Annotated in this window: 45 protein-coding genes and 1 tRNA gene (2 of these 46 cut by a window edge); 25 read left to right on the forward strand and 21 right to left on the reverse strand. The window is 57.8% G+C overall.

Annotation, left to right across the window (positions count from 1 at the left end; genetic code table 11):
* A protein-coding gene (locus GM154_RS04240) for an APC family permease (protein WP_125887499.1) crosses the window boundary here: on the reverse strand, positions 1-849 show its 5' portion. The gene continues 543 nt to the left of window position 1, outside the view; the window shows 849 of its 1,392 coding nt (coding positions 1-849); it begins with the start codon at positions 847-849; its stop codon lies off the left edge, out of view.
* Positions 850-1,061: 212 nt separating this feature from the next.
* On the opposite strand from GM154_RS04240, the gene GM154_RS04245 reads away from it, so the two are divergent.
* Entirely contained in the window at positions 1,062-2,270 is a 1,209-nt protein-coding gene (locus GM154_RS04245; protein WP_219651093.1) for an ROK family transcriptional regulator, read from the forward strand.
* Positions 2,271-2,341: 71 nt separating this feature from the next.
* On the opposite strand, the gene GM154_RS04250 is transcribed toward GM154_RS04245, so the two are convergent.
* A tRNA-Arg gene (locus GM154_RS04250) sits at positions 2,342-2,418 on the reverse strand.
* Between the two features lie 451 nt (positions 2,419-2,869).
* Here GM154_RS04250 and gabD point away from each other — a divergent pair.
* The 3 genes from gabD to GM154_RS04265 all read left to right on the forward strand — a co-directional run bounded on the left by gabD (position 2,870) and on the right by GM154_RS04265 (position 7,246).
* A complete protein-coding gene (gene gabD, locus GM154_RS04255; RefSeq protein ID WP_010795683.1) occupies positions 2,870-4,318 on the forward strand; it encodes an NADP-dependent succinate-semialdehyde dehydrogenase in 1,449 nt (482 codons plus the stop codon).
* 252 nt (positions 4,319-4,570) lie between these two features.
* Positions 4,571-5,851: a 4-aminobutyrate--2-oxoglutarate transaminase gene (gene gabT, locus GM154_RS04260; protein WP_219651094.1), complete on the forward strand. Its 1,281-nt coding sequence runs from the start codon at positions 4,571-4,573 to the stop codon at positions 5,849-5,851.
* A gap of 294 nt (positions 5,852-6,145) precedes the next feature.
* Entirely contained in the window at positions 6,146-7,246 is a 1,101-nt protein-coding gene (locus tag GM154_RS04265) for an SMP-30/gluconolactonase/LRE family protein (protein ID WP_219651095.1), read from the forward strand.
* Positions 7,247-7,301: 55 nt separating this feature from the next.
* On the opposite strand, the gene GM154_RS04270 is transcribed toward GM154_RS04265, so the two are convergent.
* The 5 genes from GM154_RS04270 to oscA form a co-directional block, all read right to left on the reverse strand.
* Positions 7,302-8,270 carry a sulfate/molybdate ABC transporter ATP-binding protein gene (locus tag GM154_RS04270; protein WP_074822213.1) on the reverse strand — a complete coding sequence of 323 codons (969 nt, stop codon included), beginning with the start codon at positions 8,268-8,270 and terminating at the stop codon, positions 7,302-7,304.
* Positions 8,270-9,133 carry a sulfate ABC transporter permease subunit CysW gene (gene cysW, locus GM154_RS04275; protein ID WP_219651096.1) on the reverse strand — a complete coding sequence of 288 codons (864 nt, stop codon included), beginning with the start codon at positions 9,131-9,133 and terminating at the stop codon, positions 8,270-8,272. The genes GM154_RS04270 and cysW overlap by 1 nt, the downstream gene beginning before the upstream one ends.
* A 9-nt stretch (positions 9,134-9,142) precedes the next feature.
* Positions 9,143-9,961, reverse strand: a complete 819-nt coding sequence (gene cysT / locus GM154_RS04280) for a sulfate ABC transporter permease subunit CysT (RefSeq protein WP_125887482.1) — start codon at positions 9,959-9,961, stop codon at positions 9,143-9,145.
* Between the two features lie 79 nt (positions 9,962-10,040).
* Positions 10,041-11,039 (reverse strand): sulfate ABC transporter substrate-binding protein, encoded by a 999-nt coding sequence (locus tag GM154_RS04285; RefSeq protein ID WP_219651097.1) that lies wholly within the window; start codon positions 11,037-11,039, stop codon positions 10,041-10,043.
* A 79-nt stretch (positions 11,040-11,118) separates the two neighbouring features.
* On the reverse strand, positions 11,119-11,301 hold the full coding sequence (gene oscA, locus GM154_RS04290; RefSeq protein ID WP_010795676.1) for a sulfur starvation response protein OscA: 183 nt from the start codon (positions 11,299-11,301) through the stop codon (positions 11,119-11,121).
* A gap of 237 nt (positions 11,302-11,538) precedes the next feature.
* Here oscA and desA point away from each other — a divergent pair, with 237 nt between their 5' ends.
* From desA to GM154_RS04315, 5 genes are all read left to right on the forward strand, one after another.
* Positions 11,539-12,735: a delta-9 fatty acid desaturase DesA gene (gene desA, locus GM154_RS04295; RefSeq protein ID WP_219651098.1), complete on the forward strand. Its 1,197-nt coding sequence runs from the start codon at positions 11,539-11,541 to the stop codon at positions 12,733-12,735.
* A 109-nt stretch (positions 12,736-12,844) separates the two neighbouring features.
* Positions 12,845-13,816, forward strand: a complete 972-nt coding sequence (locus GM154_RS04300) for a sensor domain-containing diguanylate cyclase (RefSeq protein WP_073449874.1) — start codon at positions 12,845-12,847, stop codon at positions 13,814-13,816.
* Positions 13,817-14,021: 205 nt separating this feature from the next.
* Positions 14,022-15,371: an OprD family porin gene (locus GM154_RS04305; protein ID WP_219651099.1), complete on the forward strand. Its 1,350-nt coding sequence runs from the start codon at positions 14,022-14,024 to the stop codon at positions 15,369-15,371.
* 276 nt (positions 15,372-15,647) lie between these two features.
* On the forward strand, positions 15,648-16,961 hold the full coding sequence (locus GM154_RS04310) for an OprD family porin (RefSeq protein ID WP_219651100.1): 1,314 nt from the start codon (positions 15,648-15,650) through the stop codon (positions 16,959-16,961).
* A gap of 325 nt (positions 16,962-17,286) precedes the next feature.
* On the forward strand, positions 17,287-18,597 hold the full coding sequence (locus GM154_RS04315; RefSeq protein WP_208825586.1) for an OprD family porin: 1,311 nt from the start codon (positions 17,287-17,289) through the stop codon (positions 18,595-18,597).
* A 99-nt stretch (positions 18,598-18,696) separates the two neighbouring features.
* On the opposite strand, the gene GM154_RS04320 is transcribed toward GM154_RS04315, so the two are convergent.
* The 5 genes from GM154_RS04320 to GM154_RS04340 form a co-directional block, all read right to left on the reverse strand.
* Positions 18,697-19,377: a type 1 glutamine amidotransferase domain-containing protein gene (locus GM154_RS04320; protein WP_010795670.1), complete on the reverse strand. Its 681-nt coding sequence runs from the start codon at positions 19,375-19,377 to the stop codon at positions 18,697-18,699.
* A gap of 194 nt (positions 19,378-19,571) precedes the next feature.
* On the reverse strand, positions 19,572-20,681 hold the full coding sequence (gene aguA / locus GM154_RS04325) for an agmatine deiminase (protein ID WP_219651101.1): 1,110 nt from the start codon (positions 20,679-20,681) through the stop codon (positions 19,572-19,574).
* A gap of 219 nt (positions 20,682-20,900) precedes the next feature.
* A complete protein-coding gene (locus tag GM154_RS04330) occupies positions 20,901-21,563 on the reverse strand; it encodes a TetR/AcrR family transcriptional regulator (protein WP_219651102.1) in 663 nt (220 codons plus the stop codon).
* A 145-nt stretch (positions 21,564-21,708) separates the two neighbouring features.
* Positions 21,709-22,764, reverse strand: a complete 1,056-nt coding sequence (locus tag GM154_RS04335) for an extracellular solute-binding protein (protein ID WP_219651103.1) — start codon at positions 22,762-22,764, stop codon at positions 21,709-21,711.
* Positions 22,765-22,907: 143 nt separating this feature from the next.
* Positions 22,908-24,284 (reverse strand): glutamine synthetase family protein, encoded by a 1,377-nt coding sequence (locus GM154_RS04340; protein ID WP_074822246.1) that lies wholly within the window; start codon positions 24,282-24,284, stop codon positions 22,908-22,910.
* Positions 24,285-24,563: 279 nt separating this feature from the next.
* On the opposite strand from GM154_RS04340, the gene GM154_RS04345 reads away from it, so the two are divergent.
* The 8 genes from GM154_RS04345 (at position 24,564) to GM154_RS04380 (ending at position 34,128) form a co-directional block, all read left to right on the forward strand.
* Positions 24,564-25,316, forward strand: coding sequence for a gamma-glutamyl-gamma-aminobutyrate hydrolase family protein (locus GM154_RS04345; RefSeq protein ID WP_150346670.1), 753 nt, complete (start codon positions 24,564-24,566; stop codon positions 25,314-25,316).
* Between the two features lie 86 nt (positions 25,317-25,402).
* Entirely contained in the window at positions 25,403-26,761 is a 1,359-nt protein-coding gene (locus tag GM154_RS04350; RefSeq protein WP_010795663.1) for a glutamine synthetase family protein, read from the forward strand.
* Positions 26,762-26,807: 46 nt separating this feature from the next.
* The gene (locus GM154_RS04355) at positions 26,808-28,178 is read left to right on the forward strand and encodes an aspartate aminotransferase family protein (protein ID WP_074822252.1); all 1,371 of its coding nucleotides are present in this window, start codon (positions 26,808-26,810) and stop codon (positions 28,176-28,178) included.
* Between the two features lie 217 nt (positions 28,179-28,395).
* Positions 28,396-29,493 (forward strand): polyamine ABC transporter substrate-binding protein, encoded by a 1,098-nt coding sequence (locus tag GM154_RS04360; protein WP_219651104.1) that lies wholly within the window; start codon positions 28,396-28,398, stop codon positions 29,491-29,493.
* 451 nt (positions 29,494-29,944) lie between these two features.
* Positions 29,945-31,015: a polyamine ABC transporter substrate-binding protein gene (locus GM154_RS04365; protein WP_074822650.1), complete on the forward strand. Its 1,071-nt coding sequence runs from the start codon at positions 29,945-29,947 to the stop codon at positions 31,013-31,015.
* Between the two features lie 175 nt (positions 31,016-31,190).
* A complete protein-coding gene (gene potA / locus GM154_RS04370) occupies positions 31,191-32,345 on the forward strand; it encodes a polyamine ABC transporter ATP-binding protein (RefSeq protein WP_219651105.1) in 1,155 nt (384 codons plus the stop codon).
* Positions 32,342-33,238, forward strand: coding sequence for an ABC transporter permease subunit (locus GM154_RS04375; RefSeq protein WP_010795657.1), 897 nt, complete (start codon positions 32,342-32,344; stop codon positions 33,236-33,238). The genes potA and GM154_RS04375 overlap by 4 nt, the downstream gene beginning before the upstream one ends.
* A complete protein-coding gene (locus GM154_RS04380; protein WP_010795656.1) occupies positions 33,235-34,128 on the forward strand; it encodes an ABC transporter permease subunit in 894 nt (297 codons plus the stop codon). Before GM154_RS04375 ends, GM154_RS04380 begins: the two co-directional genes overlap by 4 nt.
* Positions 34,129-34,174: 46 nt before the next feature.
* Here GM154_RS04380 and GM154_RS04385 read toward each other — a convergent pair whose 3' ends face one another.
* The 4 genes from GM154_RS04385 to tkt all read right to left on the reverse strand — a co-directional run bounded on the left by GM154_RS04385 (position 34,175) and on the right by tkt (position 40,996).
* Positions 34,175-34,987, reverse strand: coding sequence for a Cof-type HAD-IIB family hydrolase (locus GM154_RS04385; RefSeq protein WP_074822261.1), 813 nt, complete (start codon positions 34,985-34,987; stop codon positions 34,175-34,177).
* 90 nt (positions 34,988-35,077) lie between these two features.
* Entirely contained in the window at positions 35,078-36,055 is a 978-nt protein-coding gene (gnd, locus tag GM154_RS04390) for a phosphogluconate dehydrogenase (NAD(+)-dependent, decarboxylating) (protein WP_010795654.1), read from the reverse strand.
* A 25-nt stretch (positions 36,056-36,080) separates the two neighbouring features.
* Positions 36,081-38,903, reverse strand: a complete 2,823-nt coding sequence (locus tag GM154_RS04395; RefSeq protein ID WP_219651106.1) for a bifunctional transaldolase/phosoglucose isomerase — start codon at positions 38,901-38,903, stop codon at positions 36,081-36,083.
* Complete coding sequence (tkt, locus tag GM154_RS04400) at positions 38,903-40,996, reverse strand: transketolase (protein WP_010795652.1); 2,094 nt, start codon at positions 40,994-40,996, stop codon at positions 38,903-38,905. Before tkt ends, GM154_RS04395 begins: the two co-directional genes overlap by 1 nt.
* Before the next feature lie 386 nt (positions 40,997-41,382).
* On the opposite strand from tkt, the gene GM154_RS04405 reads away from it, so the two are divergent.
* Positions 41,383-42,177: a thymidylate synthase gene (locus tag GM154_RS04405; protein WP_010795651.1), complete on the forward strand. Its 795-nt coding sequence runs from the start codon at positions 41,383-41,385 to the stop codon at positions 42,175-42,177.
* Positions 42,178-42,240: 63 nt separating this feature from the next.
* Here GM154_RS04405 and GM154_RS04410 read toward each other — a convergent pair whose 3' ends face one another.
* Positions 42,241-44,445, reverse strand: a complete 2,205-nt coding sequence (locus GM154_RS04410) for an FUSC family protein (protein ID WP_219651107.1) — start codon at positions 44,443-44,445, stop codon at positions 42,241-42,243.
* A gap of 64 nt (positions 44,446-44,509) precedes the next feature.
* Positions 44,510-44,662 (reverse strand): hypothetical protein, encoded by a 153-nt coding sequence (locus GM154_RS04415; RefSeq protein WP_156913089.1) that lies wholly within the window; start codon positions 44,660-44,662, stop codon positions 44,510-44,512.
* Between the two features lie 163 nt (positions 44,663-44,825).
* Here GM154_RS04415 and GM154_RS04420 point away from each other — a divergent pair, with 163 nt between their 5' ends.
* Entirely contained in the window at positions 44,826-45,782 is a 957-nt protein-coding gene (locus GM154_RS04420) for a LysR family transcriptional regulator (protein ID WP_219651108.1), read from the forward strand.
* Here the strand turns inward: GM154_RS04420 and GM154_RS04425 are convergent, their stop codons facing one another.
* Positions 45,783-47,162: a DUF3482 domain-containing protein gene (locus GM154_RS04425; protein WP_219651109.1), complete on the reverse strand. Its 1,380-nt coding sequence runs from the start codon at positions 47,160-47,162 to the stop codon at positions 45,783-45,785.
* Between the two features lie 72 nt (positions 47,163-47,234).
* Positions 47,235-48,632, reverse strand: coding sequence for a DUF2868 domain-containing protein (locus tag GM154_RS04430; RefSeq protein WP_219651110.1), 1,398 nt, complete (start codon positions 48,630-48,632; stop codon positions 47,235-47,237).
* Between the two features lie 106 nt (positions 48,633-48,738).
* On the opposite strand from GM154_RS04430, the gene GM154_RS04435 reads away from it, so the two are divergent.
* Positions 48,739-49,254: a dihydrofolate reductase gene (locus tag GM154_RS04435; protein WP_219651111.1), complete on the forward strand. Its 516-nt coding sequence runs from the start codon at positions 48,739-48,741 to the stop codon at positions 49,252-49,254.
* A gap of 58 nt (positions 49,255-49,312) precedes the next feature.
* Here the strand turns inward: GM154_RS04435 and GM154_RS04440 are convergent, their stop codons facing one another.
* Positions 49,313-50,458, reverse strand: a complete 1,146-nt coding sequence (locus GM154_RS04440) for a DUF1624 domain-containing protein (protein ID WP_074822285.1) — start codon at positions 50,456-50,458, stop codon at positions 49,313-49,315.
* Between the two features lie 319 nt (positions 50,459-50,777).
* Here GM154_RS04440 and iolC point away from each other — a divergent pair, with 319 nt between their 5' ends.
* The 5 genes from iolC to GM154_RS04465 form a co-directional block, all read left to right on the forward strand.
* Positions 50,778-52,721 (forward strand): 5-dehydro-2-deoxygluconokinase, encoded by a 1,944-nt coding sequence (gene iolC / locus GM154_RS04445; protein WP_219651112.1) that lies wholly within the window; start codon positions 50,778-50,780, stop codon positions 52,719-52,721.
* A 53-nt stretch (positions 52,722-52,774) separates the two neighbouring features.
* Positions 52,775-53,686: a myo-inosose-2 dehydratase gene (gene iolE / locus GM154_RS04450; protein WP_219651113.1), complete on the forward strand. Its 912-nt coding sequence runs from the start codon at positions 52,775-52,777 to the stop codon at positions 53,684-53,686.
* Between the two features lie 11 nt (positions 53,687-53,697).
* Positions 53,698-54,507: a 5-deoxy-glucuronate isomerase gene (gene iolB / locus GM154_RS04455; RefSeq protein WP_219651114.1), complete on the forward strand. Its 810-nt coding sequence runs from the start codon at positions 53,698-53,700 to the stop codon at positions 54,505-54,507.
* 145 nt (positions 54,508-54,652) lie between these two features.
* The gene (locus tag GM154_RS04460) at positions 54,653-56,119 is read left to right on the forward strand and encodes a sugar porter family MFS transporter (RefSeq protein WP_219651115.1); all 1,467 of its coding nucleotides are present in this window, start codon (positions 54,653-54,655) and stop codon (positions 56,117-56,119) included.
* Between the two features lie 76 nt (positions 56,120-56,195).
* Positions 56,196-57,671, forward strand: the 5' portion of a protein-coding gene (locus tag GM154_RS04465) for a CoA-acylating methylmalonate-semialdehyde dehydrogenase (protein ID WP_219651116.1). The gene runs 27 nt beyond the window's last position; the window shows 1,476 of its 1,503 coding nt (coding positions 1-1,476); the start codon lies at positions 56,196-56,198; its stop codon lies beyond the right edge, outside the window.

The raw sequence follows: 57,671 nt of genomic DNA on the forward strand, positions 1-57,671 counted from the left end.
CACGGATTTATAAGCCGCCGAATTGGGATCAAGCATGCGATGCCAATCCACGACGCCCAGTACGCCTACCTGCATCAACAGGTAAATGGCGAGAATGCCGAGAATCGAAAAGATGATGGACCTGGGAATCACGCGGCCCGGCTGGTCAACCTCACCGGCAAGGTAGGCCGAGGTGTTATAGCCCAGGTAGTCGTAAATGCCGATTGTTAGTCCTCCAGCCATACCAAGCCAGAAGCCACTGTCGGAAAGATCAAACGCCCCCTCGGGAAAGCTGAAGGCCAGCTCAGGGTGAAAGTGGGAGAGGGCTGCAGTAATGAGACTGCCAATGCTGATCAGCATGATCACCCACAGCACGATGCCCAGCTTGGCGACCGACTCGATCTTGCGCCACAACAGCCCGATGATCAGCCAGATAAGTCCCAGGCCAATCACATTACCTGCTGTCTGGCTCATGTCCGGCCAGAACCAGGTGAGGTATTGAACGAACCCGATAATTCCCGTGGACATGATCAGCGGAATGAATAGCATCGCCGTCCAGATAAACAGAAAGGGCATCAGCTTTCCCGTGCGTTTGCCAAAGGCCTCGCGCAGGTACACATAGGTACCCCCGGCACCTGGCAATGCCGCACCCAGCTCCGCCCATACCAGACCATCGCACAGGGCCAGCAGGGCGCCCAGTATCCAGCCGAGATAGGCCTGTGGGCCGCCCATGATGACAATCATGGTTGGAATGGTAATGAAAGGCCCCACACCACACATCTGGCTCATGTTGAGCGTAGTGGCGGGAAACAGACCAAGTTTTTTCTTGAGGCCGGAGGAAGGCTGGCCGGTTACGGGTGATGACGGCATAGGACGATCTCTTCGCTCGAAAGGTAAAGGATGGGCAGATGAAAGATTCTTCGTGACATCGATCGGCTCTACCGATTCGGCATTGTTGTTGTAGTGAAGGGATCGCTTTGGTCAGGTGAGCACATGCCAAACAGCGAACCACCCTTAGAAGACCATAGGCTTTATATTAATTCAACTTGATTTAATTAATACGCGCTCCTGATGATGTAAACATGAGAAAGGCATCTACCAAACGCATCGTGACCACCGGCACCAATGCCGAACACGCCCGCCTGCATAATCGCCGGGTCATTCTGGAAGCCATCCGCCTGGGTGGACGGCTGACTCGTGCCGACCTGACAAGGCTGACCTCCCTTACCGCTCAAACCGTCTCGAACATCGTGACGGAGCTGCAGGAGGAGGGCGTGCTGCTCGCCCATGCGCCGGAAAAGGTTGGCCGGGGCCAGCCCCCGGTTCCCCTGTCGATCAACCCTCAGGGCGGCTATGCCATCGGCTTTCATGTCGAGCAGCATCGCATCATTGCCGTGCTGCTTGATCTACTCGGAGAGTGTCAGACGCAGGCCAGCCTGCCGGTCGATTACCCCACCTTTGACGAAGCGCTGCCCCTGCTCACTGAAACTGTTGGCCGCTTCCGGGCACAGTTTCCCTCGCATCGCTTCATCGGTGTCGGTATTGCCTTGCCTGGGCCGTTCGACGTGGAAGGCATCACTGCCGTTGGCCCAACGGCTCTATCCGGCTGGGATGACCCTGCCATTCCCTCGCGCCTTGAAGAGGCGCTGGAATTGCCCGTGCTTATCGAAAACGACGCAACCGCCGCCACCATGGGCGAGCGGCTACACGGCGTTGCCAGTGATCTGCAAAACTTTGTGCATCTGTTCATTGGCAGCGGTCTGGGGGCAGGGCTGTATCTGGAGAATCGCCTGTATCCCGGGCACTGGCATAACGCCGGAGAGATCGGCCACATGTCCGTCATTCCTGACGGCAAGGTCTGCTACTGCGGAAACACGGGTTGTCTGGAGCGATATGTGTCTATCGCCTCGCTGCTTGAACACCTGGGACAGACCGCCGATCAGGATATTGCCACCTGGGACTGCAACACCGCCGCCTTCAGGCAAGGCGTCGACGCCTGGCTGAATGAGGCCGTACCTGCCCTGCGACAAGCCATCAACATCCTCGAATCCCTCCTGGACCCGCAAACCATCCTTATCAGCGGTTTTCTGCCTGAGCCAATTCTCAAGCAACTGGTAAACCGGCTAGCGCCGCTACCCGTCTCGGTCAGCCGCCGGCCGGACCGTGAATACCCCCGCATCCAACTCGGCGCTGCGGGCCCGGACACGGTCGCCCTTGGTGCTGCCGCCCTGGTCATCCTGACCGAAATCAGCCCACATTACGAAACGTTGCTCAAAGCCGAAAGGGGATAAGAAACAAAAAAGCCCGCACAAGGCGGGCTTTTGGTGTTTCGCTACATGCAGCGCATGTCGAAACAGGTATCTGGCGCATCCGGCGGGATTCGAACCCACGACCCCTGCCTTCGGAGGGCAGTACTCTATCCAGCTGAGCTACGGATGCGTTACGAGGGCGACATGATACGCATGTCAGGGCGGAACGTCCATGCCCTGTTGCGCGTTCGTGTTTCCAAGCAAAATCAGCGGGTTGGCTTCGTAGCTTCTCTGACGGTTTATTTCTTCTATAAAGCAGCGTGCGTTGTTTTTATCGAACACATATTGCGCTTATGTTAGCGGAAGCCTAGCATGCGTTTGAGATTTTGAACGCTTGCCGTTTTAGTTTGGCAGGCGTTCGCCACGTCATCCATCGGCTCGTCCGGCGATGGGCCGTGTTCCGCTGTATACCGCCAATCATTGTCTCTTCATAACCCTTTGAATTCAGGGTGAGGGATGGTTATCGATTCGCGATAAAAGAGTTGAACGGAAAGCGCTGTTGCCTTTCCCATTCAGAATATCGTCAGCGGGGTTTAATAAAGTGGCCCCGTCGACACTGAAATCTCTTCGAGGAGACCTTCATGCAATTGAAAGATGCTTCACTGTTCCGACAGCAGGCTTACATTGATGGAGCCTGGATGGATGCCGACGGCGGCCAGACGATCAACGTGGGTAACCCGGCCACGGGCGAAACCTTGGGAACAGTACCAAAGATGGGCCGCGCGGAAACCAAGCGCGCCATCGAGGCTGCCGAGCGCGCCCTGCCGGCCTGGCGTGATCTGACGGCCAAGGAGCGTTCGCAGAAGCTGCGTCGCTGGTTTGAGCTGATGATCGAGAACCAGGACGACCTGGGTCGCCTGATGACGCTGGAGCAGGGCAAGCCGTTGGCCGAAGCCAAGGGCGAGATCACTTATGCCGCATCCTTTATTGAGTGGTTCGCTGAAGAGGCCAAGCGCGTTTATGGCGATACCATTCCCGGCCATCAGGCGGATAAGCGCATTATCGTTATCAAGCAGCCGATTGGGGTAACAGCAGCGATCACGCCCTGGAACTTCCCGGCCGCCATGATCACCCGTAAAGCCGGTCCTGCCCTGGCAGCCGGTTGCACCATGGTCATCAAACCTGCCAGCCAGACGCCATTCACCGCACTGGCTATGGCCGAGCTGGCCGAGCGTGCCGGCATTCCAAAAGGGGTACTGAGCGTGGTTACAGGCAGCGCGTCCGAAATCGGCGCCGAGCTGACCAGCAACCCGACTGTTCGCAAGCTGTCCTTCACTGGCTCTACCGAGATTGGAGCCAAGCTGATGGAGCAGTGCTCCCCAGGCATTAAGAAGGTGTCTCTGGAGCTAGGTGGTAACGCACCGTTCATTGTATTTGACGATGCCGATCTGGATGCCGCCGTTCAGGGCGCGCTCATCTCCAAATATCGCAATGCGGGCCAGACCTGTGTCTGCGTCAACCGTATTTATGTACAGGATGGCGTGTACGACGCGTTTGCCGAGAAATTCAAGGCAGCGGTCGAGAAGCTCAAAGTGGGCAACGGCCTGGAAGAGGGCGTTGCGATTGGCCCGCTCATCGACGACAAGGCGGCTGCCAAGGTCAAGGAGCACATTGAGGACGCCGTGTCCCACGGTGCCCAGGTGATCACAGGCGGCAAGGCTCACCAGCTGGGCGGCAGCTACTTTGAGCCGACCATCATGATTAACGTACCGGCAGACGCCAAGGTCTCGAAAGAAGAAACTTTCGGCCCGCTGGCTCCGCTGTTCCGCTTCAAGACGGAAGAAGAAGCCATCGCCCGTGCGAACGATACCGAGTTCGGTCTGGCCGCGTACTTCTATGCCCGCGACCTGTCCCGCGTCTTCCGTGTGGCTGAGGCGCTGGAGTCTGGCATGGTAGGTATCAACACCGGCCTGATCTCTACCGAAGTGGCACCGTTCGGTGGCGTGAAGTCGTCCGGCCTGGGCCGTGAAGGCTCCAAGTACGGTATGGAAGACTATCTGGAAATCAAATACCTCTGCCTGGGTGTTTGATCGCCACGGCGTCTGGTTAACAGACGTTGATGGCTGTCGGACCCCGGTTGGCCCAAGGCCAAACCAGTTTTCCGGTAGTCGTCTTGTAGTTCCCTCGCTCAGGGTGTCATCGCCTTGGGCGAGCAGTGTGATAACGCGCTACCTCCGGCGAGTGGCTGGCGTTGTTGGCAGTCGATCATCGTATGCTGCCCTGCGACCGGTGCTCGCTTTTACTCCCTATCTGGCTGACGATGAGCAGCTCAAGAGGACACCATGACTGATACAAACGCTTCCCTGATGCATCGCCGTAACGCCGCTGTACCCCGTGGCGTTGGACAGACTCACCCAATCTTTGTCGACCGCGCCGAGAATGCCAAGGTATGGGACGTCGAAGGCAACGAATACCTGGATTTTGCCGGCGGTATCGCTGTGCTGAATACCGGCCATCTGCATCCCAAGGTTGTGGCGGCCGTACAGGAGCAGCTGAAGAAGGTGTCCCATACCTGCTTCCAGGTACTGGCGTACGAGCCCTATGTCGCCCTTTGCGAAAAGCTCAACCAGCTGGTGCCGGGCAACTTCCCTAAAAAGACCGCACTGTTCAACTCAGGCTCTGAAGCCGTTGAAAATGCGGTGAAGATTGCCCGTGCAGCCACTCAGCGCGCCGGTGTCATCGCGTTTACCAGCGCCTACCACGGCCGTACCATGATGACTCTTTCGCTTACCGGCAAGGTCGCTCCGTACTCGGCTGGCATGGGTCTCATGCCGGGTGGTGTGTTCCGCGCTCTGTACCCCTGCGAGCTGCATGGCATCACCGTGGACGACGCTATTGCAAGCGTGGAGCGTGTGTTCAAGAACGACGCACAGCCGGGTGATATCGCAGCGATCATTCTTGAGCCGGTACAGGGCGAAGGCGGTTTCTATGCAGCACCGAAAGAATTCATGGTTCGCCTGCGCAAGCTGTGCGACGACCACGGCATTCTGCTGATTGCCGATGAGGTCCAGTCGGGCGCTGGCCGTACCGGTACTTTCTTCGCGATGGAGCAGATGGGCGTTGATGCTGATCTGGTCACCTTTGCCAAGTCTATCGCGGGTGGCTTCCCGCTATCGGGCGTTACGGGCCGCGCGACTGTGATGGATTCCGTGGGCGCTGGCGGCCTGGGCGGTACCTATGCCGGTAACCCGCTGGCGTGTGCGGCGGCATTGGCTGTCATCGATGCGTTTGAGGAAGAGAAGCTGCTGGACCGCTCCAAGGCTGTGGGCGAGCAGCTGACGGCAGACCTCAAGGCCATTGCTGCCAAGCACAAGGCGATTGTCGATGTGCGCGGCCTGGGTGCCATGATTGCGGTCGAGCTGGGTGAAGACGGTGACGTCCACAAGCCCAACGGTGCATTGGCCAGCCAGATTGTGGTACGTGCCCGTGAAAAGAACCTGATCATGCTCAGCTGCGGCACCTACGGGAACGTACTGCGTATCCTGGTTCCGCTGACTGTCAGCGATGAAGACCTGCAGCGCGGTATCAGCATTATCGGCGAGTGCTTCGACGAACTGGCCTGATCTGCTGCATGACAAGAACCGCCGCTTTCGCGGCGGTTTTTTATTATCTGGAAAAAAGTTGTCTGATGATTTAAGGCGCTGATTTAGAGCCTTTAGGCCGCTTTGTGAGACGTTCTGCAGCCTTTTCCTTGCAAGTCATACGATGACTTGTCTAGAGTCTGTCTTTCCTCTTCGAATGCTCCTGTGCTGTATGCAGCACGAGCGGCCAATGTGGGCGTTGCTGTCGGGAGGATGACAGGCCCGTCGCCACGTTTCGGCAGGCTATCCATAATAAGAACAAGGAGTAATGCCCCCATGGCTGATCAACAGCAGCATGGCGCTACGGCTGACGATACCCGTAGGCGCTTTCTCAAAACATCACTCGTCCTTTCGGCTGCGTCTGTAACCCTGGGCCGCTTCGGTCTTGCAGAAGCCGCAAGCCCCGAGCCGCTCAGTGAGCGTTACCCGGATCCGCTGGTTCAGGTGCTGGATGAGAGCTTTCTCAAATACCGCATTTTCAACGCGAGCATTGAAAAGCTCGGCACCGGCATGCGCTGGCTCGAAGGGCCGGTCTGGTTTGGGGATGGCCGGTATCTGCTGGTTAGTGATATTCCCAATAACCGCATCATGCGGTGGGACGAGGTTACCGGTAGCCTGAGCGTTTTCCGTGATTCTTCCAATTACTCCAATGGCTTGTGCCGGGATCGTCAGGGCCGCCTGTTGATCTGCGAAGGGTCAACCACTACCCATGAAGGCCGCCGCATCACGCGGATGGAATACGACGGTCGCATCACTGTTCTGGCGGATCAGTTCGAAGGCAAGCGCTTCAACTCGCCGAACGATATTGCTGTGAAGCGTGACGACTCCATCTGGTTTACCGATCCACCGTTCCAGGCCGACAGTAACTATGAAGGGCATAAGGTCCAGACCGAGCTGCCGCATGGGGTTTACCGCATCGATGGCAAGACGGGAGCGGTCACGCGGGTGATCGATAATCTGGCAGGGCCCAATGGCCTGTGCTTCTCGCCAGATGAAAAGACCCTGTATGTGGTCGAGGGGCGTGCCAAGCCGAACCGTCTGGTCTGGGCGTATGTGGTCAACGATGACGGTACGTTAGGTGAGCGGCGCAAGCATATTGAAGGTGTAAATTACGGGGCACTGGACGGTATCAAGTGTGACGAAGACGGTAATCTCTGGTGTGGCTGGGGAAGCCCAGGTGTCCCGGAGGCTAAGCCGGAGGAGCTGGACGGCGTGATGGTCTTCAATCCGGCCGGCAAGGCGATCGGTCATATCCGTTTGCCGGAGCGCTGCCCGAATCTATGCTTCGGTGGTTTGAACGGTAACCGCCTCTTCATGGCGAGCAGCCACTCGCTCTATTCGCTGTATGTGAATACGCGCGGTGCGATCTATTTATAGCAGGCAATAAAAAAGCAGCCAGCTGGGCAACGGCTGACTGCTTTCATAATAAGGATCAGCTGACGGTGGGGCGGAAATACAAAGCATCACCTCTGTGCAAGCCAATGAGGCTGTCGTGATCCTTGATGACCTCTGCCTCAATCAGCTCATCCTGACCATTCACGCGTAGCGTCACCCGTGTGGTCGCACCCAGCGGGCGAACATCACGTACCTCGGCAGGCTGATGCCCTGTAAGTGCCTCCCGGCTGATGGAGACTTCGTGGGGGCGGAACATGATCTCCGAGCCATTGACCTGCAGGCGGTTCGAGTCGCCCAGGAAGTGATAGACGAAATCGCTGGCAGGTTGCTCATACACCTCGCCCGGCGAGCCGATCTGCTGAATCACGCCCTTGTTCATGACCACGATACGATCTGCTACCTCCATGGCTTCTTCCTGGTCGTGGGTAACGAAAACGGAAGTCAGGTTGATTTCTTCATGCAGACGAGCCAGCCAGCGGCGCAGCTCTTTGCGTACCTTGGCGTCCAGCGCGCCGAAGGGCTCGTCGAGCAGCAGAATCTTCGGCTCTACCGCCAGCGCACGCGCCAGGGCGATCCGCTGACGTTGGCCGCCGGACAGCTGCTCAGGGTAGCGGTCGGCCAGCCAGTCCAACTGAACCATGTTTAGAAGTTCGTGGACCTTTTCGGCAATCACCTTCTCGCTGGGCCGTTCGCGCTTGGGCTTCATGCGTAGGCCAAACGCCACGTTGTCGAACACGGTCATGTGGCGGAACAGGGCGTAATGCTGGAACACGAAGCCTACGTTCCGATCCCGCACGTCACGGTCGGAGACATCCTCGCCATGAAAGACAATGTTGCCGTTGTCCGGTGTTTCCAGGCCCGCAATGATCCGCAGCAGGGTGGTCTTGCCGCAGCCGGAAGGGCCTAGCAGGGCGACCAGTTCACCGCTCTGGATATCAAGGTTGATGTCATTCAAGGCCTGGAAAGCACCGAAGCGCTTGCTGACATTACGGATTTCGATGCTCATCAATGCGTCTCCTGAGTGCTGTTCTGGTTGGCGAGGCGGCTTTCGCTCCACTGCTTGAGCAGCAGGGTCAGCAGGGCCAGGGCCAGCAGCAGCGAGGCCACGCTGAACGCGGCCACATGGTTGTATTCGTTATAAAGGATCTCGACATGCAACGGCAGGGTGTTGGTTACGCCACGGATATGGCCGGATACGACCGATACCGCACCAAACTCACCCATGGCACGTGCGTTACACAGCACCACGCCATAGATCAGGCCCCATTTGATGTTGGGCAGGGTGACATGCCAGAACATCTGCCAGCCGTTGGCGCCCAGCAGCCGCGCGGCTTCCTCTTCCTGCGTGCCTTGCTCCTGCATCAACGGAATCAGTTCGCGGGCGACGAAAGGAAAGGTCACGAACAGGGTCGCCAGCACGATTCCGGGTACGGCAAAGATAATCTGAATATCGTGATCCTGCAGCCACGGACCCAGCAGTCCTTGCGCGCCGAAGAGCAGCACATACACCAGACCGGCGATGACCGGCGAAACAGAGAAGGGCAGATCGATCAACGTAACCAGGATGCTCTTGCCACGAAATTCGTACTTGCTCACGCACCAGGCCGCAGCCACGCCAAACACTACGTTCAGTGGCAGCGATATACCGGTCGCAATGAGCGTCAGTTTCAGAGCCGACAAGGCATCCGGCTCGATGATGGCACTAAAGAACGTGCCGACCCCCTCTTTCAGAGCTTCCGACAGGACGATATACAAGGGCAGCAACAGAAACAGTGTAAATACGATCCAGGTAGCTGTGATCAGGATACGTCGCCCCCAGGGGCTGCCACGCCGAGCGGCACTGAGGGAGGATGGATTCGATGTGTTCATGGTGTTCCCTCAAGGATGCTCGATGCGGCGCTGCAGCAGGTTGATGCCCAGCAGCAGGATGAACGACACCACTAGCATCATCACGCCAATGGCCGTGGCGCCGGTATAGTCGTATTGATCGAGCTTGACCATGATCAGCAGGGGCAGGATTTCAGTCTTCATCGGCATATTGCCGGCAATGAAGATAACCGAGCCGTACTCACCCACCCCGCGGGCGAAGGCCAGGGCGAAGCCGGTCAGCCACGCTGGAAGAATCGCCGGTAACAGAACATGACGAAACACCTGCAACGGCTTGGCGCCGAGGCAGGCTGCCGCTTCTTCAATTTCCTTGGGAATGTCCGCCAGCACAGGCTGCACGGTACGGACTACGAACGGCAGCGTGACGAACACCAGCGCCAGGGTGATACCCAGCGGGGTGAACGCAATCTTGATGCCCAGCGGTTGGAGCAGGCTGCCAATAAGTCCGGCCGGAGCATACAGCGCCGTTAAGGCAATGCCGGCAACGGCCGTTGGCAACGCAAAGGGCAGATCGATCATCGCATCGATGATCTTGCGTCCGGGAAAGGTGTAGCGGACCAGTACCCACGCCAGCAGTACACCGATAACACTGTTGATAACAGCGGACGCAAACGCGGTGCCAAAGCTCAGGCGCAAAGCCGCCAATACACGCGGTGCGGTAATAATGGCCCAGAACTGGTCCCAGGTAAGCTGGGCGGCATGGACAAACATGGCCCCCAACGGAATCAGCACAAGAAGGCTGAGGTAGACAATGGTGTAGCCCAGGGTCAATCCGAAGCCGGGTATGACCGGGGAAGTACGACGCGACATAGTGTGTCCTTAGTCAGGCCCGCAGACCTGGCAAAAGGCCCCGGTTAGCCGGGGCCATTCTGTGGAGCTCATCCGGGCATCAGTGGCCCTGGTAGATTTGGTCGAAAATCCCGCCATCGTTAAAGAATTTGGGCTGCGCCGATTTCCAGCCGCCAAAGGCGTCATCGATGGTTACCAGTTCAAGCCTCGGAAACTGCTGGGCAAACTCGGCAGCCACCTTCTCGTTACGCGGACGGTAAAAGTTCTTCGCGGCAATACGCTGGCCCTCTTCACTGTACAGGTATTGCAGGTAGGCCTCGGCAATCTTGCGTGTCCCCTTGCGATCGACCACCTTGTCCACCACCGCTACCGGCGGCTCAGCCAGAATGGACAGTGACGGCACGATGATCTCGAGCTGATCGCCGCCTTGTTCCTTCTTGGCCAGAAAGGCCTCGTTCTCCCAGGCAATGAGCACGTCGCCCAACTGGTTGTTCACGAACGTGATGGTCGAACCGCGCGCCCCGGTATCCAGTACAGGGACATGCTTATAGAGGTCTTGCACATAAGCCTGTGCCTTCTCGTCAGTGCCGTACTGTTTCTTGGCCCAGGCCCAGGCTGCCAAAAAATTCCACCGAGCCCCGCCAGACGTTTTCGGATTGGGTGTAATGACTTCTACACCTTCTTTGGTCAGGTCGGCCCAGTCATGAATACCTTTCGGGTTACCCTTGCGCACCAAGAAAACAATGGTCGAAGTATAGGGCGTGCTGTTATCGGGAAGACGAGTCTGCCAATTATCTGGCAGCAGCTTGCCGATGCTGCTGATCTGGTCAATATCGCCTGCAAGGGCCAGCGTGACTACATCCGCCCGTAGCCCATCGATCACCGAGCGCCCCTGTTTGCCTGAACCGCCGTGCGAATTTTTGACGGTAACGCCTTCACCCGTTTCGCTTTTCCAATGCTTGGCGAACGCCGCGTTGTACTCCTGGTACAGCTCACGTGTCGGGTCGTAAGACACATTCAACAGTTCCGTTGCGGCTGCGACCGGCCCTGCAATCAATACGCTGGCCAGCGCGGCCAAAGCGAAACGGCGGATAAACATGGAGCGGCTCCTTGTGACTTTTTATTTAGAGTTGGCTACTAGGATAGACGGTGGCATGGCACGAACGTCGCATAGACGTTCAAGCCTTATTATTGGAAGGTAGCTGCGGGCGAAACTTTTCCTTGCGTTCAATCTGCACGACCTGCCCGTTATGCACGGTGATCTCGACCGAGCCGAAGCGCAGGCCCTGCAGAGCGTTTTGAATATCGTGAAGAATGGTGTCGTTGTGGTTATCCAGACTACGAAAGGGCGTTGCGCTCATGGAGTCTTCCTGATCGTCATGTCGTGTTAACGGCGTGAGCGCATAGTGATGGAAACGGCTTATTTCTTAAAATACTATTTAGTGATTTTCTTATGCTTTAATGTTTTAAGAAGCCGAGCGGTGACATTATTCGTAGCAAAAGCATGAGTAGACATCTGTAAATACTCAGTAATAATGGGCGAACGCCTGTTCACTGAGCGTATTCATTCTTACCCCCTCTGAGGTAATGCCAGCACTATGTGGTACAACGGCTTGCTCAATCTTTCAGTGTGGCAACTGATTGCGGTTACGCTGGTGCTCACGCACATCACCATCGTAAGCGTCACGGTGTATCTGCACCGTTATTCCGCTCATCGCTCGCTGGATCTTCATCCCGCGCTCAAGCACTTTTTCCGTTTCTGGTTGTGGTTGACCACGGCCATGAACACCCGTGAATGGACTGCCATTCATCGTAAGCACCACGCCAAATGCGAAACCGAAGACGATCCTCACAGCCCGGTTTTCAAGGGACTCAGTACAGTCGTTCGTAAAGGCGCCGAACTCTATAAAGAGGAAGCCAAGAACGAAGAAACCTTGCGCATCTACGGCAAGAACTGCCCGGACGACTGGCTCGAGCGTAACGTATACAGCCGTTATCCCAACGGCGGCATTCTGCTCATGTTCCTTATCGACATCGCCTTGTTCGGTACGCTCGGACTAAGCGTCTGGGCTATCCAGATGGCCTGGATTCCTTTCTGGGCAGCCGGTGTGGTCAATGGCCTGGGTCATGCTGTGGGCTATCGCAATTTCGAGTGCCGCGACGCGGCTACCAACCTGATCCCTTGGGGCATCATCATTGGTGGCGAAGAGCTGCACAACAACCATCATACCTATCCGAATTCGGCCAAGCTGTCGGTCAAGAAGTGGGAATTCGACATGGGCTGGGCCTGGATCAAGCTCTTTTCCTGGCTCAAGCTGGCAAAGGTCAATCGCGTGGCACCCATCGCGCATCGCGTGGAGGGGAAAGGGCTGCTCGATATGGATACGGCCATGGCGATTCTCAACAATCGCTTCCAGATCATGGCGCAATATCGAAAGCAGGTCATTGCTCCCCTGGTCAAGCAGGAGTGGCGCACGGCCGATCCAGCCAAGCGGCCGTTGATCCGTAGCGCAAAGCGGTTGCTGTCCCGTGAAACCAGTCTGCTCAAAGAGCGCCAACACGCTACAATTCAATCACTGCTCGAGCAAAGTCAGTCGCTCAAACTGATCTATGAGAAACGTTTGGCATTACAGCATATCTGGGTCAAGACCAGTGCCAACGGACATGACATGCTAGCGGCCATGAAGGAGTGGATTGTCGAGGCGGAGACAAGTGGCATCCAATCCTTGAAGGAATTTGCAGAGCATCTGAAGACGTACTCACTGCGACCAGCAACGGCTTCAGCGCTTTCTTAAATAAACTTGAACAAAAGCCCGCCAAATGGCGGGCTTTTGTCTTTTCGGCAGCGGAACTGGAAACCCGAATGATGTTCTTATGCTGCTGGATTGATATAACGGCGACATTATGGACGAACAGCTGCTAGGTCCGCTTTCTGCGGATGAAACAATGCTCGCGTTACTGCATTCGCGTGCTGAGGCTGAGCGTCTGCGGGAACGTGAAAGACTCTTTAGCGCTCTGCTGGAAAGCGTTAATTCGGTTCTGTGGGCACTCAACTGGCAGACTGGTGAAATCATCTACGTAAGCCCTGCCTATGAGCAGGTATTTGGTCGGCCGATCGCCCTGGCCATGACCAGCTACGACGTCTGGATAAATAACGTCTACCCCGATGACGTCGAATATGTTCAGGAAACGCTTAACCAGGTGCTTCAGCAGGGCGCCATGGAATCCCGTGAATACCGCATTATTCGAGGGGATGGAGAAATTCGCTGGCTAAGCGACAAGTGCTTTGTCAGCCAGCGCAGCGAAGCTGGTATGCCGCTGCTGGTCGTCGGTATCGCCGAGGACATCACCGAGAAAAAGCGCATGGAGGAAGAACTCCAGCGCCTGGCGACAACTGACGTGCTTACGCGCAGCAGTAACCGACGTCACTTCTTCGAGAGCGCACAGCGTGCCTTTGAGTTGGCTAAAACGACCGCTGAGCCGCTGGCTTTTCTGCTTTTCGATATCGACGACTTCAAGAAAATCAACGACCGTTTCGGTCACCAGATGGGCGATCTGGTGCTTCAGCGTGTGGCTGAATGTGGAGCCCAAATGATCCGCCGGGGCGACCTGTTTGGCCGCATCGGTGGAGAAGAGTTTGCGCTGCTGCTACCGGGCTGTGATCGAGAGCTGGCGGAGCAAATCGGGGTGCGCTTGCAACGAGCGGTACGCCAATTGATGGTGCCTACTCCCCAGGGCCCCTTGCGGGTCACGATCAGTCAGGGATTGGCCGTTCTCAAGGAAGACGACAAAGGGCTCGATGCCCTCTACGCTCGTGCTGACGAGGCCATGTACAAGGCAAAGCGGCAGGGTAAAGATCAAATCGTCCAGGGGTAGACGAAAACCCTTTTTACATTTAGTTTGCTCCCCTGCAAGGGAATCGGTCACTAATGACGGTTTTAATAGCTACATGAAATAAGACGGGGAAACCTTATTTCAAATAGCGTTAAAACGGTGTTGCTAGTGGTCTACGCTTAAGTTCTGTTCTTATCGACCGATAAGTTCAGTAGCAACACAAAAATAGTTTGGAGCATCTATTTTCATGGGTAAGAAGCCTTTGGCTCTGGCTGTCGCCAGCGCTTGCTTGTCTCTGTACGCCTTTTCCTCCGCTCAAGCTGCTGGGTTCGTAGAAGACAGCAAGGCAACGCTTTCGATGCGGAACTTCTACATCAACACCGATAACCGTAATGGCACCAATAATCCTTCCAAGGTGGAAGAGTGGGGCCAGGGTTTCATGCTTAACTACCAGTCCGGCTTTACCGAAGGCACCGTTGGTTTTGGTGTCGATGCTGTTGGTATGTTGGGCTTGCGTTTGGATGGCGGCGGTCGTCTCGGTAAGTCCACGGCAGAGCGTCAGCCCAGTGCTAGCGGCAGCTTCCCACTGGATACAGACGGTAGCTATGAAAATGAATTCAGCAGCTTGGGCCTGACTGCCAAAGCTAAGATTTCCAAGACTGAGCTGCGTTACGGCACACTTTCTCCAAAGCTTCCCGTTGTAACCATCAACGACGGCCGCTTGTTGCCTCAAACTTTCCAAGGCGGTCAAGTTACGTCAAAGGAAATTGATGGCGTAACCTTTATTGCTGGTCAGCTTGAGCACACCAAGACTCGTGGCTCTAGCAGTAGTGAGTCGTTTTCAATTGGCGGCTCCAACAGTGGCCGTACCGCTCGTGATTCCAACCAGTTCCGCTTTGCAGGTGCTGACTACGCTGTTACTAAAGACCTGACGTTGCAGTATTATTTTGGTCAGCTAGAAGACTTCTACAACCAGCATTTCTTGGGGCTGGGTCATAGCGTCAAGCTAGGCGACGGTACATTCAAGACTGACCTGCGCTACTTCAACAGCAAAGGTAATGGCAACAATAAAGATGCTGATACACAAACAGCTCTTTATGGCTCTACTGGCTACTACGGCAGCGGCCGTACCCGCGGCAAGGTAGACAACCAGCTCTATAGCGCACTGTTTGCATACACCATTTCCGGTCACACAGTAGCTGCTGGCTACCAGATCACCAATGGTGACAGCGACTTCCCCTTCATCAATACGGGTGAGGGCGCTTCTGCATATATCAACACAGATTCCCAGATTGCTAAGTTTAACCGGGCTGGCGAAGACACTTGGCAGGTTCGCTACGCCTATGACTTCGCAACTGTTGGCGTACCAGGCCTGACTGCTGGTGTTACCTACTTGAATGCTGATAATGCCAGACACTCTACGGGTGACAAGAGCGAGTGGGAGCGTGATATCTCCGTTGCTTATGTTATTCCTCAGGGCACGTTCAAGGGGCTGGGCCTTACATGGAAAAACGCCGTGTATCGTTCTGAGTTCCCTGGCCAGCGCGACCAAGACGAAAACCGTCTGATCGTCAGCTACTCGTTGCCGCTGCTCTAATAGAGCGGTTCGGAAAAAAGCCCGCCTTTATGGCGGGCTTTTTTGTACGTGCTCACGGCGGATACTGTATCGACAGGTGAGCGGCCTAAAAAGCGCTACTTGGCTAAAAGTGTTTTGCCCCAAAAGAGTGCATTGAAAGGTAGACGCTCCAGACGTTTGACTTTAGTTTTGCCGCTTCCGGCAGGAGGTAAGGCAGCCCATCCAATACCAACCTCTTGCTCTAAGCGTTGTAGCGCTCCGGTGCTGCAAGAAGTCGTTATTGCGTTGGAGCACACCTTGAATACCTCCCCTTTTGCCCTGGCGACTGCCATCGGGTTGCTTTCCTTGCATACGGCCGCACAAGCAGGCGGTTTTATCGAAGACAGCAAGGCTACGCTGTCCATGCGTAACTTCTACATCAACTCCGACTACCGAAGCGGCGGCAAGGCAACGGACCCTTCCAAGGTCGAGGAGTGGGGGCAGGCGTTCATACTCAACTATCAGTCCGGGTTCACCCAGGGGCCGGTAGGTTTTGGAGTAGACGCGATAGGTATGTTGGGTCTGAAACTGGACTCTGGCAGTCATATCGGCAAAGGCAGTCGCCAGCCAGGAACCATGTTTCCCCGCGAAAGTGATGGCGCTTCCTCGGATGATTTCAGTAGCCTGGGATTGACCGCCAAGGTTCGTGTGTCCAGGACTGAGCTGCGCTATGGCACGCTGATGCCCAAGCTCCCTGTGGTCAACTACAACGATGGGCGCCTGTTGCCGCAAACCTACGAGGGCGGGCAAATCACCTCGAAAGAGTTCGATAACCTCACATTGATTGCAGGCCAGATCGAACACGTCAAAGACCGTAACTCCAGCAACTATGAGTCGATTTCCATTGCCGGATCGAAAGCGGACAGCAACCAGTTTCGCTATGCGGGGGCTGATTACCAGCTCACCAGAAACCTGACGCTCCAGTATTACTATGGCAGCCTGGATGACTTCTACAAACAGCACTTCCTGGGCGCGCTACATAGCCAGCCGCTAGGCTCTGGTGTGTTGAAAACGGATCTACGGTATTTCGACAGCCGTAGCGACGGCGCCAATGGGCATGAGCCTGCGTACTATGCCAACGGGTATTACGATGGCGGAAGTGCTGTGAAGGGCAAAATCGACAACCGCCTGTACAGTGCCATGTTCAGCTATAGCGTAGCGGGGCATACGCTGGGTGCAGGGTATCAGGGCTCGGAAGGTAACAGTGACTTCCCCTACCTTGAGCAAGGTAATGGCAAGACCCTGTACACCATCACCAATGCCCAGATTGGCAAGTTTATCCATGCGGGTGAGGATACCTGGCATGTCCGTTACGCGTACGACTTTGGAAAAGTAGGTGTACAAGGGCTCAATGCCGGTGTTGCTTACTGGCATGGTGATAATGCCCGTTATCAAACAGGTGACAGAAGCGAGTGGGAGCGTGATCTTACCGTGTCGTATACAGTGCCCAGAGGCGTCTTGAAGGGTGTGGGTCTTACGGTGAGAAATGCCATGTACCGGCCGGGCTTTCCCGGGCAGCGTGATCAGGATGAAACGCGCGTTATTATCAACTACTCCATTCCACTGCTCTGACGAGGTTGAGGAGCTTGTCGCTACACGGCAAGCCCTATCAAGCCTGGACCTGGCAGAAAAGAATTTCTCTGAATATTCAAGTCTTCCGGTGAAAAAGTGTTTTGCCTGAAATGATGGCACTTTGTTATGGACGAAACACTTTTTTACATTTAGTTTTGCGCCGCCGACAAGGGACGCGTCAGTGAACGACCTTATCTTCCAGGGATTGGAGACACAAGGCGTTATAAAGCCAACCTCGATCTACCCGCTCTCTTGCCGGCCTAGCCGTGCGGCCGTACGTGTGCCTTAACAGCCGCTCTTGTTGTTGTTAGTTGTGGAGCATCTTTTGAACGTAAAACCTCTCGCCGCAGCCATTGCTGCCGGCTGCCTTGGCCTGACCCTGAACAGCGCTGCCCATGCCGCGGGCTTCCTGGAGGACAGCAAGGCTACCCTTACGTTACGTAACTTCTATTTCAATCAGGATAACCGTGACTCGGCTGCGCCCAAGTCTGCCTCCAAGGCAGAGGAGTGGGGGCAGGCGTTCATGCTCAACTATCAATCCGGTTTCACCGAGGGTACGGTCGGCTTTGGCGTTGATGCCTTGGGGATGCTCGGTCTCAAGCTTGACTCGGGCAAAGGTACGCATGGAACTGATGCCAACAGTGTGTTCCCGGATAACGGACACGGCACTGGCGTTGATAACTTTTCAACGCTGGGCCTGACCGCCAAGGTTCGTATCTCCAAGACCGAGCTGCGTTACGGCACACTTATGCCAACGCTGCCGGTGGTGACCTACAATGACAGCCGCATGCTGCCACAGACCTTTGAAGGCGGCATGATCACCTCCAGGGAAATCGAAGGCCTGACCTTGAATGCCGGTCGCCTGGAGCATTCCAAGGCGCGTAACTCTTCAAACATGGACAGCCTGCGCATTCTCGGCGGCACCGAGCGCAGCAACGCGTTCTACTTTGCGGGGGGTGACTACAAGCTGACCAAGGACCTGACGGTCAGCTACTACTACGCCAACCTTGAAGATTACTACAAGCAGCATTTCCTGGGTCTGGTGCATGACTGGCAGATCGGTCCGGGTGTGCTTAAGAGTGACCTGCGTTATTTCCACAGTACCGACGATGGTGCCAATGGACATAATCCGGACTACTACTCCAATGGCTACTACGGCAGCGGCGTAACCAAGGGCAAGGTCGATAACGATTTGTACAGCGGTCAGTTCCTGTACAGCGTGGCTGGCCATACCTTTGGCGGTGGCTATCAGGTCATCAACGGGGACAGTAACTTTCCCTTCCTGAACCAGGGAGATGGTGCTACGCCATACCTGATCACCTTCTCGCAGAATCAGAACTTTACGCGTGCCGGTGAGCGGACCTGGCTGGTGCGCTACGCGTATGACTTTTCCCAAGTGGGCGTGCCGGGGTTGACGGCAGGTGTGGTCTATCTGAAGGGAGACCATATCGAGGCGGCTGGCAGCAATCCGAGCGAGTGGGAGCGAGACTTTACCCTGGGTTATACCGTGCCTACCGGAACCTTGAAAGGGCTGGGCATTCAGTGGCGTAACGCGGTATGGCGTAACGATGTCGCCAACACCCGCGATCAGGATGAAAACCGTCTGATGCTGAGCTATTCGATTCCGCTGCTCTAAGACGTGAGTAAGACCATCCTTTACGATGGTACGTAGACTGGAAATGCCGCCTCCCTTTCGGGAAGGCGGCATTTTGTTTTTGCAGAAGGCTCCACGGGTTTAGCGAGAGAGCTGTTCCAGCACGGCCTTGGCCGCAGGCTCCGAAGAGGCGGGGTTTTGGCCTGTTATCAGATTACCTTCAGTCAGCACGTAAGGCGCCCAGTCAGCCCCTTTGCTGTACAGGCCGCCGTTGGCCTTGAGCATATCTTCCACGAGGAAGGGTACGACGTCGGTGAGTTGAACCGCTTCCTCTTCGGTATTGGTGAAACCGGTTACCTGTTTACCCTTGACCAGAGGCTCACCGTCAGCAGTCTTGACCTTGGCCAGCACGCCGGGTGCATGGCAAACCAGGGCGGTGGGTTTGCCCATCGCATAAAAGGCTTCCAGCAGCGCAATGGAGTCCTGATCTTCAGACAGATCCCAGAGCGGCCCATGGCCTCCGGGATAGAAAACAGCGTCGTAATCATCCGCCTTGACGCTCGCGAGCGGCACGGTATTGGCGAGAGCCGCCTGTGCGTCGGGATCATTACGGAAGCGTTCTGTCGCCTCGGTGCGCGCCTCTGGCTCATCACTCTTGGGGTCCAGAGGCGGCTGGCCCCCTTTGGGTGACGCCAGGGTCAGCGTAGCGCCTGAGTCCTTGAAGACATAATAAGGTGCCGCAAACTCTTCCAGCCAAAAGCCGGTCTTTTTACCGGTATTGCCTAGTTGGTCATGGGACGTCAGTACGAGAAGGATATTCATGTGATGGGTCCACCGATCCAGTTGCCGATAAGCTCCTTATGGAGCGCGGTAGGGGTATGGACAGCACATCCGAGAGGACAATTCAGCGTTATCACATGCGTGATGGCGGTTTGTATATGAACCGCCTGACATGCTCACAAAAAACCGAAGCCTGGCGGGAGGCTCCGGTTTTTATTCTACAGTACGCGTGCTGCTTAGCTTCGCGCTCTGGGGGCAGGCTGCTGCTGGGTAATGCAGTGGATATTGCCACCCCCCAGCAAGATCTCGCGGCCTGGGACCTGTACGATCTCGCGCTCGGGGAAGCAGCGCTGAAGAACGTCCAGCGCTTCGGCATCTTCCGGGACATCGAACGTTGGTGCGATGATGGCGCCGTTGACAATCAGGAAGTTGACGTACGACGCCGCCAGACGCTCGCCTGACTTACGCGGCTGACTGCCCACCGAGGCATCTACGGTTTCGTATTCTTCATCCGACGCGTACAGCGGGCCGGGCGTTGGAATCTTGTGGACGGTGAACTTGCGGCCTTTGGCATCCGTGTTGGTTTCCAATACCTCAAGCGCCGCGCGACACCGCGCATAGTTCGGGTCGTTTTCGTCGTCGCACCAGCTCAACAGCACTTCGGCAGGACGCACGTAGCAGCAGAAGTTATCCACATGACCGTCGGTTTCGTCGTTATACAGGCCGTCCGGCAGCCAGATAACCTTATCCACAGCCAGATAATCACTCAGAATCGCCTCGATCTCACGCTGGGACAGATGCGGATTGCGGTTGCGGTTGAGCAGGCACTCGCCGGTGGTGATGAGCGTGCCTTCGCCATCGACGTGGATAGAGCCGCCTTCCAGTACGAAATCCTCAGTGCGGTAGCGGGGGCAGCTTTCCATCATCAGGATTTTACTGGCGACCTGATCGTCCCGCTTCCAGGGGAAATACAGCCCGCCAACCAGCCCGCCCCAGGCGTTGAAGGTCCAGTCCACACCGCGCACTTCCCCCTGATCGTTGATGACGAAAGTCGGCCCGGTATCACGCGCCCAGGCATCATCGTTGCTGATCTCGACGACGCGAATGGCCGGGTGATTGAGTCGTGCACAGGCATTGTCGAACTGGGCGGCAGAAACACCAACGGTGACCGGCTCGAAGCGTGCAATGGCTCGTGCGACTTCGGTAAAGGCCTGTTGGGCTGGCTTGGCACCCAGGCGCCAGTTATCGGTACGCTCGGGCCAGATCATCCAGACCTGCTTTTGGGGCTCCCACTCCGCGGGCATACGGAAGCCTTCAGCACGGGGTGTCGAGGCGAGCAGACTCATGATTGCAATTCTCCATCGAAGGGGTAGGTCGTACAGGTTCAGGCAACGGTCGCGAATGAGCAGGACATCCCGTTAACGGTAGCAGATTCGAGCGCCATTACTGGCTGGCCGTTATGCCGACAGGCAAAGGCGTGCTTTATAACCGATAAATATCTGACTTAAAACTGAATTTAAGCAATACCATTACAGCATGCGATAACTAGACGGATAACTATCGGTTTATTGGGCAACTGTTAGATCGTTTGGCAGGTACGTGTTTCGCTTGGGCAAATAGGGCGGAAGGTAAAGACTAAGGTAGGCATCGAAAACCCGATGGCTTTCTGCTGCCCAGCGAGGCGTAATAACGCCGTGCTGTTGTACGGATCTTGCGTAGACGCGATCACCCAGTTCCATGGCAAGGGTAAAGATATCGATATCGTCTGGCAGAGGAGGCAGATGGAAATGGGCTGCGAACAGTGCCTGAAGCTGCTCGCCCAGCCGGGTGTCATGCTGTCGGTCGGCCTGGACTACTTCGGTCAGGCCGTGATTGGCCAGGATCAATTGCCTGGCCGCGGCATCCTGTTCATATACTTCCAGCATGCGTGCTTCGACGATCCGTGACAGGTCACGCCAGTCGTTAAGGCTGTCATGATCGACGGAAGCCTGAAGACAGGCGCGAAACGCTGCATGAGCCTCTTGGGTAAGGGCCTCAAGCAGTGCGGTAACGCTGGGAAAGAAGTGATAGACCGAGGAAGGCGGAAGGCCCGCCCTTTCGGCAATGCCGTAGATACTCAGGCGTGCAGGCCCTTGATCTATCAGCATGTGCCGAGCCGCTGCCAGGATCTGCTCGATACGCTGGCGGCTGCTGCTGCGCGCCTTGCGTGGGCTGGAGGTTCGGGCCATTACTGTACCGGTGTCCTGGTCGTAAAGGTGATGAGGTTCTGACGATGCCTGTACGGACACGCCGCGTTATCGCGCCTCGCCAGAACCTGATACGGCCCATTCAGGGGTAGCCTGCCCGTTCAGTACTACGATCTGATCTTGAAGATCAACGGGCTTGCTTGAATGTCTGCCAGAGACCTTCGAATGTCTGACGAGTCTCGGCAGGTGGCGGAACCAGAGCGAACAGACGGCGGCGCAACGCCCCGTTGGGGTAAAGTGCATTTTCCTTCTGAAGTTCAGGCGAAAGCAACTTCATCGAGTCAGGGTTGGCATTTGGATAAGACGTCTCTTCGGTAATGCGGGCCAGGGAACGAGCACTCATCACATAGTTGATGAAGCGATGCGCCAGTTCCGCATTGCGCGACTTGCTGGGGATAGCCAGCGTATCCACAAAGACATACGTGCCTTCTTGCGGTACGACATAGCTGACCGGCTGGCCTGTCTTACGCGTATTGATTACATCGCCTACGCTGTACACCATTGCTACGCATAGTTGGCCATTCTTGAATGCATCAACCGTGGCGTCGTTATCGATGGAGCGAACATAGGGGCGAATGCTCATCAGGTCCTTGGCAATTTTCTCCATCTGCGCGGGAGAGCTGCGCTCAGGAATGTTGCCCTGATAGTTCATCATGATTGATGAGACATAGATGGGATCGTCGAGCAGATTGACGCCGCACTTGGAAAGGCGCTTGATCTGCTCGGGATCGAACAGCACGCTCCAGCTCTCCGGCAGCGGACCGCCAAAGGCTTCCTGCGCCTTGGGAACGTTGATTGCCAGACCTACTGCGCCCCATAGATAGGGGACGGCATAATGGTTGCCCGGATCCACGGAGTTCAGAATGCCCGAAACATAGGGATCGAGCTTGCTGGTATTGGGCAGCTGCTGGGTGTTGAGTTTTTGCAGCTTGTTTTCCCGGATGAGTCGTTTGAGCTCGTCATGGGAAGGCGCATACACATCGATCGGCGTGTCGCCATCCAAGAGGGCATTTGCCTCCTCAGAAGTGCTGAAGGTGTGGTAGTCGACACGGATGCCGGTGTCCTTCTGGAAATCACTGATGACCTGAGGGTCAATGTAATCCTCCCAGTTATAGACGTGCACAACCTCTTCGGCCTGGGCGAGCAGGGGCAGAATGGCCAGCGCCATGAGCAGCTTTCGCATGGAAACTCCTTGTGTTCCATCATGGGACCTTCCGTGGAACTAAGGCCAGGACGGTACGAAAAGCTGCAAAGTGTGACGGCGTTCTCGTAAACAGACAACGGCCGCCCGGCGAGGACGAACGGACGTTGTCTATAACCGACGTGCTAGACGGTGTGCAGGTACCAGTTGTATTCGAGATCCGAGATGGAGTGCTCGAATTCTTCCAGTTCATGCTCCTTACAAGCCACGAAGATATCGATGTACTTCGAATCGATGTATCGCGCCATGATTTCGCTGTCGTCCAGTTGCCGCAAGGCATCACGCAGGTTGTTCGGCAGACTTTGCTCGTGCTGCTCGTAGGAGTTGCCTTCGGTCACCGGCGGAGGCTCGACGTGATTGGTTAGACCGTGATGGATTCCTGCCAGTACGCCTGCCAGCAGCAGGTAGGGGTTGGCATCAGCGCCCGCCACACGGTGCTCGATGCGTACGGCATCGGGTGTGCCGGTGGGAATACGCAGCGCCGTGGTGCGGTTATCCAGCCCCCAGCTCGGTGCATTGGGTACGTAGAACTGCGAGCCGAAGCGACGATAGGAATTCACGTTGGGGCATAGAAAGGCCATCGAGGCGGGCAGGGTCTCGAGCACACCGCCGACGGCGTGACGTAACGCGGCGTTCTGCTCGGGATCCTCGCTCGTGAAAATATTGTTGCCATTCTTGTCCAGCAGCGAAATGTGCACATGCAGACCGTTACCTGCCTGCCCCGGATAGGGCTTGGCCATGAAGGTAGTGTCCATTTCATGGTCGTAGGCGATGTTCTTGATCAGCCGCTTGAGCAGCACTGCGTAATCACATGCCTTGATCGGGTCGGCCACGTGATTGAGGTTGACCTCGAACTGCGCGGGAGCCGACTCGGCCACGACGGCATCGGCAGGAATATTCTGGGCGCGGGCACCGTCGATGATGTCCTGCAGGCAATCGGCGTACTCGTCGAGATCATCGATGGAGTAAACCTGAACGGACTGCGGGCGCTTGCCGGAAATAGGCGAACGGGGCGGCTGGGGCCGGCCGTTGATGTTTTCCTGATCGATCAGATAGAACTCAAGCTCGAAGGCCGCGACGACCGTCAGCTCCATCTCGGTAAAGCGTTCAACGACCTGACGCAGCACTTCGCGAGGATCGGCGAAGAATGGCGCGCCTTCCATTTCGTGCATGGTCATCAGGAGTTGTGCGGTAGGGCGTTTCTGCCAGGGCTCCATGGAGAGCGTGCCGGCGATGGGGTAGCAGACGCGGTCGGCGTCACCGATATCAAGGCCGAGGCCTGTACTTTCTACGGTGGAGCCGGTGATATCGAGAGCGAAGAGTGAGGCGGGTAGATTGATTCCTCTTTCGAAGACTTTGGGCAGACTGTTTCGGTCGATGCGTTTACCACGCACCACGCCGTTCATGTCCGAGATCAGAAGGTCGACGAACTGCACTTCAGGATGTGCCTGGAGGAAGTCGGTCGCTTCATTCAAGTGAACGGCACGCGGGGGTACCGACATGATGCAACACCTATAGTTGTTAAAAATATCAATCAGCGGGGACTTCACCTAGGAGTCAATCCGAAAGGGGACCTAAAGTCAACTTTGCTCGTTATTGGTGCTCGAAGGCCTCATCAAGGCCTTTCATTGGGGCACAGGGCTTCGCTTGAGACCCCGTAACACGCCGGCTGAAAGAGAATGTGCGAACCGCATGAGCGGTCTTGAAAGAACGGTTGTGGAAAAAAATGAACAAGACTACTCTCCAATTCATCCAACCATGGCAAACGTAACGGGTGTCCCATGTCGTGCCTGCCGTTGATCGGCGTGACCGCCTGCACCAAGCAGATCGGTTTGCATACCTTCCACATCGCCGGCGACAAGTATCTGCGTGCCGTCGTGACCGGAGCGGGTGGTCTGCCACTTGTTATTCCCGCGCTGGCTAACTTGCTTGACCAGCCCACCTTGCTTGCACGTCTCGATGGATTGATGTTTACCGGCTCGCCTTCCAACGTGGAGCCGCATCACTACCAGGGGCCTCCCAGCGCGCCGGGCACCGCCCATGATCCTGACCGTGATCGTACTACTCTGCCGCTGATTCGGGCGGCTGTGGATGCAGGTGTTCCTGTACTCGGTATCTGCCGCGGATTTCAGGAGATGAACGTGGCAATGGGCGGCAGCCTGTATCAGAAGGTGCACGAGGTCGGCCCGTTTGCCGACCACCGCGAGCGACAGGATGATCCGCTTGACGTGCAGTACGCGCCCAGTCATGCCGTTCATGTTCAGCCGGGCGGTGTATTCGAGCGCTTGGGGTTGCCCGAGCAGTTCCAGGTCAATTCTCTGCATGGGCAGGGCGTCGAGCGTCTCGCGCCTGGTCTTCGGGCCGAGGCTCTGGCGCCGGATGGCCTGGTGGAAGCGTTTTCTGTAGAGGGCGCCTCTGTCTTTGCCGTTGGGGTGCAGTGGCACCCTGAATGGCAGGTACGCTCCAATTCGAATTATCTGGCGATTTTCAACGCCTTTGGCGATGCCTGCCGACAGCGGGCCGGGCAGCGCTGACGGCGGTCCTTGACCGCCGTATCATCCTGCCTGGACGGTAAGTCCATGTGCCTTCCGGGCAGGTTTTTCAAAACCTTGAGGTCTTTATGGCTAACCAGCTTGACCAGCTCACCCAGTGGTTGAAAGAACACAAGATCACCGAAGTCGAATGCCTGATTTCCGATTTAACCGGCATCGCCCGCGGCAAGATCTCGCCCACCTCGAAATTCATCAATGAAAAAGGCATGCGCCTGCCGGAGAGCGTTCTGTTGCAGAGCGTGACGGGAGACTATGTCGAGGATGACATCTATTACGAGCTTCTCGATCCGGCCGATATTGACATGCTTTGCCGGCCTGACGAGAACGCTGTCTTCCTCGTGCCCTGGGCCATCGAGCCCACGGCGCAAGTCATTCACGATACCTACGACAAGCAGGGTCGCCCGATCGAACTGTCTCCACGCAATATCCTGAAGAAGGTGCTCAAGCTGTATGCCGACAAAGGCTGGAAGCCGATCGTCGCGCCCGAGATGGAGTTCTATCTCACCAAGCGTAGCGATGACCCGGATTATCCCCTGCAGCCCCCGGTAGGCCGTTCTGGTCGCCAGGAGACGGGCCGCCAGTCATTCTCGATCGATGCCGCCAACGAGTTCGATCCGCTCTTTGAAGACATGTACGACTGGTGCGAGCTTCAGAAGCTGGATCTGGATACGCTGATTCATGAGGAAGGCACGGCCCAGATGGAAATCAATTTCCGTCATGGCGATGCCCTGCATCTGGCGGACCAGATCATTGTGTTCAAGCGAACCATGCGCGAGGCCGCCCTGAAGCACAACGTCACGGCTACCTTCATGGCCAAGCCCATGACCGGTGAGCCCGGCAGCGCGATGCACCTGCACCAGAGCGTCGTGGACCTGAAGACAGGCAAGACGGTGTTCTCAGAAGACGACGGCACGATGAGCGAGCTGTTCCGTCATCACATCGGTGGGTTGCAGAAATACATCCCCGAAGCCTTGCCCCTGTTTGCGCCCAATGTGAACTCGTTTCGTCGCTTCCTGCCGGACACCTCTGCTCCGGTAAACGTGGAGTGGGGCGAAGAGAACCGCACCGTAGGTCTGCGTGTACCTGACTCGGACCCACAGAATCGTCGCGTGGAGAACCGTCTGGCAGGTGCAGATGCCAACCCATACCTTGCGCTGGCTGCCAGTCTTCTGTGTGGGTATCTGGGCATGATCGAAGGCATCGAACCCAGCGCTCCTGTCAAGGGGCGCGGCTACGAACGGCGCAACCTGCGCCTGCCGCTGACACTGGAAGCAGCCCTGGAGCGCATGGAGCAGTCTGTGACCATTGAGCAATACCTGGGCACACGCTTCACTCGGGGCTATGTGGCCGTCAAGCGCGCCGAGCATGAAAACTTCAAACGGGTCATTAGTTCCTGGGAGCGCGAGTTCCTGTTGATGAGCGTATGACCTGATCGCGCCAGCACAGCTGGCGCATTCCAACCCAGGAGGTGTTATGAACGACAGGACCGTCAGCGAGCGTACCGCGCACTGGCAGGCACTCAGCCGGAACCATCACCTGCCGCCCTTTACGGATTACAAGCAGCTCAATGCAAAGGGCTCGCGCATTATCACGCGTGCCGAAGGCATCTATCTGTGGGACAGCGATGACAATCGCATCCTCGATGGGATGGCCGGGCTGTGGTGTGTGAATGTCGGCTATGGCCGTGAAGAGCTGGTTCAGGCTGCCACCCGGCAGATGCGCGAACTGCCTTACTACAATCTGTTCTTCCAGACTGCGCACCCGCCAGCCATCGAGTTGGCCAAGGCGATTGCAGATATCGCACCCGACGGCATGAACCACGTGTTCTTTACCGGTTCGGGCTCGGAGTCCAACGATACTGTCCTGCGCATGGTTCGTCATTATTGGGCGACCAAGGGGCAGCCACAGAAGAAGATCATCATCGGCCGCTGGAATGGTTATCACGGGTCAACCGTGGCCGGCGTGAGCCTGGGCGGCATGAAGGCCTTGCACGAGCAGGGTGATCTGCCCATTCCGGGAATCGAGCACATCGACCAGCCTTACTGGTATGGCGAGGGCGGCGATATGAGTCCGGATGAGTTCGGGATTCAAGTGGCCGATCAGCTGGAGCAAAAGATTCTTGAGCTCGGCGAGGACAAGGTGGCGGCCTTTATTGCCGAGCCGATCCAGGGGGCTGGAGGTGTAATCGTTCCGCCGGACACCTATTGGCCGCGGATTCGCGAAATACTGGCGAAATACGACATTCTGTTCATCTCCGATGAAGTTATCTGTGGGTTCGGGCGTACCGGAGAATGGTTCGGCAGTCAGCACTACGGCATGACGCCAGACCTCATGCCCATCGCCAAGGGGCTGACCTCCGGTTATATCCCCATGGGAGGTGTGATCGTGCGGGACGAGATCGTCGAGGTGCTCAACCAGGGCGGCGAGTTCTACCACGGTTTCACCTACTCGGGGCATCCGGTTGCGGCAGCTGTGGCGCTGGAGAACATCCGCATCCTGCGCGACGAGGGCATTATCGAGCGAGTCAAAAGCGAAACGGCACCTTACTTGCAGAAGTGCTGGCAGACGCTGGCCGATCATCCGCTGGTAGGCGAGGCGAGGGGTGTGGGCCTGGTGGCCGCGTTGGAGCTGGTACAGGACAAGCGGACAAGGGCGCGCTTCACGGGACGCGAGGCAGGCATGATCTGTCGGGAACATTGCTTCCGCAATGGCCTGATTATGCGGGCCGTGGGCGATACCATGATCATTTCGCCACCGCTGGTCATCACGCCCTCGCAGATCGATGAGCTGATGGTGCTGGTGCGCAAGTGCCTGGACCTGACGGCTGCCGACCTGCATCGGTAGTGAAGACGAGTCGCGAGCAGAACGAGCGTCCAGGGGTGTTTGTCTGACATAACAGCACCCTTGGATGATGGCAAAAATCAAAAGGAATGGTGGCGCACTCTTGAGCCGCGCGCCGGACCTTGCCAGACTGCGCCGGTGCGTTGGCCAGACGCACCAGGGGAGGATCGAAAAGCCTCCTCCGGAATACTTATACGACCCTGTTTAGGAGCATTTCCGCATGAAAGCTTTTGGCAAGACACTGCTCGCACTCAGTCTGGCTGGCGCCTTCGCCGGTCACGCGATGGCAGACGACAAGGTTCTGCACGTTTACAACTGGAACGACTACATCGCTGAAGACACCATTGCCAAGTTTGAAAAGGAAACGGGCATCAAGGTGGTCTATGACGTGTATGACAGCAACGAGGTACTCGAAGCCAAGTTGCTGGCGGGCAAGTCGGGCTATGATGTGGTTGTCCCCTCCAACTCTTTCCTGGCCAAGCAGATCAAGGCCGGTGTCTACCAGACGCTGGACAGGAACAAGCTGCCCAACTGGAAAAACCTGGATCCCCAGCTGATGAAGACCTTGGAGGTCAGCGATCCGGGTAACCTGTACGCCATTCCTTACCTGTGGGGTACCATCGGTATTGGTTATAACCCGGACAAGGTAAGGGCTGCACTGGGCGACAATGCCCCGGTGGACTCCTGGGATCTGATCTTCAAGCCGGAAAATATTTCCAAGCTCAAGAGCTGTGGTGTCGCGCTGCTGGACTCGCCAACCGAGATCATTCCTGCCGGTCTGCATTATCTGGGCTACAAACCTGACAGCCAGGACACCCAGGAACTGAAGGCGGCGCAGGACCTGTTCATGCAGATTCGTCCGTCGATCACCTACTTCCACTCATCCAAGTACATCTCTGATTTGGCCAACGGCAACGTCTGCGTGGCGGTCGGCTATTCCGGCGACATTGCCCAGGCCAAGGCCCGTGCCGCTGATGCCAAGAATGGCGTGACGGTGAAGTACAACATTCCCAAGGAAGGTGCCGGTACGTTCTTCGATACCATGGCCATTCCAAAGGACGCTACCAATACCGAGGGCGCCTACAAGTTCATCGACTTCATCATGAAGCCGGAGATCATTGCCGAGATCAGCGACTACGTGCAGTACCCGAACGGCAACAAGGAAGCGACACCGCTGGTCAGCGACGAGATTCGCAACGACCCGGGCATCTACCCGACTCAGGAGACGATGGGCAAGCTGTACGCCTTCCCGGACCTGCCGGCCAAGGTGCAGCGTGCGATGACCCGTGCCTGGACAACGATCAAGTCCGGCAAATAAGTGATGCAGGCCCCTCCGGCAGCTGTTGGAGGGGCTTTCTGGAAGGATAGGGCATGTATACAACGCAGCGATTATCCGACCCACGCTCGAATCTGATTGCAGCTTCGGTGAGCTGTACCGATACGAAAAATCAGTTTATCCGTGACATTTCCACGCTCATCCTGTATCAACGCGGCCCGTTATCAGGCAGGCCGTACGGTAAGCAGGTGAGGGCACTGTTGCCATTGGCGGTAGCTGCCAGGAGTTCGCACGTTTGCAACCGTAAATTGTGCGGGCGATACCAGCTTTTGCCGGATGCGTTCCAGGCTTAGGTAATAATCCCTTGGCGGGGCCGTCGCGTTAAACCTGTATTCATTCATAGATTCTTCACAAGGAAATCGGCCGCACAGTCAGGTATGGACTGGCCACTAACCAAGAGGACGACCGAGTGTTTCTTTCCCTTCGTAAGACGCTGCTTGCCACTGCCGCTGCGCTGGCCTTTACACCACTGGCCCATGCCGAGAAAGTCGTGCACATCTATAACTGGAGCGATTACATCGGTGAGACCACGCTGGAAGATTTCCAGAAGGAAACCGGAATCAAGCCGGTCTATGACGTGTTCGACTCCAATGAAACCCTCGAGGGCAAGCTTCTGGCCGGGCGGACCGGCTATGACGTGGTAGTGCCGTCCAACCATTTCCTGGGCAAGCAGATCAAGGCTGGCGCGTTCATGAAGCTGGACCGCAGCCAGCTGCCCAACTGGCAGAACCTGGACCCTGCTTTGCTCAAGCAGCTTCAGACCAACGATCCGGGTAACGAGCACAGCGTGCCTTACCTATGGGGAACCAACGGTATCGGTTACAATGTCGACAAGGTCAAGGAGGTGCTTGGCACCGACAAGATCGACTCCTGGGCAGTGCTGTTCGAGCCGGAAAACATCAAGAAGCTGACCAAGTGCGGTGTTTCCTTCATGGACTCGCCGGATGAAGTCATCCCGGCCATGCTGAACTACCTGGGGCTCAACCCTAACAGCACAAATCCTGACGATTACAAGAAAGCCGAGGCGAAGCTCCTGCAGGTTCGCCCGTACGTGACTTATTTCCACTCCTCGAAATACATCTCCGATCTGGCCAACGGCAATATCTGTGTGGCCTTTGGCTATTCGGGTGATGTTTTCCAGGCAGCGTCACGTGCCGAGGAGGCGGGAAAGGGCGTCAAGATCGCTTATGCCATTCCCAAGGAGGGAGCGAACCTGTGGTTTGATCTATTGGCCATCCCCAAGGATGCGTCCAATGCGAAAGAGGCACATGCGTTCATCAACTACCTGCTGCGGCCTGAGGTGATTGCCAAGGTAAGCGACTCCGTTGGTTACGCTAACCCCAACCCCAAGTCAGGCGAGCTGATGGACCAGAAGGTGCGCCAGGATGAAACGGTCTATCCACCCCAAGAGGTGATGGACAAGCTGTATGTGATGGCGGAACTGCCTCCGCAGATATTGCGGGTCAGTACACGCAGTTGGACCCGGATCAAATCCGGTAAATAGCGTTCCATATTCGATAGCCTGACCGTTGAGTCAGGCTGAATGCCTGGCTGATAGCAAGGCGAAAAGAGGCACGGTCGGCGCTAGGGCAAGAAGGGCGGAGGGATTTTCCGCACCGACTCTAGAACCTCATGCCGTAGCTGTCAGGCAGGATTTCAAGACCCCTGGGGAGTAAATAATGGCGATAGCCTCCGGTGCCTTTAAAAAAGCCGTGACCGGTGTTCAGCAGACCAAAGAAGTGCTGGTGAAGATCGATCGGGTAACCAAGAAATTCGATGAAACGGTGGCAGTTGATGATGTTTCACTGACCATCAACAAAGGCGAGATCTTTGCGCTGCTTGGTGGCTCCGGTTCTGGTAAATCCACGCTGCTGCGCATGCTGGCGGGGTTTGAGCAACCCACCGAGGGAAGGATCTTCCTGGACGGGCAGGACATCACCAATATTCCGCCGTATGACCGGCCGATCAACATGATGTTCCAGTCCTATGCCTTGTTCCCGCACATGACGGTCGAGCAGAACATTGCGTTCGGCTTGAAGCAGGACAGGCTGCCCAGAGAAGAGATCAACCAGCGCGTGGCCGAAATGCTCAAGCTGGTGCACATGACACAGTATGCCAAGCGTAAACCGCATCAGCTCTCTGGTGGGCAGCGTCAGCGGGTGGCCCTGGCGCGCTCACTGGCCAAGCGGCCCAAGCTTCTGTTGCTCGACGAGCCGATGGGGGCGCTCGACAAGAAACTGCGTTCGCAGATGCAGCTGGAGCTGGTGGAGATCATCGAGCGCGTGGGCGTGACCTGTGTAATGGTGACGCACGACCAGGAAGAAGCCATGACCATGGCTCAGCGCATCGCGATCATGCACCTGGGCTGGATCGCTCAGGTGGGCAGCCCGATGGACATCTATGAAACGCCGGCCAGCCGCCTGGTCTGTGAGTTCATCGGCAACGTGAACCTGTTCGACGGTGAACTGATCGAGGACGATGCGGATCACGCCATCATTGCCTCGCCGCAGCTCGAGCGGCATATCTACGTGGGCCACGGGATTAGCACCCGCGCTGAAGACAAGCGCGTGACCTATGCGATTCGCCCGGAAAAGCTCCTGATGGCCAGCCGCCTGCCGGAAGACCATGAACACCCCAATTACAACTGGCTACGCGGGACCGTGCATGACATCGCCTATCTGGGCGGGCATTCGGTGTATTACATCAAGCTGGAGTCCGGGCAACTGGTCCAGTGCTTCATCGCCAACGCCGTGCGCCTGGGCAAACGCCCGACGTGGGACGATCCGGTAGTGGTGTACTGGGAAGATGACAGCGGCGTGGTACTGCAATCATGAGTCTGAAGAAACTGTTCGACGGCCGCCGCCTGGTTATTGGCGTCCCGTTCGTGTGGCTGTTCCTGTTCTTCCTGCTGCCGTTCGCCATTGTGCTGAAGATCAGTTTCGCCATTGCGGACGTCGCGATTCCACCCTATACCGAACTGCTGACCTATGCCGACCAGCAGCTGGATATTGCCCTGAATTTCGGGAATTACCTGATGTTCACGGACGATCCGCTATACCTGGACGCGTACCTTGGCTCACTCAAGATCGCTGGCATTAGTACGCTGATCTGTCTTCTGATTGGATATCCGATGGCCTATGCCATCGCTCGGGCGCGCAAGGATGTGCAGACGGTATTGCTTCTCCTGATCATGATGCCGACCTGGACGGCCATTCTGATCCGGGTCTATGCCTGGATGGGGCTTCTGTCCACCAACGGCCTGATCAACGAATTCCTGATGTTCATTGGTGTGATTCACGAGCCGCTGCGTCTGCTCAACACCAACTTTGCGGTATATCTGGGGATTGTGTATTCCTACCTGCCGTTCATGATCCTGCCGCTGTTCGCCAATCTGGTGAAGCACGATCTGACACTGCTGGAGGCGGCATCCGACCTGGGAGCGAGTCGTTTTACCAGCTTCTGGCGTATCACGGTGCCGTTGTCCAAGAACGGCATTATCGCGGGCTGCATGCTGGTCTTCATTCCCGCAGTAGGCGAGTTCGTGATTCCGGAACTGCTGGGCGGGCCGGAAACGCTCATGATTGGCCGTGTGTTGTGGCAGGAATTCTTCAATAACCGCGACTGGCCGGTGGCTTCGGCTTTGGCGGTGGTCATGCTGATCATCCTCATCGTGCCTATTGTCCTGTTCAACAGGAACCAGGCGAAGGAACTGGAGGGCAAGCTATGAGAAGCCTGAAGTTCACAAATCTGATGTTGGTGTTGGGCCTGTTGTTCATCTACCTGCCGATGGTCATCCTGGTGATCTATTCGTTCAACGCCTCGCGTCTGGTGACTGTCTGGGGCGGCTGGTCGGTGCACTGGTATGCAGGGCTTCTGGACAACAACCAGCTCATGGGCGCCGTAGGGCGCTCCCTGGAAATCGCGTTCTACACGGCGATTTCCTCGGTCATCCTGGGAACGCTGGCGGCGTTCGTGCTGACGCGTATTCCTCGCTTTCGCGGGCGTACGGTGTTTGGCGGTCTGGTCACTGCACCGCTGGTCATGCCTGAGGTGATTACCGGTCTGTCGCTGCTGCTCCTGTTCGTTTCCATGGCACAGTTCATCGGCTGGCCGCAGGATCGGGGTGTCGTCACGATCTGGATCGCCCATACCAGCTTTTGCGCGTCTTACGTAGCGGTAGTCGTGTCGGCGCGTCTGCGCGAGTTGGACCTGTCTATCGAGGAAGCTGCCATGGACCTGGGTGCGCGTCCCTGGAAGGTGTTCATGCTGATCACCATCCCGATGATTGCGCCTTCTCTGGCAGCGGGTGGAATGATGTCCTTTGCGCTATCGCTGGATGATCTGGTGCTTGCAAGCTTCGTGTCCGGCCCTGGCTCAACCACCTTGCCAATGGAGGTGTTCTCCGCTGTGCGCCTGGGTGTGAAGCCGGAGATCAATGCCATTGCCAGCCTGATTCTGCTGGCGGTCTCGCTGTTTACCTTCCTCGCGTGGTATTTCACGCGTCGGGCTGAGAAGAAGCGGCTGCAGGGGTTGAAGGAGGCCATGGAGTCGACGGTGACGGAAACTGCCAATGAGCGGGACGTTGAGCGTTTCACCGCGCCGCCTACCAATAGCTGATACAAGAAAGCCACCGAAAGGTGGCTTTTTTTATGCCTGGGGTGGATCAGCCTGTTGCCAGAATGAATCGGTGTATGGCCTCGGCCAGACCGTTCCTGTCGGTTTCGGCGGTGATCTGCATGGCATGAGCCTTGACGTCTTCCTCGGCTTGTCCCATGGCAATGGAGAGCCCGGCTTTCTTGAACATTGAAATATCGTTTTCACCGTCTCCAATGGCGACGGTACGCGTGAGCGGAATGCTCAGATGCTCCGCCAGTGCCACTAGCGCATGGCCTTTGCTGGCCTGGGCGGCTGTAATATCCAGATAGTAGGGTTGGGAGCGTACGGTGTGGGCGTATTGCCCCAGCTTCTGATCCAGCTCGGGTTGCAGGCTGGCGAGGCGATCATGGTTCTTACTGACAGCTACCAGCTTGTCGACCCGGTCAAGGTAGTCGTCAAAGCGGTCGACGATCAGCGGATCATAGCCCAGGGCTCTTTTCTCATGGCCGATGTAGTGGTTGTCTGGATTGGCAATGATCCATTCATTATCGGCGAATAGCCAGATATCCAGGTCTTCGTCCTCAAGCTGCTCAAACACGCTGTCCACGGCATTCCGGGGTATACGGTGTGCCTGCAAGAGCGTGCCATCCGGCTTGAGCAGGGTGCCGCCGTTGAAGGCGCCGACGGGGAGGGTAAGATCAAGCGCTTCGATCAGCCAATGCATGGCCCGTGGCGGGCGACTGCTGACCAGCGTAAAGTTGATTCCAGCCTCACGCAGGCGCTGTACGGCCTCGATCGTGGCTTGGTTTAATTGCTTGTCGGTACGCAAAAGGGTGCCATCGACATCCGACAGCATGAGTTGATACGGGTGGTTCGTCATTATCGTTCCTGTCGAGCCATAGTAGAAAAGAGCGACAGGCTGCCTGGAGGTACGCCTCGATGCGCTACCTCCAAGCCTGCTCGGAAAGCGTTACTGCGGGATTTCTACGTGCCCACCAAAGCCGAAGCGCATGGCCGACAGGAGCTTGTCGCCATAGGTCGCCTTCTGGCGTGAGCGGAAACGGGCATACAGTGCGGACGTCAGTACCGGGGCAGGTACGGCTTCCTCGATAGCGGCCTCGATGGTCCAGCGACCTTCACCACTGTCGGACACGAATCCGCTGAATTTCTCCAGCTCCACATCCTGAGCCAGTGCCTGAGCGGTCAGGTCCAGAAGCCAGGAGGAAACGACACTGCCACGGCGCCATACTTCGGCGATGTCTGCCAAATCCAATTGCAGGCGTTCTTCTTCCGGTACATTTTCGGAGCCGCGCATCTTGAGAATGTCAAAGCCTTCGGCGTACGCCTGCATCATGCCGTATTCGATACCGTTGTGAATCATCTTCACAAAGTGACCGGAACCAGCCGGGCCTGCATGGATATAGCCACGCTCGGCACGCTCGTCCGGGGCGTTGCGGCCACGGGTGCGCTCGATGTCGCCATAGCCAGGGGCCAGGGTGTCGAAGATGGGATCCAGGCGGTCCACGGTTTCCTTGTCGCCGCCAATCATCATGCAGTAGCCGCGCTCAAGGCCCCAGACGCCTCCAGAGGTGCCTACGTCGAGGTAGTGGATACCTTTCTCGGCCAGCGCCTTGGCGCGGCGCAGGTCGTCCTTGTAGTAAGTATTGCCACCATCAATGATGGTGTCGCCCGGCTCCAGCATCTGGCCCAGGGTGTTGATGGTCTGTTCGGTCGGGTCACCCGCCGGAAGCATGACCCATAGCGCGCGTGGCTTAGCCATCTGCTGGATCATGTCCTCAAGACCGGTTGTTGCTTTGGCGCCTTCTTTGGCCAGCGTCTCGATGGAGTCGGCGCTGCGGTCGTATGCGAAGACCTCGTGCCCGTTTTTCATCAGCCTGCGGGCAATGTTTCCGCCCATCCGGCCCAGTCCGATAATGCCAAGTTGCATGTTGTTGCCTCCACGAGCTTTTACGTCAGGCGATAGCCGCCTCGACTAATTGTACGATACGTTGCAGCCCTGCTTCGCTATTGCCGTGCTGAATGTGAATACGTAAATGTCGACGACCTCGCTCGGCGAGCACGGAAAGGTCCCCTTGTGCCTGAGCGGCTTCGACGATGCCGAAGCTTACCTTGCGTCCGGGAATGGCCAGATCCTGCTGGGGTTCGGCGGTAATCTGCAGGAAAACCCCGCTATTTGGCCCCCCTTTGTAGGCTTGGCCTGTGGAGTGTAGAAAACGGGGGCCGAAGCCGCCAACGGTGGCGACACGGTAACGATCCCGTAGCAGGGTCCGCAGCCGCGTCATCAAGGTCTCGTGGGCGGCGTTACGCTCGATATAGGCAAGCACGGCAGCGTAATCGCCCGGATTGAGGCGAGCAAAATGCTCCCGAAGTACCTGCTCGGCCGAGTCGCCGCTCAGGGGGGAATCGCTGTAGAACACCAGCTCGCCATCGGTAAAGAAGGGATTTCCGCTGGAAAGCTGTCCGGTTTTTTCATACTCATCGGTTAACACGCGCGTTTTGACCTTGCTGGCCTCGACGTCAGGCTGATCGAAAGGATTGATGCCTATCACGGCGCCTGCAATGGCGGTAGCCACTTCCCAGCGGAAAAATTCCTGACCGATAAGGTCAGGCCGCATCAGGCTTATGCGGATTACAGGCTGGCCGGCTTTTTCCAATGCCTCGACCTGGGCATCCAGTTCGCTGCCGTCGTTATTTGCACGCAGATAGACGAACAAGCGATCATCACCGTAATGGGAGGGGTCAGCCGGGGGCTCCAGGTCGACCGGAATGATGCCTTTGTCTTGTTTGCCTGTGGACTCAGCCAGCAGTTGCTCAAGCCAGGCACCGATACTAGCGATCTGGGGCGAGGCGAACAGAGTCAGCTTGTCCCGCCCGGCCTTGACGGCTTCACCCATGACCACACCTAGATAAACGCCCGGATTGATCGCAGGCGGTGCACTGGGATCGCACGCCAGCACCATGGAGCGGGTAATCTCGAACAGGCTGTCTACATCGTGTCCAAGCAGGCTCAGCGGTACGAGCCCAAAGGCCGAGAGCACCGAGTAACGCCCGCCAATGGTCGGATCGCCATAGAAGAGGGTGCGATAGCCCTGCGCCTTGGCGCTGACCTCGAGCTTGGAGCCGGGATCGGTAATAGCAATGAAATGATGGCTGGCCTGATCCTCACCGAGCGCTTTGCAGGCAGCGTCGAAAAAGTAAGCGTTGAGAATTTCAGGTTCCAGGGTCGAGCCGGACTTGCTCGATACCAGAAAGACCGTGCAGGCATAATCAATGGACTGCTCCACGGCGGCAATTTGAGCCGGATCGGTAGAGTCCAACACCAGCAGGCGCAGGCCTTCAGGTGTGTTGCCCAGCGTTTTCGCCAGCACTTCCGGTCCCAGGCTGGAGCCACCCATGCCCAGTAGAACGGCGGTGGTATAGCCTTCGGCTTTGAGCGATTGCTCCAGTATGACCAGAGCGGAGGTGTTGATATGCGGCTCAGTAGCGGCTTTCAACCAGCCGCCCCATTTCGCTTCGTCCTGACCGGTCCAGAGGGAAGCATCCATTTGCCATAGCCGACGTGACCAACCCTCGCGGCGGGCCTGCTCAAGCTGCTGCTCGACGGCTTGGGACAGGTCTTCTGGCAGACTGAACTTGGCTTGGTTGAGTTTGCCGGCCAGCAATTTGACGCGCTTGGCACCCACAGCACCGAGCAGATCGTCAGCTGCATCGGAGAAAAGTTTGGCGCCTGCCTTTACCAAGTCTGTCGTTATGCCCGGCAGATCCAGCCCGAACCGCTCGGTGGCTTCGAGTGTGGCGCGGGCTTCATCCAACCCTGTAGTGAGGGTTTGCTTCACCGTGCCATGATCACGAAAAGCATCCATGGTCTTGGGCGGCATGGTATTGACGGTGTCCGGTCCGATCAGCTCATCGACGTACAGTGTATCGGGGTAGTCAGGGTTCTTGGTGCCGGTAGAGGCCCATAGCAGTCGCTGAGGTTGAGCGCCCTTGGCGACCAGGGCTTGCCAACGTTCGCTGGCTATCATGGCCTGATAATCAGCATAGGCCAGTTTGGCGTTGGCAATGGCAACCCGACCCTTGAGGGACTTGAGCGTTGCGTCGTCATTCCCGGCTTTCAGCTGTTCATCGATCTTTTTCTCGATTTCCGAATCGATCCGGCTGATGAAAAAGCTGGCAACACTGGCTATGCGGCTGATGTCTACTCCGGCCTGAATACGCGCCTCCAGCCCAGCCATGTAGGCCTCGGCAACAGCACGATAGGATTCCCGGGAAAACAGCAGTGTCACGTTGACGCTGATCCCTTCGGCAATCAGTTGCTGGATAGCTGCTGCGCCCGCTTCGGTACCAGGCACCTTGACCATCAGGTTCGGTCGATCGACAGCTTTCCAGAGTCGACGTGCCTCTATCAGGGTGGACTCGGTATCCATGGCCAGATAAGGCGATACCTCCAGGCTGACGTAGCCGTCCTTGCCGTTTAAACGGTCATAGACAGGCCGCAGGATGTCGGCGGCCTGTTGAATGTCTTCGACCGCCAGATATTCATATACATCGACCGGTGAGGCATCGGCACGGTTGAGGAAGCGCTCTAGCGATTCATCGTAATCCGTACCGTGTCCCATGGCCTTTTCGAAGATGGATGGGTTGGAGGTAACGCCGGTCAGGCCATCCCGCTCAATGAGCGTCTGCAGCTCACCCTTGCGCAAAAATTCCCGACTGACGAAATCCAGCCAGACGGCCTGACCGGCCATACCCAACTCTCGCAAGAGGCTGCTCATCATGACCTCCCGGCGTTCGCCTGTTCAGTGGCCAGTTTGACAACATTTTCAACGGTAAAGCCGTACTTCGCCTGTAGCTTGCCGATCGGTGCAGAGGCACCAAAGCTGTTCATGACGACCATGGCGCCCTTGCGGCCTACGTAACGCTCCCACCCCATCGGGCCAGCCTGCTCGACGGCAACCCGACCGGTTACGTCATCAGGCAGCACGCTTTCTTTGTAGGCTTCATCCTGCTGCTCGAACAGCTCCCAACACGGCATGGAGACGACACGCGCCGCTATACCGTTTGCTTTGAGCTGCTCATAAGCCTCGACACACAGGCCGACCTCACTGCCGGTACCCATGATAATGACATCCGGCTTGCCGTTTTCGGCATCCGCCACGACATACGCACCACGCGCCGTACCTTCCGCCGAGGCGTAGCGGGTGCGGTCAAGCGTCGGCATGGGCTGGCGGGAGAGGACGATGCAGGAGGGGCGGTTGGTCTGCTCGAGCGCAACCTTCCAAGCCTGGACGGCTTCGTTGGCATCACCGGGACGCAGGGTCAGAAGACCAGGAGTTGCCCTGAGCTGGGCCAGTTGTTCGATAGGCTGGTGAGTAGGCCCGTCTTCGCCAACACCGATGGAGTCATGGGTAAAGACGAACACCACGGGCAGCTCCATGATCGAGGCCAGGCGAATCGGCGGCTTCATGTAGTCGCTGAACACCAGGAACGTCGCCGTAAAGGAGCGCAGGTAGCAGAGGGCAAGGCCGTTGGCGATAGCGCCCATCGCGTGTTCACGTACGCCATAGTGGAGGTTGCGACCGGCGGGTGTCTGCGCTGAGAAGCTTCCAGCGCCGTCAAAGGTCAGCTTGGTCTTGGTAGAGGGCGCCAAGTCCGCTGAACCGCCGATCAGCCACGGGATCTTGCTGGCGAAGGCGTTGAGTGCCTTGCCACCGGATTCACGGGTTGCCACGCCCTTGGCGTTGGCTTCGAACTCTGGAAGTGCATCCATCCAGCCTTCAGGCATCTGACCGGCGCGCATGCGGTTGAGCTCGTCTACAAGGGTAGGCTCCTGCTGCTCAAGCGTTTTCAGCGCTGCCTGCCATTGCTCGTATTGGCTTTGCCCGCGCTCAACCATCTGGTCGCGCAGCCAGGTTCGTGCATCGTCCGGCACCAGGAAGTCAGCGTCTTCAGGCCAGTCATAGGATTTCTTGGCGAGGCGGATTTCATCAGCGCCCAGTGGTTCGCCATGGGCGGCGGCGGTGTTGTGCTTGTTGGGTGCACCATAACCAATGATGCTGTCGACGATGATCAGGGTTGGCGCATCGTCATGGGCCTGGAAAAACTCGATGGCCTGGCCAAAGGTCAGGGCGTCGTTGGCGTCCTTGACATGGACCACGTTCCAACCATAACCCTTGAAACGTGCGCCAACGTCTTCGCTGAATGTCAGGTCCGTGTGGCCCTCGATACTGATGGTGTTGTTGTCGTAGATCCAGCACAGGTTGGACAGCTTCAGGTGCCCGGCTACCGAAGCCGCTTCACCGCTGACGCCCTCCATCATGTCGCCATCGCCACATAGCACGTAGACGTTGTAATCGAAGAGGGTAGCGCCGTCACGGTTGAAGCGCTGTCCGAGCCAGCGTTGGGCCATCGCCATGCCAACGCTGTTAGCACACCCCTGGCCCAGCGGGCCGGTAGTGGTTTCTACGCCGGTAGTCATGCGGTATTCGGGGTGGCCGGGCGTCTTCGAATCCATCTGACGGAACTGCTTGATGTCATCCAGGCTGACGGCCGGGTTGCCGGAGGGCTGGCCATGCTCGTCGATCTCGGTCACACCGGCCAGATGCAGCAGCGAATACAACAGCATTGACGCATGACCTACAGACAGCACAAAGCGATCGCGGTTGGGCCAGTCCGGATGCTCAGGGTGGTAGCGCAGGTACTTGCTCCACAAGGTATACGCCACAGGTGCCAGGGCCATGGGCGTGCCTGGGTGGCCTGAGTTGGCCTTCTGCACGGCGTCCATGGAAAGGGTGCGTATGGTGTTCACGCACAGCTGGTCACGCTCGATGTTGGGGTCGTTGGAAAAAGTGGTGTTGGCAGAGCACATTGCGGATTCCTCGATTGGAGCGTGGAAGCGAATGGCCGGGATGCCGTCTCGCGGCTCGTCATGGTGCAGGCGATAGGCAAGGACAGCAGCTCGGCTGACCGGGCATGCGGGTTATCCAGGCGCAGGGCCTGGGCTGGCGATCCGGCCGATAGGCTGGCGTTAAGCTACTTCTCGACAGCTGATTCGCATGCGACGGAACAGTACTAGGAGGTGTGAGCTTTCAGGCGGGCGTTTGTTCCTCTTATTTTGCGAGAGAGTGCGTTGAAGGTCTTTAAAGGTATCAGGCCTACACGCGACGACCGGGCACGTGATCCAAACAGCCAGCTTCGTTATCATAGGCGCTGACTTTTCTCCCGCGCCCTTCGGGGCGCCGCACCGAGCCCAGCATGAAACAGTACCTAGACCTGATGCGACACGTGCGTGAGCACGGCACCTTCAAAAGCGACCGCACCGGCACCGGCACCTACAGCGTGTTCGGCTATCAGATGCGCTTCAACCTGGCCGATGGTTTTCCCATGGTCACCACCAAGAAGCTGCACCTGCGTTCCATCATTCATGAGCTGCTGTGGTTTCTCAAAGGCTCGACCAATATCGCCTACCTCAAGGAAAACGGCGTTTCCATCTGGGATGAGTGGGCCGATGAGAACGGTGACCTTGGCCCGGTCTACGGTTATCAATGGCGGAGCTGGCCCGCGCCGGATGGCCGTCATATCGACCAGATCGCCAACGTTATCGAGATGATCAAGAAGAATCCCGACTCGCGCCGGTTGATCGTCTCCGCCTGGAATCCTGCTCTGGTGGATGAGATGGCCCTGCCGCCGTGCCATGCGCTGTTCCAGTTCTATGTGGCAGATGGCAAGCTCTCCTGCCAGCTCTACCAGCGCTCGGCGGACATTTTCCTGGGTGTGCCTTTCAATATTGCCAGCTACGCGCTGCTGACCATGATGGTGGCGCAGGTCACGGGTTACGAGCCGGGCGAGTTCATCTGGACGGGCGGTGACAGCCACCTGTACGCCAACCATCTGGAGCAGACGGACCTGCAACTGACCCGCGAGCCGCTGCCCCTGCCTACCATGAAGCTCAACCCAGCGGTCAAAGACCTGTTCGAGTTCACGTTCGATGACTTCGAGCTGGTCGGCTACGAATCCCACCCCCACATCAAGGCACCCGTCGCTGTTTGATACGCCACCGGAACGCCCTGCCTGGGTAGGGCATTCCGGTCTGAAACTGTTCATCCGCTCGACTTACAGCTCATCCAGCCGCGTGGCACGTGTCTGCGTGAAGCCTCGGTTATGCTTGCTCAATGGCGAGTTAGGGTCCAGCAGCGAAGTTCGGATGAAGTGCAGGTAACTGCACACGCGGCGCAGCGGCGAGCGTTCGAACTGACCCGAGTTAGGCTCCTGATGAATCTGGGCGGCCTGAGCCGTCTCGATGGCGTGTTCTACTGCCGACAAGGCCCGCTCCATATGCTTGGGGCTGGGTTGCACGAACAGGCGGATCAGGGCGCGTCCCATGATGCGAATAGCCTGTCGCCAGGGTCTCGATTCCTGATAACAGGGGTGCAGGGGCAGGTTTTCCTGTTCGTAGCGCAGCTCAATGATGGCATGACCAATTTCCAATGACAGGAACATCCAACGCAGAAGCTGGCGTTGCACGGCGGTATGGCCGGTGGAAAGTACATAGGCCTGGTTGAGCAGATCGCGGGTACTGCTATCGAAGCCTGATGCCAACCCCTTGAGCTTGCCGCTGATGGCATAGACGACCCGCATGCGTAAATCCTGCTCGAGACGTCCCCATAGCCATGGGCGATTGGGCGGCATGAGCACCGCAGCGGCGACCGCGGCAATAAAGGCGGCGATCAGATAGGACAGGTACTGGTTGAAGAAGGTGTTGGCGTCATACAGTGTGACGTTGGCCGGCAAGGCCGCCGAGCAGAACCACACCATCAGCCCTGTGCCGTAACCCGCCCACTGGGGACGGGTGATGAAAAACGCGCCAATGGCAAACACCGGCGACAGCGCGTAGAACAACAGGGGAAAGCCATCCAGTTGGGGCAGCACCCAGAACACCAGAAAAAAGCCGGCCAACGAGCCGGCCAATGTCCCGACGGCTAATTGCAGGCAGTAACGGCGTGGGTTGGGCGAAGTAGATGAAAGCGCCGAGATCAGGACGGCTGCCAGCGCACAGGTATCACCGCTGGGCCAGGACGTTTCGATCCAGAACAGCCCCAGCACGAGAACCACGAGGGCACTGCGTATACCGGAAATGGCCGCTGCCATGGGGTTGGCCACGGGGGTGAAGCTTTCCGGGGGCGGCGTCTTGGGTGGCTTGGGACCGTTCAGGGTGGCATAGGCCAGGCAGTAGCTGTAGAGGTCTTCGGCAAAGCGGTAGAGCAGTTCGGCGGCCGTGTTGAAGTCCAGCAGGTCGCCGTCTCCAACCTGTTGATTCTGAAGCTGCGTACGGCCCTCGCGAATAGACTGCATCAGCGGCTCACGGTGTAGCGCGAGCTTTTCTGCCAGACGGGCCGCGTCAGTCTCGGTGGTCAGCCGCTCCCCGAACGGTGCAAGCAATGTGGTGATCTCCGAAAGGCAAGGCGAGAAGGCGTCCAGCAGGAGCGGGCGCTGGCGGATCCGGGTCAGCAGTTGGTTCAAGGCATGGAAGCGGGTGTTGAGCTGCATGAACTGGCTGCCCAGGTTGGCCAGCCGACCGCTGCGCTGACGCAGGTGTGGGTCTTCGAACGCACTGGCGCTGCGCAGGCTTTCAAAGCCTACGGACTCGGCCGCAAAGCGTGCCGCCAGGGTTTCGAACTGTTCGCGGGTCAACGTGCCGCTCAGACCCTCATGGGCCATGCGGGCGAAGTCACGAAAGCGCAGGGAAAGCGTATTGCGCAGCACGGTGCGGGTCGTCTGCGGCAGGACGATAGCGCTGACTGCACCGGTGCAGCAGATGCCCAGGCCAATCTCCAGTACACGCCACAGGGCCTGCATAAAGGCATTTTCCGGATGGCTCGTGGCTGGCAAGCCGATCAGGCTGGCGGTGTACCCGGCCAGTAGAAAGGCATAACCGCGAAAGTCGCGATAACGTGCAGCGCCCGCCGTACACAGGCCTACCCACATGGCCAGCGAGCCGAGCAGCAGGATCCGTTCCTGGGCGAAGAGGGCAATGAACAGCACCATGACGCTCAGGCCGACCAGCGTTCCGATGATGCGATAGAAACTCTTGGCCAGCACCTGTCCGCTTTGGGGCTGCATGACGATAAAGACGGTGACCAGTACCGTACTGGGTTGGGGCAGCTGCAACCGGTAGGCCAGCCAGAGTGCAATCAGTGCTGTCAGCAGCGCCTTGAAAATGAAGGCCCAGGTAATGCCATCGGTACGGGCCCATTCCAGCAGGGCACGGTGCCAGGCCGAGCGGCTCGGTAATCGACTGGCAAGAGAAATAGCGCGCAACGGTAACCTCGACGCTCAAAGGGCGCACGGAGTGAATCGGTCAGGGTGAAGAACAGCGTTGCAGTCAGCGCAGGGCGATAGCGCACTGACCGTGAAGCGGCGGCAAGATCTTCTTGAACAGACGAGACAGCGGCCTGAACAGACTGGCTGACAGGGGCGTTACGATCAGATAAGGCGGAGCGGGAAGCGGAAGCGTTTTCCGAAACAGTTGCAGCACGGTGGCCTACTCAAACAGTCACTAGCTCAGACGAGCGCTATCCATTCTATGTAGAGCAGGGTGGCGGGAATAAGCAGGAAAATCGTGAAGGATTATTAACTGTAAAGCGAGTAATCAAAGGGTAGGGAGTTGTGCCAGAATTTGCCGCTCTGAGAGGAGTACGATGGACAATCTCTTTAACATGCGTGCTTTCATGTGTGTTGTGGAAGCCGGCAGCTTTACTGCGGCGGCCCAACGCCTTGAGCTTACCACCGCCTACGTTTCCAAGGCGGTCACCAATCTGGAAACACACCTTCAAACCCGTTTACTTCACCGCACTACCCGTCGGATCGCGCTGACCGAGGCGGGGGAACGTTACCTACAGCGTTGCCAACAGATCTTCGCCTACATTCAGGAGGCGGAGGCCGAAGCCAGCCATGCCCATGCGCATCCGGTGGGCAAACTCAAGGTTCATACCATGACCGGCTTGGGTCAGCATTACCTGATCAAGACGATTGCCCGTTACTGCGAGCAATACCCTGAGGTGAACTTCGACCTGCGGCTGACCAACACGTTTACCGATATCCTGGAGGACGGCTACGACGTCTCCGTGATCCTGGCCTCCCAGCTTAAGGATTCAGGCTACTTTTCCAAGCGACTGGGCAGTACTCATAGCATTCTGTGCGCATCGCCGGCTTACCTGGAAAAATACGGCACCCCCCAGACGACGGCTGCCTTGCGTCAACACCGTTGTCTGCGCTTGGTGAACAAGGCTATGTCACTGGATAAATGGTTGTTCCAAGGCCCAAAAGGCGAGGAGCTGGTAACAATTGACCAGACCCTGTTTCAGGTCAACACGGCGGATGCCCTGATGGAGGCCATTGCTTCTGGCATGGGCATCGGGGCGCTGCCGATCTATGCCGCCGTCAAGGGGCTCAAGGACGGGACGCTGCAGCAGGTCCTGCCACACCACAGCCTGTACCCGCTTAACGTCTATGCGTTGTATCCCTCTCGCCAGTACCTGGATGCAAAGATCCGGACGCTGGTGGACTTCCTGCGCGATACCTTGCCGGGGCTTCTAAAGGCCGACGAGCAGGCTGTGAAGCGGCTGTATGAAGAAGGCCCGGTCAGCGCCTGGTGATTAATCAGTCTGCTGCGCCAATTGCTCGGCCAGGTCTTCTATCTGCTCGCGGCGGTTGGCGTCTCGTAGCTTGTGGGAAGCGTTGAGCGAAGACCATTCCGGATGGGCGCGGGCGTGATTCAGGGCAGCAGGAAGCTTGCCCTCACGCCAGCGCTGATCCTCAGGTGTTTCCACTTCGATAGCCTTCATGGCTGCGTGACCGCGGGCATCGAGTGCCTTGACCAGTTGACGCTGGCGTAGGGCGAGCAAGCGCAGCACGGCATCATCCACGGTCAGCTCCCGCTGGCCGCGTAGCTTGCCGAGCAGGCGTTGACCATAATGACCGCCGGTTTGCAGCAGCCCGCCTGCCAGGGCGCCCAACGCTGTTGCAGCACCCAGCATCAAGCCACCCGCCAATAGGTCGATACCGGCCCCTGCCGCAGCACCGGCAGCAACACCCCCGGTCAGACGGATACCCAGAATGCGCAGGGTTTCGGGGTTGAATAAATCATCTCCCCAGCGGCCATCCAGTAATGGAAGGTCAGCGGCGCGTGCATCGCCCGAGCGAAAGCCGTACAGCTTGAGTAAGTCCTCCACGCAGCGCTGCTCACGCTTACGCAGATCGTCCCGCAGGCGTTGAGTCGCGGCCTTTACCGCGTCGTCCTCTGGCGGCACTACATAGCGGCATGCGGCGGCGTCTATCAGCAGCTCGGCGATGAGCTGTGCCGCGCTGTGCTGACGTGCCACTGCCTGGGCTTCGTGATCGGCAATCAAACGCTCCAAGCGTGGGCGCGCTGGCTCGATGAGTAAGGCCAGGCTTTCATATAGGCGGCGCTCGCCGTCCTCAGGCGGAGCAACACTGTCGAAGCGCACCAGGGCATGCAGCCCAAGGCGTGCCAGTGCAGTGCGCCATTCTTCCTCGCGATGCTGCTCGGCTGCTACAAAGTTCAAGACGGGCAGCAGCGGCTTGCCGCACCCGGCCAACACGGCCAGTTCATCCTTGTATTTGGCGAGTACCGGCTCGCGGGCATCGACGACATAGAGCCCGGCATCTGAGCTGCGCAGCTGGCGCAGTACCTTGGCCTCCTGCTCGAAGCGGTTGCGGGCCTCGGCGGTATCGAGGAAACGCTCCACGCGAGCGGGGCCATCCAAGCGCTCGCCGGGGCGTTCGAGCTGGTCAAGGTAATCCCGTAGAGCGATGGCATCTTCCAGACCCGGCGTATCGTAGAGTTCGATCAGGGCTTCGCCGTCTACGGAAAGCCGGACACCCTCTACATGACGCGTAGTACTGGCGCGATGGGAGACCTCGCCAAATCCGATGTCGCGGGTCAGTGTTCTCAGCAGGGACGTCTTGCCAACATTGGTATGGCCCACGACAGCCAGAACGAGCGGTTGGGTCATGGACGTTCTCCTGAGGCGCCGCAGGCGTTGTTGGGCATCGCCTTGCTTACTCCAACCGCGCTCAAACGCCACTTATTCATGTCCAGTCTCCAACCATTCCAGCGGAGACCGTTCTCCATGGGGAAGTGCCATTCGATCGAGCCCCTGGCGCCAGTCATCGAGGCGGTCGGCATCCAGTTGGGCGCCTGCAGGCGCGGGTAGCAGCCAGACGCGGGTAGTACCTGCGCAGCGGGCCAGTTCGCCGATCAGGGACAGGGTGCCTCGGTCCGGTGAACGACGGGGATCGCAGGCAATCACCAGGCGTACGGGCGGATAACGGGTGAGTTGCTCCAGCAGGCGGCGACGCTGCTGTCCGTCGTCCAGTACACCGGCGTTGCGCACGGTGTCCGGCAGCGCGGGTGGCCAGGCCTGTGTGTTGTCCAGCTCAATCGCGACCAGCACAGCACTTTCACCGGCAATTTCGAGGTTACCGGCAGACGGCTCCGGCAGCTGCTCAGGCGCAGCGTCGTTGACGCCCAGACGCTCGGTGGTGGGCATCAGCTTTTCACGCAGCAGCACATAGCCGGGCTGCTCGATATCCAGCGTCAGTTGCTGGCGGCGGCGTTGCCATTGCCAGAGGCAGAGGGCAAAGAGAAGCGCGCGGGGAATGAGACCATAGACAATCAGCACGCCTACCAGCCAACCGGCCCAGGCATGACGTGCCGCCTCAAGCCCCTGTGCCGCGTTGCCACTGGCACGAATGGTCTCGATATCCGGCATGGGAAAACCCAGCAATGCAGGCAGCGCACCCAGCGCGTGAGTCATGGTGACAAAGGTATCGCTGCTCAGAATGGTGGTTTCCCAGATAAAGCTGTAGCTGCGGGTTGCCAGCAGGGCAAGCAGGATGCCCAGCGTTGCACTCAAGGCCAGCAGCCAGAGCCCATGCACCAGTGTGCCCAGCCCCCAGCGCACCAGCCGTTGACGACCGAGGAGAATAAGCAGTGCCGGGCCGAGCTGGGCTGCGCGAGCATCCCGGGCCAGCTTGCCGGCCAGCCACAGCCAGAGGCGGCCCAACACACTGGCGTTGCGTCCACCGCCGAAAAAGCCGATCAGCCATAACAGCAGGGTCAACAGGTGCAGGCCCAACAGACTGCCCAAGGCCCAGAAGACATTGACCGGGCGCATGCCATCGCCCAGAGCGCCAAAGCCGAGGCCGGCACCGGACAATACAGCCAGAAAGGCGAGCAGCCAGAAGGCGAGGGTGGCACCCTGACGCCAGTGGCGACGGGCTTCGATAAGGCCGTCACGCTGGCCTAACAGATGGGCGCGCAGGTTCAGGCGCTGCATGAAGCTGCCGCCGGCGGCGCGCGCGCGGCGGTTGGCCTCGCTGTCTTCCAGCGGACCGGCTTCTTCCTCGGTCAGGCGGACGGCTTCGGTCAGCCAGAGTGCATCAAGGGTGGAATCGGAAGGGGCAGTAGTGGGTTCGGTCACTCGTCAAACTCGTCCTGGGGATGCGCGGAGAATAACGGGTCGGCATCCGGCGTGTTAACTGGCAAGCCACTGGCAAGGCGGTTGTGCTCTGCTATGCTGCGCGGCTATGAACAAGACACTTCCTCTCAGCTTGATCGTGGCGGTCGCCGACAATGGCGTGATCGGCCACGAAAATCGTCTGCCCTGGCACTTGCCGGCAGAACTCAAATACTTCAAGGCCGTGACCTTGGGCAAGCCGGTGATCATGGGTCGAAAGACCTGGGACTCGCTGGGTCGTCCATTGCCAGGGCGTTTGAATCTGGTCGTCAGCCGTCAGACCGATCTGACGCTCGAAGGTGCCGAAACCTTTACGTTGCTGGATGATGCGGTGACGCGAGCCGAGTCCTGGGCCCGGGAGCAGGGTGCCAGTGAGGTTATGCTGATCGGCGGGGCACAGCTCTTCATCGAGGCGCTGCCTAATGCGGATCGCTTCTACCTCACCCGTGTGGCGCTGGAGCCGGAAGGGGATGTGTATTTCCCCGAATGGGACGAGCAGCAGTGGCAGCGGGTATCGCGTGACGAGCACCCGTCCGAGGATGGCCGTCCGGCATATGCGCTGGAAGTGTGGGAACGCAAGCGCTAGGCGCTGCTCATGTTGATTGCCTGTAAAACGGGGCGCCTATCAGGCGCCCCGTTTCGTTCTAGAAATACTTCAACCAGGTGATATCGCGGCGGCGCGCCTTGAGGTGGGCAAACCAGCGAACCGGCCAGTAGAGCGCAAAGGCCAGCACAATGGCGCTGATCCACAAGGCCCAGACATGAACAAAGCCAAAGTACGTTCCCTGATTGAGGCCGAACAGGGCAACGGCAATCCGGTACAGTACGCCTAACACGTACAGGTGCAGGATGTAGAAAAACATCGGTGCTGCGCCAAACACGGTAAACCAGTGCAGCAGACGGTTTTCCGGCTTGCGCTCGAACAGCACGAGTAATAACAGGCCCAGGCCCAGTGTGAGTGAGAGGAACAGCAGGGAGGGTGGGTACTTGGTGATGTTCAGAAAGCTCATCACCGTCAGCAGGGGTGTTTCTCCGGTGACCCACTGCTGCGCCTGACCATAGCCATTGATCATCCGCAATACCAGGAAGAGCAACAGGGCGCCAAGCCCCCAGCCTAGCAGGCGCTTCTGGCGCTCGGACGGGTTCAGCTGGGTAAACCATGGGCCTACGGCATAGCCCAGTGCAATCACGCCAATCCAGGGTAGAAGCGGATAGGACGTCCGCAGCCGCAGGCTTTCGCCCAATTCGATCCAGCCGCGGTCATGCAATATCGCCCATGGGACATGGAAGGGCGAGCCTGCCGGAAAATGCACCCCGTCCAACAGATTGTGCCCGGCTACCAGCACGAGGCCGATGGCGATCAGCGCTGCGCGGGGCAGCCAGACCAGTGCCGACAGCATGATCATGCTCAGGCCAATGGCCCAGATCACTTGCAGATAGATCACCTTGGGTGGGAACTGGAACGTCCAGGCCAGGCTGACCAGCGTGAATTCCAGAATGACCAAAAATAGCCCGCGCTTGAACAGGAAGCTGGAAACCGCAGCCCGATCATTATGCTTTGCGCCATAAAGAAAGGCACCCAGGCCTGTCAGGAAGACGAAGACCGGTGCGCACAGGTGACTGGCAATCCGGCTGAAGAACAGGTCAGGTGAGGTCGAGGCGACATCCATGGGGTCGATGACCTGCCGATGCAGGAAGAACGTTTCGCGAACATGATCGAGCAGCATGAATACAATCACGAGCCCGCGCAGGGCATCGATGCTTTTGAGGCGGTGGGACGTTGAGGTCATTTAAGGTCGTTCCATGAGACACATCAGCAGATAGTGCGATCTGTAATGTTATCTTATTTCAATGGTGTGTCCCTGGTTCTGCCACATTTGGTTACGGTTTGGCTGACCCCTGTGATTATCTGAATAACGCTCAAGATCCTGATTTTTCTACCTTCAAGCCAAAAGGACTTTTTCGCTTCGCTTGTGGAAATAAAATTCCAAAATAGAAAACATGGAAAAAATGTTTGATTAATGCGTGAAGACGTTTTAGGCTGATTTCAACTCGTTCAGCACCCCGGTGCGAAAGACCGCAGGCCGATAAAAATAAATAGGAGCCACCATGGGCGACACAACCTTTGCCAATGGACGTCAGCTGGATGTCATCTGTCTTGGGCGCCTCGGCGTCGATCTGTATGCAGAGCAGATCGGGGCACGGCTCGAAGATGTGAGCAGTTTTGCCAAGTACCTGGGCGGCTCGTCCGCCAACATCGCCTTTGGCACCGCCCGGTTGGGGTTGAAGTCCGCCATGCTGACCCGCGTCGGCGATGACCATATGGGCCGCTTCCTGGTGGAATCTCTGAACAAGGAAGGCTGTGATACCCGGGCCATCAAGGTCGATCCTGAGCGGCTCACCGCCATGGTCCTGCTGGGAATCAAGGACCGTGAAACCTTTCCTCTGGTGTTCTATCGCGAAAACTGCGCCGACATGGCGCTGCGCGAGGAAGACATCGACGAATCCTTCATCGCTTCAAGCAAGGCCTTGCTCATTACCGGTACGCATTTCTCCACCGAGGGCGTCTACAAGGCGAGCAGCCGTGCGCTGGACTATGCCGAGAAGCATAACGTCAAGCGTGTACTGGACATTGACTATCGTCCGGTACTTTGGGGTCTCACCGGTAAGGCGGATGGTGAGACCCGTTTTATTGCCAATGCACAGGTAAGCGCCCACGTTCAGCGTATCCTGCCGCGTTTCGATCTGGTCGTCGGAACTGAAGAAGAGTTCATGATTGCCGGCGGCTCGGATGATCTGCTGACTGCCCTTCGCAAGGTGCGTGAAGTCAGCGAGGCGACACTGGTGGTCAAGCTGGGCGCGCTGGGCTGCACCGTGATTCATGGCGAGATTCCCGAGCGCCTGGAAGACGGCAGCATTTACCAGGGCATCCGTGTGGAAGTGCTCAACGTGCTGGGCGCAGGTGACGCGTTCATGTCCGGTTTCCTGCGCGGGTGGCTTACCGGCGGTGATGATGAGCGCTGCTGCCAGCTGGCCAATGCCTGTGGTGGTCTGGTCGTCTCCCGTCATGCCTGTGCACCGGCCATGCCTACCCTGGCGGAGCTCGATTATTTCTTCAACAGCCCGATACCGATTACCCGACCGGATCTGGACCCTGCGCTCAACCGCCTGCATCAGGTAAGCGTGCCGCGCAAGACATGGCAACCGCTGTACATCTTTGCCTTCGATCACCGCGGTCAGCTGGTGGAGCTGGCGCAGCAGGCCGGGCGCGACCTCAAGGCCATTCCCGAGCTGAAGCAGCTGTTCATCCGTGCCATCGAGCGGGTGGAGGCGGATCTGAGGGAGAACGGCGTGCAGGGCGATGTTGGTTTGCTGGCCGATGAGCGTTTCGGCCAGGATGCCCTCAATACGGCAACGGGGCGTGGCTGGTGGATTGCCCGTCCGGTGGAATTGCAGGGATCGCGTCCCCTGGCGTTCGAGCATGGCCGTTCCATTGGCAGCAATCTCATCAAGTGGCCTCAGGAGCAGATCATCAAGTGTCTGGTGCAGTTTCACCCGGACGATGAGCCTGAGCTTCGCCTTGAGCAGGAAGCTCAGCTCAAGGGGTTATACGAAGCGGCTCAGGTCAGCGGGCATGAGCTGCTGCTGGAGGTGATTCCGCCGAAGAACCACACCTCCGATCAGCCGGATGTGCTCTACCGCGCCATCAAGCGGCTCTACAACATCGGAATCTACCCCAACTGGTGGAAGATCGAGTCCCAGCCTGAGGCGGTGTGGGAAAAGTTGGATGAACTTATCACCGAGCGCGATCCGTATTGCCATGGGGTTGTGCTGCTGGGACTCAATGCACCGGCCGAAGAGCTGGCTGAAGGGTTCCGTCATGCCAGTGCCAGCAAGACCTGTCGCGGGTTTGCCGTTGGCCGGACGATCTTTCAGGAGCCGAGCCGCGCCTGGCTGGCTGGTGAGATCGATGACGAAGCGTTGATCAGCCGGGTGCAATCGACTTTCGAGTTTCTGATCAAGTCCTGGCGTGAGGCTCGCCGCCTGGGCTGATACGTCTCGACTTTTCGCACTACCAGACAACAACAAGATTAGGTGTGGCAACCATGACGAATTCACCGGTCAAGATCGGGATCAATCCGATCTCCTGGAGCAATGACGACCTCCCTTCGCTGGGCGGCGAAACCCCGCTGAGCACAGCATTGCGCGAGGGTAAGGAGATCGGTTACCAGGGGTTTGAGCTCAACGGCAAGTTTCCCAAGACGCCGGAAGGTGTGCGTGACGTGCTGGGCGAGTACGGGCTGGAGCTGGTGTCCAGCTGGTACTCAAGCCTCATGGCGCATCGCAGCGCAGAAGATGAAATCAAGGGCATTGCCGAGCATTGCCGCCTGTTGGCCGAAAATAACGCCAAGGTCCTAGTATATGGCGAAGTGGCCGGTTCCATTCAGAGCAAGCGGGTCCCTCTGGTTGAGCGTCCACGCTTTTATACAGACGAGCAGTGGAAGGTTTACGGCGACAAGCTGACGGCTCTGGCACGTTTCACCCAGTCCCAGGGGGTGCGTCTGGCCTACCACCACCATATGGGTGCCTATGTGGAGTCCCCCGAGGACATTGATCGGCTGATGGAGGTGACTGGCGAGGAGGTCGGGCTCCTGTTCGACGCTGGTCACTGTTACATGGGCGGTGGCGATCCGCTGGCCGTATTGAAGAAACATATCGACCGCGTTTGCCATGTGCACTTCAAGGACGTTCGCAAGAGTGTCGTGCAGCTGGCCCGTAACAACCAATGGAGTTTCCCGGATTGCATCGTCAACGGCACCTTTACGGTGCCCGGCGATGGCGATATCGATTTTGCGCCACTGCTCGACACTTTGTATGCCGCCAATTACCGCGGCTGGCTGGTAGTGGAGGCCGAACAGGATCCGGCCGTGGCGCCCAGTTATCTCTACGCCCAGAAAGGGTATGAAACGCTGCGCGCACTGGTATCCCGCGCCAACGCTCGACTCACCCTTTATTAAGAGGAGGTTGTATGGATTTGCTCGTCAAAGGCTCCGCTGAACGCCGCACGCTGGTCCAGGTACCCGACAACGCACTCGAATATGTGGGCTTTTCGGCCCATAAGCTCAAGGATGGCGATGAGCTGCCTGTAAACGGGCAAGACAGGGAAGTGTGCATCGTATTGCTGACCGGCAAGGCGACCATCAAGGCGAACCACCCGCAGAAGGGTGCGTTTGCCTGGGAACACATTGGCGATCGCCAAAGCGTGTTCGAGGACAAGTCACCCTATGCCGCTTACCTGCCGCCCGCTACTGAAGCCCTGGTGATAGCCCACGGTGATGCGGAAATTGCTGTATGTCTGGCGCCGGGCAATCCAGAAGAAACGTTGCCGCCCCGGCTGATCGAGCCAGCAACCATGAAGCGTTCAACCCGAGGCAAGGACGCCAACACCCGTTACGTCTGCGACATCCTGCCGGACACGGCCGAGGCGCATTCGCTGCTGGTCGTAGAGGTGATCACGCCGTCTGGTCATTCCTCCAGCTATCCGCCCCACAAGCACGACACGGATGACCTGCCGGCACAGAGCTTTCTGGAGGAGTCCTACTACCACCGTCTGAATCCGCCCCAGGGCTTTGCCTTCCAGCGTGTCTATACCGACGACCGCAGCATCGATCAGGCCATGACCGTGGAAAACAACGATGTGGTACTCGTTCCCAAGGGCTACCACCCGGTTTCCGTACCCTGGGGATACACCTCCTATTACCTCAACGTGATGGCCGGGCCCAAGCGTGTCTGGAAATTTCATAACGACCCGGCCCATGAGTGGTTGCTTCAGGGCTGATCCGCTTCAACACCGAACTCCCGCCATGGTTGGCGGGAGCCACGACAACGCGCTTCAAGGAGTGCACGAGCCGAATACACGATCAGAAGCAACTTCGTAGTAGCTGACTTCTGGAAACCCAAGAACAAGAACCAGAGCGAGCGATATGACGATCCCTACTTCCACCCATGCACATCGCCATGACATCGGTTATGTGCTGAGAATCTGCGCCGTGGCGGCGTTAGGCGGCATTCTGTTCGGGTATGACACTGCTGTCATTTCCGGTGCCGTGGACTCCCTGCGTGCGTATTTTTCCCTGTCTGCGGCCGAGACCGGCTGGGCGGTTTCCAATGTGGTCATCGGCTGCGTCGTCGGTGCCTTGAGCGCAGGCTGGGTAGCCGGCTGTCTGGGTCGTAAGAAGGCACTCGTTCTGGCCGCTGTGCTGTTTACCGTGTCGGCGGTAGGGGCGGCGGTGGTCGACAGCTTCGTCTGGTTTGTCATCTACCGCATGATTGGCGGGTTGGCCGTGGGGCTGGCGGCTACGGTCTCGCCCATGTACATGTCCGAGGTCTCGCCCAAGAACATGCGGGGCCGTGCGCTTGGCATGCAGTCGATTGCCATCGTCGCTGGCCAGGTGATCGTCTTTACCGTGAATTACCTGATTGCCCGTGATGTAGCAGCGGAGTGGCTGATCGACTACGGCTGGCGCTGGATGATCGGCTCCGAAGTCGTGCCCTGCATTCTCTTCTGCATCATGGTATTCACCATTCCGGAGTCGCCCCGCTGGCAGGTGATGGTCGGTCAGGACGATAAGGCCCTGAAGACGCTGACACGTATTTCCAACGCCGAGCATGCCGGGCATCTCCTGGCAGAGATCAAGGACTCATTGAAGCAGGACCGCCAGGGCTGCCCGCAAAAAGTGGAGCTGCGCAGGTCCGGCTTGGGGATGATCCTGTTTGTCGGGTGCATGCTGGCCATGCTTCAGCAGGTCAGCGGCGTGAACGTGATGATGTATTACGCGCCGATGGTACTCAAAGGCGTCACCGCCAGTACCGAGTCCGCGTTGTTCCAGACCATCTGGATTGGCGTGATGCAGCTGGTGGGCACGCTGATCGGCGCCTGGCTGATCGATCGCGTCGGCCGGATTCCGCTGATGAAGTACGGCACCATCGGCTCGGTCAGCGGACTCCTGATCACTTCTTACGCCATGTACACCCATCAGGACGGCTACCTGACGCTGTTCGGGATGCTGCTGTTCATGCTGCTGTATGCGTTGTCCTGGGGAATCGGCACCTGGGTTCTGATCTCTGAGATTTTTCCGAATCGTCTGCGCTCGCTGGGCATGAGTGTGGCCGTGTGCAGCATGTGGATTGCCAACTTCCTGGTGACCCAGACATTCCCGATGATCAATGACCATCCCTACCTGATGAGCACATTCAATGGTGCCTTCCCGATGTGGCTGTTCGCAGGCTTTGGCGTGTTCAGCTACTGGTTCGTCATCCGTTTCGTCCCTGAAACCCGTGGTGTATCGCTGGAAAAAATGGAAGGCGTGATGCTGGCCAAGATTCGCCGCCAGCCCATGTCGACCAGTACTCGGAAAACCGGTCGGGCCTTGTCATCCAAGCCCATTTGATAAGTGCGGATCGCGGTAAGGATCCATTGGTTTTGTTAGCTACGCCGTGCTTCGAGCGGCCCCTAAGGAGTTCGACATGAGTCAAGAAACAGTCATCGGCCATTACATCAATGGTCAGGTCCAGGAAGCGGGCACCGAGCGTTACAGCGATGTGTTCAATCCGGCGTTGGGGCAAGTGAAGGCCCGTGTGGCCCTGGCGACCACCCAAACGGTGAATGAAGCTGTCGCAGCCGCCAAGGCCGCGTTTCCGGCCTGGTCCGAACAATCGGCTCTGCGCCGTTCGCGCATCCTGTTCAAGTTCAAGGAGCTGTTGGACAAGCACCACAAGGAGCTGGCGCAGCTCATCACGTCTGAACATGGCAAGGTCCTGTCCGATGCCATGGGGGAAGTCACCCGTGGCATCGAGGTTGTCGAGTTTGCCTGCGGTGCGCCCCATCTGATGAAGACAGCGTTCACCGACAACATCGGTGGTGGCATCGACAACTACAACATGCGTCAGGCGCTAGGCGTTTGTGCCGGGATCACGCCGTTCAACTTCCCGGTCATGGTGCCGCTGTGGATGATCCCGATGGCACTGGCCACCGGCAATACCTTTATTCTCAAGCCTTCCGAGCGCGATCCTTCCGCCAGCCTGCTCATGGCGGATCTGCTCAAGCAGGCCGGTTTGCCAGATGGTGTGTTCAACGTGGTACAGGGTGACAAGGAAGCCGTAGACGCCTTGCTGCAACACCCGGATGTCGAAGCCATCTCCTTCGTGGGTTCTACACCCATCGCCGAATACATCTACCAGGAAGGGACCCGCCGCGGTAAGCGTGTTCAGGCCCTGGGTGGCGCCAAGAATCACATGATCGTCATGCCGGATGCCGATCTGGATCAGGCGGCCGATGCCTTGATCGGCGCTGGTTATGGCTCTGCCGGTGAGCGCTGCATGGCGATTTCCATCGCCGTGGCCGTAGGTGATGTGGGCGACAAGTTGATCCAGAAACTCTTGCCCCGCATCGATAATCTGCGCGTGCGCAATGGCATGGAAGGCGACGCCGACATGGGCCCGCTGGTGACCGCTCAGCACAAGGCCAAGGTCGAGGGTTACATCACCAAAGGCGTTGAAGAGGGCGCGCAACTGATCGTTGACGGTCGCAACTTCAAGGTGCCGGGTGCCGAGAATGGCTTCTTCGTTGGCGCAACTCTGTTCGATCAGGTCAAGCCCGAGATGACCATCTACAAGGACGAAATCTTCGGCCCGGTGTTGGGCATCGTGCGCATGCCGGACTTTGCCTCGGCCGTCGAGCTGATCAATGCCCATGAATTTGGCAATGGCGTGTCCTGCTTTACCACCGACGGTGGCGTGGCCCGTGCGTTTGCGCGCTCCATTCAGGTGGGCATGGTAGGTATCAACGTACCGATTCCTGTTCCCATGGCCTGGCATTCCTTCGGTGGCTGGAAGCGCTCTCTGTTTGGCGACCACCACGCCTATGGCGAGGAAGGTATCCGCTTCTATACCCGTTACAAGAGCGTCATGCAGCGCTGGCCCGACAGCATCGCCAAGGGTGCC

This window comes from Pseudomonas sp. MAG002Y (assembly GCF_019400845.1).
Classification (GTDB): Bacteria; Pseudomonadota; Gammaproteobacteria; order Pseudomonadales; family Pseudomonadaceae; genus Chryseomonas; species Chryseomonas luteola.

Excerpts from the sequence above, each read along its gene's own strand:
- potA (WP_219651105.1), top strand. The coding sequence starts at position 31,191 with ATGGCGATAGCCTCCGGTGCCTTTAAAAAAGCCGTGACCGGTGTTCAG.
- aguA (WP_219651101.1), bottom strand. The coding sequence starts at position 20,681 with ATGAGTCTGCTCGCCTCGACACCCCGTGCTGAAGGCTTCCGTATGCCC.
- GM154_RS04265 (WP_219651095.1), top strand. The coding sequence starts at position 6,146 with ATGGCTGATCAACAGCAGCATGGCGCTACGGCTGACGATACCCGTAGG.
- gnd (WP_010795654.1), bottom strand. The coding sequence starts at position 36,055 with ATGCAACTTGGCATTATCGGACTGGGCCGGATGGGCGGAAACATTGCC.
- iolE (WP_219651113.1), top strand. The coding sequence starts at position 52,775 with ATGACGAATTCACCGGTCAAGATCGGGATCAATCCGATCTCCTGGAGC.
- GM154_RS04330 (WP_219651102.1), bottom strand. The coding sequence starts at position 21,563 with ATGGCCCGAACCTCCAGCCCACGCAAGGCGCGCAGCAGCAGCCGCCAG.
- GM154_RS04320 (WP_010795670.1), bottom strand. The coding sequence starts at position 19,377 with ATGAATATCCTTCTCGTACTGACGTCCCATGACCAACTAGGCAATACC.
- GM154_RS04420 (WP_219651108.1), top strand. The coding sequence starts at position 44,826 with ATGGACAATCTCTTTAACATGCGTGCTTTCATGTGTGTTGTGGAAGCC.
- GM154_RS04340 (WP_074822246.1), bottom strand. The coding sequence starts at position 24,284 with ATGTCGGTACCCCCGCGTGCCGTTCACTTGAATGAAGCGACCGACTTC.
- GM154_RS04285 (WP_219651097.1), bottom strand. The coding sequence starts at position 11,039 with ATGTTTATCCGCCGTTTCGCTTTGGCCGCGCTGGCCAGCGTATTGATT.
- GM154_RS04440 (WP_074822285.1), bottom strand. The coding sequence starts at position 50,458 with ATGACCTCAACGTCCCACCGCCTCAAAAGCATCGATGCCCTGCGCGGG.
- GM154_RS04335 (WP_219651103.1), bottom strand. The coding sequence starts at position 22,764 with ATGCGAAAGCTGCTCATGGCGCTGGCCATTCTGCCCCTGCTCGCCCAG.
- desA (WP_219651098.1), top strand. The coding sequence starts at position 11,539 with ATGTGGTACAACGGCTTGCTCAATCTTTCAGTGTGGCAACTGATTGCG.
- GM154_RS04425 (WP_219651109.1), bottom strand. The coding sequence starts at position 47,162 with ATGACCCAACCGCTCGTTCTGGCTGTCGTGGGCCATACCAATGTTGGC.
- GM154_RS04355 (WP_074822252.1), top strand. The coding sequence starts at position 26,808 with ATGAACGACAGGACCGTCAGCGAGCGTACCGCGCACTGGCAGGCACTC.
- GM154_RS04360 (WP_219651104.1), top strand. The coding sequence starts at position 28,396 with ATGAAAGCTTTTGGCAAGACACTGCTCGCACTCAGTCTGGCTGGCGCC.
- GM154_RS04350 (WP_010795663.1), top strand. The coding sequence starts at position 25,403 with ATGGCTAACCAGCTTGACCAGCTCACCCAGTGGTTGAAAGAACACAAG.
- cysT (WP_125887482.1), bottom strand. The coding sequence starts at position 9,961 with ATGTCGCGTCGTACTTCCCCGGTCATACCCGGCTTCGGATTGACCCTG.
- cysW (WP_219651096.1), bottom strand. The coding sequence starts at position 9,133 with ATGAACACATCGAATCCATCCTCCCTCAGTGCCGCTCGGCGTGGCAGC.
- gabD (WP_010795683.1), top strand. The coding sequence starts at position 2,870 with ATGCAATTGAAAGATGCTTCACTGTTCCGACAGCAGGCTTACATTGAT.
- iolB (WP_219651114.1), top strand. The coding sequence starts at position 53,698 with ATGGATTTGCTCGTCAAAGGCTCCGCTGAACGCCGCACGCTGGTCCAG.
- GM154_RS04305 (WP_219651099.1), top strand. The coding sequence starts at position 14,022 with ATGGGTAAGAAGCCTTTGGCTCTGGCTGTCGCCAGCGCTTGCTTGTCT.
- GM154_RS04300 (WP_073449874.1), top strand. The coding sequence starts at position 12,845 with ATGGACGAACAGCTGCTAGGTCCGCTTTCTGCGGATGAAACAATGCTC.
- GM154_RS04380 (WP_010795656.1), top strand. The coding sequence starts at position 33,235 with ATGAGAAGCCTGAAGTTCACAAATCTGATGTTGGTGTTGGGCCTGTTG.
- oscA (WP_010795676.1), bottom strand. The coding sequence starts at position 11,301 with ATGAGCGCAACGCCCTTTCGTAGTCTGGATAACCACAACGACACCATT.
- GM154_RS04395 (WP_219651106.1), bottom strand. The coding sequence starts at position 38,903 with ATGAGCAGCCTCTTGCGAGAGTTGGGTATGGCCGGTCAGGCCGTCTGG.
- GM154_RS04245 (WP_219651093.1), top strand. The coding sequence starts at position 1,062 with ATGAGAAAGGCATCTACCAAACGCATCGTGACCACCGGCACCAATGCC.
- iolC (WP_219651112.1), top strand. The coding sequence starts at position 50,778 with ATGGGCGACACAACCTTTGCCAATGGACGTCAGCTGGATGTCATCTGT.
- gabT (WP_219651094.1), top strand. The coding sequence starts at position 4,571 with ATGACTGATACAAACGCTTCCCTGATGCATCGCCGTAACGCCGCTGTA.
- tkt (WP_010795652.1), bottom strand. The coding sequence starts at position 40,996 with ATGTGCTCTGCCAACACCACTTTTTCCAACGACCCCAACATCGAGCGT.
- GM154_RS04345 (WP_150346670.1), top strand. The coding sequence starts at position 24,564 with ATGTCGTGCCTGCCGTTGATCGGCGTGACCGCCTGCACCAAGCAGATC.
- GM154_RS04385 (WP_074822261.1), bottom strand. The coding sequence starts at position 34,987 with ATGACGAACCACCCGTATCAACTCATGCTGTCGGATGTCGATGGCACC.
- GM154_RS04435 (WP_219651111.1), top strand. The coding sequence starts at position 48,739 with ATGAACAAGACACTTCCTCTCAGCTTGATCGTGGCGGTCGCCGACAAT.
- GM154_RS04270 (WP_074822213.1), bottom strand. The coding sequence starts at position 8,270 with ATGAGCATCGAAATCCGTAATGTCAGCAAGCGCTTCGGTGCTTTCCAG.
- GM154_RS04405 (WP_010795651.1), top strand. The coding sequence starts at position 41,383 with ATGAAACAGTACCTAGACCTGATGCGACACGTGCGTGAGCACGGCACC.
- GM154_RS04375 (WP_010795657.1), top strand. The coding sequence starts at position 32,342 with ATGAGTCTGAAGAAACTGTTCGACGGCCGCCGCCTGGTTATTGGCGTC.
- GM154_RS04460 (WP_219651115.1), top strand. The coding sequence starts at position 54,653 with ATGACGATCCCTACTTCCACCCATGCACATCGCCATGACATCGGTTAT.